The 55,814-nt window shown below is 64.3% G+C and carries 52 protein-coding genes, 1 other RNA gene and 1 pseudogene (1 of these 54 running past the window's edge); 22 read left to right on the top strand and 32 right to left on the bottom strand.

From position 1 onward, the window contains the following. A protein-coding gene (locus Q7T45_RS05530) for an EAL domain-containing protein (RefSeq protein WP_304868553.1) crosses the window boundary here: on the top strand, nucleotides 1-438 show its end. 1,800 nt of this gene lie to the left of the window's left edge; the window shows 438 of its 2,238 coding nt (coding positions 1,801-2,238); its start codon lies beyond the left edge, outside the window; the stop codon is at nucleotides 436-438. A gap of 127 nt (nucleotides 439-565) precedes the next feature. Here the strand turns inward: Q7T45_RS05530 and Q7T45_RS05525 are convergent, their stop codons facing one another. From Q7T45_RS05525 to Q7T45_RS05505, 5 genes are all read right to left on the bottom strand, one after another. Further along, nucleotides 566-1,090, bottom strand: coding sequence for a DUF1801 domain-containing protein (locus Q7T45_RS05525; RefSeq protein ID WP_304868551.1), 525 nt, complete (start codon nucleotides 1,088-1,090; stop codon nucleotides 566-568). Nucleotides 1,091-1,115: 25 nt separating this feature from the next. Further along, nucleotides 1,116-1,298 (bottom strand): YegP family protein, encoded by a 183-nt coding sequence (locus Q7T45_RS05520; RefSeq protein WP_304868549.1) that lies wholly within the window; start codon nucleotides 1,296-1,298, stop codon nucleotides 1,116-1,118. Nucleotides 1,299-1,441: 143 nt separating this feature from the next. Beyond that, entirely contained in the window at nucleotides 1,442-3,409 is a 1,968-nt protein-coding gene (locus Q7T45_RS05515) for a methyl-accepting chemotaxis protein (protein WP_304868548.1), read from the bottom strand. 177 nt (nucleotides 3,410-3,586) lie between these two features. After that, nucleotides 3,587-4,759 (bottom strand): acyl-CoA dehydrogenase family protein, encoded by a 1,173-nt coding sequence (locus tag Q7T45_RS05510; RefSeq protein ID WP_304868546.1) that lies wholly within the window; start codon nucleotides 4,757-4,759, stop codon nucleotides 3,587-3,589. A 96-nt stretch (nucleotides 4,760-4,855) separates the two neighbouring features. Further along, nucleotides 4,856-6,091 (bottom strand): MFS transporter, encoded by a 1,236-nt coding sequence (locus Q7T45_RS05505; RefSeq protein ID WP_304868545.1) that lies wholly within the window; start codon nucleotides 6,089-6,091, stop codon nucleotides 4,856-4,858. Nucleotides 6,092-6,315: 224 nt separating this feature from the next. Between Q7T45_RS05505 and Q7T45_RS05500 the strand changes: the two genes are divergently transcribed. Then, entirely contained in the window at nucleotides 6,316-7,230 is a 915-nt protein-coding gene (locus Q7T45_RS05500; RefSeq protein WP_304868543.1) for an Mbeg1-like protein, read from the top strand. A gap of 29 nt (nucleotides 7,231-7,259) precedes the next feature. Here Q7T45_RS05500 and Q7T45_RS05495 read toward each other — a convergent pair whose 3' ends face one another. Continuing rightward, nucleotides 7,260-7,589 carry a type II toxin-antitoxin system PemK/MazF family toxin gene (locus Q7T45_RS05495; RefSeq protein WP_304868541.1) on the bottom strand — a complete coding sequence of 110 codons (330 nt, stop codon included), beginning with the start codon at nucleotides 7,587-7,589 and terminating at the stop codon, nucleotides 7,260-7,262. Continuing rightward, the gene (locus tag Q7T45_RS05490) at nucleotides 7,586-7,774 is read right to left on the bottom strand and encodes an antitoxin MazE family protein (protein ID WP_304868539.1); all 189 of its coding nucleotides are present in this window, start codon (nucleotides 7,772-7,774) and stop codon (nucleotides 7,586-7,588) included. The genes Q7T45_RS05495 and Q7T45_RS05490 overlap by 4 nt, the downstream gene beginning before the upstream one ends. Before the next feature lie 157 nt (nucleotides 7,775-7,931). Between Q7T45_RS05490 and Q7T45_RS05485 the strand changes: the two genes are divergently transcribed. Next, the gene (locus tag Q7T45_RS05485) at nucleotides 7,932-8,423 is read left to right on the top strand and encodes a GNAT family N-acetyltransferase (RefSeq protein WP_304868537.1); all 492 of its coding nucleotides are present in this window, start codon (nucleotides 7,932-7,934) and stop codon (nucleotides 8,421-8,423) included. 214 nt (nucleotides 8,424-8,637) lie between these two features. On the opposite strand, the gene lepA is transcribed toward Q7T45_RS05485, so the two are convergent. Next, nucleotides 8,638-10,443 (bottom strand): translation elongation factor 4, encoded by a 1,806-nt coding sequence (gene lepA, locus Q7T45_RS05480; protein WP_304868535.1) that lies wholly within the window; start codon nucleotides 10,441-10,443, stop codon nucleotides 8,638-8,640. Nucleotides 10,444-10,557: 114 nt separating this feature from the next. Here lepA and Q7T45_RS05475 point away from each other — a divergent pair, with 114 nt between their 5' ends. Further along, nucleotides 10,558-12,165, top strand: a complete 1,608-nt coding sequence (locus tag Q7T45_RS05475) for a glycosyltransferase family 39 protein (protein ID WP_304868533.1) — start codon at nucleotides 10,558-10,560, stop codon at nucleotides 12,163-12,165. Between the two features lie 158 nt (nucleotides 12,166-12,323). Here Q7T45_RS05475 and Q7T45_RS05470 read toward each other — a convergent pair whose 3' ends face one another. The 5 genes from Q7T45_RS05470 to Q7T45_RS05450 all read right to left on the bottom strand — a co-directional run bounded on the left by Q7T45_RS05470 (nucleotide 12,324) and on the right by Q7T45_RS05450 (nucleotide 16,342). Further along, on the bottom strand, nucleotides 12,324-12,653 hold the full coding sequence (locus Q7T45_RS05470; protein ID WP_304868531.1) for an HPr family phosphocarrier protein: 330 nt from the start codon (nucleotides 12,651-12,653) through the stop codon (nucleotides 12,324-12,326). Next, entirely contained in the window at nucleotides 12,650-13,051 is a 402-nt protein-coding gene (locus Q7T45_RS05465; protein WP_024509305.1) for a PTS sugar transporter subunit IIA, read from the bottom strand. Before Q7T45_RS05465 ends, Q7T45_RS05470 begins: the two co-directional genes overlap by 4 nt. Before the next feature lie 132 nt (nucleotides 13,052-13,183). Continuing rightward, a complete protein-coding gene (locus tag Q7T45_RS05460) occupies nucleotides 13,184-13,711 on the bottom strand; it encodes an HPr kinase/phosphorylase (RefSeq protein ID WP_304868529.1) in 528 nt (175 codons plus the stop codon). Next, nucleotides 13,708-15,522: a sensor histidine kinase gene (locus Q7T45_RS05455; protein ID WP_304868527.1), complete on the bottom strand. Its 1,815-nt coding sequence runs from the start codon at nucleotides 15,520-15,522 to the stop codon at nucleotides 13,708-13,710. The genes Q7T45_RS05460 and Q7T45_RS05455 overlap by 4 nt, the downstream gene beginning before the upstream one ends. Before the next feature lie 118 nt (nucleotides 15,523-15,640). Next, nucleotides 15,641-16,342, bottom strand: coding sequence for a response regulator transcription factor (locus Q7T45_RS05450; RefSeq protein ID WP_044412750.1), 702 nt, complete (start codon nucleotides 16,340-16,342; stop codon nucleotides 15,641-15,643). A gap of 213 nt (nucleotides 16,343-16,555) precedes the next feature. On the opposite strand from Q7T45_RS05450, the gene Q7T45_RS05445 reads away from it, so the two are divergent. The 3 genes from Q7T45_RS05445 to Q7T45_RS05435 all read left to right on the top strand — a co-directional run bounded on the left by Q7T45_RS05445 (nucleotide 16,556) and on the right by Q7T45_RS05435 (nucleotide 21,896). Then, nucleotides 16,556-17,290: a HugZ family protein gene (locus Q7T45_RS05445; protein WP_304868519.1), complete on the top strand. Its 735-nt coding sequence runs from the start codon at nucleotides 16,556-16,558 to the stop codon at nucleotides 17,288-17,290. Between the two features lie 100 nt (nucleotides 17,291-17,390). Then, nucleotides 17,391-19,985 carry a CHAT domain-containing tetratricopeptide repeat protein gene (locus Q7T45_RS05440; RefSeq protein ID WP_304868517.1) on the top strand — a complete coding sequence of 865 codons (2,595 nt, stop codon included), beginning with the start codon at nucleotides 17,391-17,393 and terminating at the stop codon, nucleotides 19,983-19,985. Between the two features lie 297 nt (nucleotides 19,986-20,282). Further along, complete coding sequence (locus Q7T45_RS05435; RefSeq protein ID WP_304868515.1) at nucleotides 20,283-21,896, top strand: phosphoenolpyruvate carboxykinase; 1,614 nt, start codon at nucleotides 20,283-20,285, stop codon at nucleotides 21,894-21,896. On the opposite strand, the gene Q7T45_RS05430 is transcribed toward Q7T45_RS05435, so the two are convergent. Then, nucleotides 21,877-22,605: an RNA polymerase sigma factor gene (locus Q7T45_RS05430; RefSeq protein ID WP_304868513.1), complete on the bottom strand. Its 729-nt coding sequence runs from the start codon at nucleotides 22,603-22,605 to the stop codon at nucleotides 21,877-21,879. The two genes, Q7T45_RS05435 and Q7T45_RS05430, sit on opposite strands and share 20 nt — an antisense overlap. Before the next feature lie 253 nt (nucleotides 22,606-22,858). On the opposite strand from Q7T45_RS05430, the gene Q7T45_RS05425 reads away from it, so the two are divergent. Next, nucleotides 22,859-23,407, top strand: coding sequence for a sigma-70 family RNA polymerase sigma factor (locus tag Q7T45_RS05425; protein WP_304868512.1), 549 nt, complete (start codon nucleotides 22,859-22,861; stop codon nucleotides 23,405-23,407). After that, nucleotides 23,392-23,946 carry a cupin domain-containing protein gene (locus Q7T45_RS05420; protein WP_304868510.1) on the top strand — a complete coding sequence of 185 codons (555 nt, stop codon included), beginning with the start codon at nucleotides 23,392-23,394 and terminating at the stop codon, nucleotides 23,944-23,946. Before Q7T45_RS05425 ends, Q7T45_RS05420 begins: the two co-directional genes overlap by 16 nt. A gap of 173 nt (nucleotides 23,947-24,119) precedes the next feature. On the opposite strand, the gene rocF is transcribed toward Q7T45_RS05420, so the two are convergent. From rocF to Q7T45_RS05405, 3 genes are all read right to left on the bottom strand, one after another. After that, the gene (rocF, locus tag Q7T45_RS05415; protein ID WP_304868508.1) at nucleotides 24,120-25,094 is read right to left on the bottom strand and encodes an arginase; all 975 of its coding nucleotides are present in this window, start codon (nucleotides 25,092-25,094) and stop codon (nucleotides 24,120-24,122) included. 132 nt (nucleotides 25,095-25,226) lie between these two features. Then, complete coding sequence (locus Q7T45_RS05410) at nucleotides 25,227-26,048, bottom strand: acyl-CoA thioesterase II (RefSeq protein WP_304868506.1); 822 nt, start codon at nucleotides 26,046-26,048, stop codon at nucleotides 25,227-25,229. A 189-nt stretch (nucleotides 26,049-26,237) separates the two neighbouring features. Beyond that, nucleotides 26,238-28,781 (bottom strand): glycogen/starch/alpha-glucan phosphorylase, encoded by a 2,544-nt coding sequence (locus Q7T45_RS05405; RefSeq protein WP_304868504.1) that lies wholly within the window; start codon nucleotides 28,779-28,781, stop codon nucleotides 26,238-26,240. A gap of 205 nt (nucleotides 28,782-28,986) precedes the next feature. Here Q7T45_RS05405 and Q7T45_RS05400 point away from each other — a divergent pair, with 205 nt between their 5' ends. After that, a complete protein-coding gene (locus Q7T45_RS05400; RefSeq protein ID WP_304868502.1) occupies nucleotides 28,987-29,217 on the top strand; it encodes a hypothetical protein in 231 nt (76 codons plus the stop codon). 119 nt (nucleotides 29,218-29,336) lie between these two features. On the opposite strand, the gene Q7T45_RS05395 is transcribed toward Q7T45_RS05400, so the two are convergent. Then, complete coding sequence (locus Q7T45_RS05395; RefSeq protein ID WP_304868500.1) at nucleotides 29,337-29,480, bottom strand: hypothetical protein; 144 nt, start codon at nucleotides 29,478-29,480, stop codon at nucleotides 29,337-29,339. 215 nt (nucleotides 29,481-29,695) lie between these two features. Between Q7T45_RS05395 and Q7T45_RS05390 the strand changes: the two genes are divergently transcribed. Then, the gene (locus tag Q7T45_RS05390) at nucleotides 29,696-30,127 is read left to right on the top strand and encodes a hypothetical protein (RefSeq protein ID WP_304743266.1); all 432 of its coding nucleotides are present in this window, start codon (nucleotides 29,696-29,698) and stop codon (nucleotides 30,125-30,127) included. A gap of 136 nt (nucleotides 30,128-30,263) precedes the next feature. Here Q7T45_RS05390 and Q7T45_RS05385 read toward each other — a convergent pair whose 3' ends face one another. Then, the gene (locus tag Q7T45_RS05385; RefSeq protein WP_304868497.1) at nucleotides 30,264-31,028 is read right to left on the bottom strand and encodes a DUF2865 domain-containing protein; all 765 of its coding nucleotides are present in this window, start codon (nucleotides 31,026-31,028) and stop codon (nucleotides 30,264-30,266) included. Between the two features lie 298 nt (nucleotides 31,029-31,326). After that, entirely contained in the window at nucleotides 31,327-31,890 is a 564-nt protein-coding gene (gene pyrE, locus Q7T45_RS05380) for an orotate phosphoribosyltransferase (protein WP_304868495.1), read from the bottom strand. Between the two features lie 285 nt (nucleotides 31,891-32,175). On the opposite strand from pyrE, the gene Q7T45_RS05375 reads away from it, so the two are divergent. After that, complete coding sequence (locus tag Q7T45_RS05375; protein WP_304868493.1) at nucleotides 32,176-32,802, top strand: glutathione S-transferase family protein; 627 nt, start codon at nucleotides 32,176-32,178, stop codon at nucleotides 32,800-32,802. A 172-nt stretch (nucleotides 32,803-32,974) separates the two neighbouring features. On the opposite strand, the gene Q7T45_RS05370 is transcribed toward Q7T45_RS05375, so the two are convergent. Both Q7T45_RS05370 and polA read right to left on the bottom strand, forming a co-directional pair. Beyond that, nucleotides 32,975-33,610: a LysE family translocator gene (locus tag Q7T45_RS05370; protein WP_304868491.1), complete on the bottom strand. Its 636-nt coding sequence runs from the start codon at nucleotides 33,608-33,610 to the stop codon at nucleotides 32,975-32,977. Between the two features lie 260 nt (nucleotides 33,611-33,870). After that, nucleotides 33,871-36,930: a DNA polymerase I gene (gene polA / locus Q7T45_RS05365; RefSeq protein ID WP_304868489.1), complete on the bottom strand. Its 3,060-nt coding sequence runs from the start codon at nucleotides 36,928-36,930 to the stop codon at nucleotides 33,871-33,873. Nucleotides 36,931-37,080: 150 nt separating this feature from the next. On the opposite strand from polA, the gene Q7T45_RS05360 reads away from it, so the two are divergent. Continuing rightward, nucleotides 37,081-37,671, top strand: a complete 591-nt coding sequence (locus tag Q7T45_RS05360; RefSeq protein WP_304868487.1) for a hypothetical protein — start codon at nucleotides 37,081-37,083, stop codon at nucleotides 37,669-37,671. Nucleotides 37,672-37,833: 162 nt separating this feature from the next. Here the strand turns inward: Q7T45_RS05360 and Q7T45_RS05355 are convergent, their stop codons facing one another. Next, a complete protein-coding gene (locus Q7T45_RS05355; RefSeq protein ID WP_304868485.1) occupies nucleotides 37,834-38,907 on the bottom strand; it encodes an acyltransferase family protein in 1,074 nt (357 codons plus the stop codon). 251 nt (nucleotides 38,908-39,158) lie between these two features. On the opposite strand from Q7T45_RS05355, the gene Q7T45_RS05350 reads away from it, so the two are divergent. The 3 genes from Q7T45_RS05350 (at nucleotide 39,159) to Q7T45_RS05340 (ending at nucleotide 43,934) form a co-directional block, all read left to right on the top strand. Further along, nucleotides 39,159-40,478 (top strand): UDP-glucose/GDP-mannose dehydrogenase family protein, encoded by a 1,320-nt coding sequence (locus Q7T45_RS05350; protein ID WP_304868483.1) that lies wholly within the window; start codon nucleotides 39,159-39,161, stop codon nucleotides 40,476-40,478. 214 nt (nucleotides 40,479-40,692) lie between these two features. Beyond that, a complete protein-coding gene (hrpB, locus tag Q7T45_RS05345) occupies nucleotides 40,693-43,140 on the top strand; it encodes an ATP-dependent helicase HrpB (protein WP_304868570.1) in 2,448 nt (815 codons plus the stop codon). Between the two features lie 278 nt (nucleotides 43,141-43,418). Beyond that, nucleotides 43,419-43,934: a TIGR02281 family clan AA aspartic protease gene (locus Q7T45_RS05340; protein WP_304868480.1), complete on the top strand. Its 516-nt coding sequence runs from the start codon at nucleotides 43,419-43,421 to the stop codon at nucleotides 43,932-43,934. Nucleotides 43,935-44,016: 82 nt separating this feature from the next. Here Q7T45_RS05340 and Q7T45_RS05335 read toward each other — a convergent pair whose 3' ends face one another. The 3 genes from Q7T45_RS05335 to Q7T45_RS05325 form a co-directional block, all read right to left on the bottom strand. Beyond that, complete coding sequence (locus Q7T45_RS05335) at nucleotides 44,017-44,154, bottom strand: hypothetical protein (protein ID WP_304868478.1); 138 nt, start codon at nucleotides 44,152-44,154, stop codon at nucleotides 44,017-44,019. A 168-nt stretch (nucleotides 44,155-44,322) separates the two neighbouring features. Beyond that, nucleotides 44,323-45,117: a hypothetical protein gene (locus Q7T45_RS05330; RefSeq protein WP_304868476.1), complete on the bottom strand. Its 795-nt coding sequence runs from the start codon at nucleotides 45,115-45,117 to the stop codon at nucleotides 44,323-44,325. 72 nt (nucleotides 45,118-45,189) lie between these two features. Continuing rightward, complete coding sequence (locus Q7T45_RS05325; protein WP_304868474.1) at nucleotides 45,190-45,786, bottom strand: hypothetical protein; 597 nt, start codon at nucleotides 45,784-45,786, stop codon at nucleotides 45,190-45,192. A gap of 125 nt (nucleotides 45,787-45,911) precedes the next feature. Here Q7T45_RS05325 and Q7T45_RS05320 point away from each other — a divergent pair, with 125 nt between their 5' ends. Next, complete coding sequence (locus Q7T45_RS05320; RefSeq protein WP_304868472.1) at nucleotides 45,912-46,145, top strand: hypothetical protein; 234 nt, start codon at nucleotides 45,912-45,914, stop codon at nucleotides 46,143-46,145. Between the two features lie 309 nt (nucleotides 46,146-46,454). Continuing rightward, entirely contained in the window at nucleotides 46,455-47,954 is a 1,500-nt protein-coding gene (locus Q7T45_RS05315) for a phosphomannomutase/phosphoglucomutase (protein ID WP_304868470.1), read from the top strand. A gap of 154 nt (nucleotides 47,955-48,108) precedes the next feature. Here the strand turns inward: Q7T45_RS05315 and Q7T45_RS05310 are convergent, their stop codons facing one another. The 6 genes from Q7T45_RS05310 to Q7T45_RS05285 form a co-directional block, all read right to left on the bottom strand. Then, nucleotides 48,109-49,575, bottom strand: a complete 1,467-nt coding sequence (locus Q7T45_RS05310) for a methyl-accepting chemotaxis protein (RefSeq protein ID WP_304868467.1) — start codon at nucleotides 49,573-49,575, stop codon at nucleotides 48,109-48,111. Between the two features lie 15 nt (nucleotides 49,576-49,590). Continuing rightward, nucleotides 49,591-49,938 carry a hypothetical protein gene (locus tag Q7T45_RS05305; RefSeq protein WP_304868466.1) on the bottom strand — a complete coding sequence of 116 codons (348 nt, stop codon included), beginning with the start codon at nucleotides 49,936-49,938 and terminating at the stop codon, nucleotides 49,591-49,593. Nucleotides 49,939-50,010: 72 nt separating this feature from the next. Next, nucleotides 50,011-50,514, bottom strand: a complete 504-nt coding sequence (locus Q7T45_RS05300) for an Lrp/AsnC family transcriptional regulator (RefSeq protein ID WP_304868464.1) — start codon at nucleotides 50,512-50,514, stop codon at nucleotides 50,011-50,013. Nucleotides 50,515-50,584: 70 nt separating this feature from the next. Further along, nucleotides 50,585-51,562 (bottom strand): sugar kinase, encoded by a 978-nt coding sequence (locus tag Q7T45_RS05295; RefSeq protein WP_304868463.1) that lies wholly within the window; start codon nucleotides 51,560-51,562, stop codon nucleotides 50,585-50,587. Nucleotides 51,563-51,628: 66 nt separating this feature from the next. Then, nucleotides 51,629-52,579: an NAD(+) diphosphatase gene (gene nudC, locus Q7T45_RS05290; protein ID WP_304868462.1), complete on the bottom strand. Its 951-nt coding sequence runs from the start codon at nucleotides 52,577-52,579 to the stop codon at nucleotides 51,629-51,631. Between the two features lie 4 nt (nucleotides 52,580-52,583). Next, complete coding sequence (locus tag Q7T45_RS05285; protein WP_304739411.1) at nucleotides 52,584-53,009, bottom strand: HIT domain-containing protein; 426 nt, start codon at nucleotides 53,007-53,009, stop codon at nucleotides 52,584-52,586. A 264-nt stretch (nucleotides 53,010-53,273) separates the two neighbouring features. On the opposite strand from Q7T45_RS05285, the gene ffs reads away from it, so the two are divergent. The 4 genes and pseudogenes from ffs to Q7T45_RS05265 all read left to right on the top strand — a co-directional run. Further along, an RNA gene (gene ffs, locus Q7T45_RS05280) (signal recognition particle sRNA small type) lies at nucleotides 53,274-53,370 on the top strand. 105 nt (nucleotides 53,371-53,475) lie between these two features. Continuing rightward, nucleotides 53,476-55,338 carry a DNA polymerase III subunit gamma/tau gene (locus tag Q7T45_RS05275; protein ID WP_304868461.1) on the top strand — a complete coding sequence of 621 codons (1,863 nt, stop codon included), beginning with the start codon at nucleotides 53,476-53,478 and terminating at the stop codon, nucleotides 55,336-55,338. 20 nt (nucleotides 55,339-55,358) lie between these two features. After that, nucleotides 55,359-55,679, top strand: coding sequence for a YbaB/EbfC family nucleoid-associated protein (locus Q7T45_RS05270; protein ID WP_304868460.1), 321 nt, complete (start codon nucleotides 55,359-55,361; stop codon nucleotides 55,677-55,679). Nucleotides 55,680-55,684: 5 nt separating this feature from the next. Beyond that, nucleotides 55,685-55,814 (top strand): annotated as a pseudogene (locus Q7T45_RS05265) (recombination protein RecR); the annotation flags it as partial.

Genomic DNA, 55,814 nt, shown 5'->3' with positions numbered 1-55,814 from the left:
ACCGAAACGCTGCTCTTGGAAAAGAGCAGCCAGGTGCTGGCCACGCTGCACGCGCTGCGCGCGCTGGGCGTCCGCATCTCGATGGATGATTTCGGCACCGGCTATTCCAGCCTGAGCTATCTCCGAAGCTTTCCGTTCGACAAGATCAAGATCGACCAGTCGTTCGTGCGCGACCTCGGCTCCAATCGCGACGCCCAGGCGATCGTGCGCTCGATCATCAGCCTCGGCATGGGCCTCGGCGTGACCATCACCGCCGAGGGCGTCGAGACCGAAGCCGAACTGAGCTGCCTGCGCGCCGAGGGCTGTCACGAGGGGCAGGGCTTCCTGTTCAGCCGCGCGCGGCCCAACGCCGAGATCGTCGCGCTCCTGAACGCGCAGCGCGGCCCGGAATTCGTCGCGCCGCAAGATCCGCCCGAGGACGCCGTGCTGGTGGCGTGAGGGCTGCTCTTCTTCCCTTCTCCCCTTGTGGGAGAAGGTGGCGCGCGGAGCGCGCCGGATGAGGGGGTGCCTGACGCGAGCACCGTAACCCCTCACCCCAACCCTCTCCCACAAGGGGAGAGGGGGCTCACCGCCGTTGCTGCGACATCGAGCCATTATTTCGAGAGATCAGCTGAGCGACCGCCCCCGCCTTGCTCTTCTTCAAATGATACGTCAGCGCCAGTCCCACGCAGTGGCGCAACTCGGCTTCGGGGAGCTTGTCCTTGGCGTCCAGCAGGATGCTGCGGTTGCCGCCGTAATTCAGCTCGGGGTACAGCTCGCGAAACGTTGCGACCAGGTCGGTCTGGCAATGAAAAAACACCGCGTAGCGGTCGACGGAGGATTTGATCCGGTCGATTCGAACGGTGCTGCCGCTTTTCGTGGCTGTCGTGAGATAACTCGGCTGTCCCCATTTCAGGGTTTCTTCGAGGGCGCCGACGCCTTTTGTCGTCCTGGCGGTGTCGAGGATCAGCCGGCGCAACGCCAGCAGTTTTGTCTGCAGCGGCTTTGGATAGGCGCTGAAGACCGCGGCCACCGCGGGATCGGCGAATCCGGCGCGGGGTTCGCCGGCCCGGGGCTTTTTCCCGCCGGTCCTTTTCGGATTGCGTGGCATCGCGCCCTGCGAAATTGCGACGGCTCTATTTGGTCTGATCGTCGATGGTGGCGCCCGGCGCGTTCTTCTTGATCGTCTCGATCGCGCTCATGGCGGAGGCCTTCTGCGCGTAACCTTCCGAAGCAAACATATTCTCGCCGTTCGGCGCCTTGAATCGGAAACGAAACTCGCCTTTCGCGTCCTTATAGACTTCGAATTTGTAAGCCATGACCGCTCCCCCTGGGTGAATCAAGATCGCGGAGTCGATCGTCGGTCGCAAATGGCGCCGAGTCAATCGAACAACGGCGCCCGCTCCATCGTGGAGGGGACGCCGTGTGAGCCCGATTCTGATTCAAACAGGCCGGAAGCGTTCTAGGCGGCGTTGCGCAGGCCGGCGAGGAAGCTGTCGACGCTTTCGAACAAAGCGGTGGCATGCTGGTTGAGTTCGCCGGAGGCGACCAGCACGTTGTTGGCGAGGATGCGCGACTGGTCGGCGGCCTGGCTGGCGCCCGCGACGTTGTGCGAGACCTCGCTGGTGCCGGCGGCGGCCTGTTGCACGCTGCGGGCAATTTCGCGCGTCGCCGAATCCTGCTCTTCGACGGCGGCGGCGATGGTGGTGGCGATGCCGCTGATTTCCCGGATGGTGTCGCTGATGCCGCCGATCGCGACGACGCAATCGCCGGTGGCGGACTGGATCGCGGTCACCTGACCGGCGATCTCCTCGGTGGCCTTCGCGGTCTGGCTCGCCAGTTCCTTGACTTCGGACGCGACCACGGCAAAGCCGCGGCCGGCGTCGCCCGCGCGCGCCGCTTCGATCGTCGCATTCAAGGCCAGCAGGTTGGTCTGGCTGGCGATGGCGCCGATCAGGCGAAGCACGTCGCCGATCTTTTCGCCGGCTGCCGTGAGGCTTCCGACCATTTCGGTGGTTTGACCGGCCTTGACCACAGCGTCGTCGGCGACGCTGCTGGAATGCGTGACCTGGCGGCCGATCTCGGCCACGGAGGAGGCCAGCTCCTCGGTGGCGGCGGCGACGGTGCTGACGCTGGCCGAGGCTTCCTCGGATGCGGCAGCCGCGGCGGTGGCCCGTTCCGACGTGCCGTTGACGCTGGCCGTGATCTCGCCGGCTACCCGCTGCATGTCCTTGGTCGCGCGCGCGACCGCGCTGACGACGCTCTTGACGTCGGCCTCGAAACGGTCGGCCATCTGCCGCTGCAATGCCTTCTTTTCCTCTTCCGCCTGCTGTTTCGCGGCTTCCTGCGCGGCGCGCATGGCGCCTGCTTCCAGCATGCTGCGGCGGAACACGTCGACGGCCACCGCCATGGTGCCGAGTTCGTCCTTGCGCTCGCCGCCGGGGATGGTCACCTCGGTATCGCCGCCGGAAAGACGGTTCATGACCGCGGTGATCGCCGTCAGCGGACGCGACAGGCCGCGGCCGAGCAGGAAGGCCAGCAGCACGGCGCCGGCCAGGATGGCCATGGTGCCGAGGATCAGGTTGCGCTGCGAGCTTGCCGCCGCCGCCTCGTATTCGGTGGTGTCCTTGATGACTTCCAGCACAGCGACCGGCTGACCGGCATAATTCTTGATTTGCCCGAGATAGAGAGCGGAGTGTTTGCCGCCGAGCGTCGCATCGCGACGCAGCGATGCGCCGCTGAATACGCTCTTCAACTCTTCCGGCGTGGCGACCACGGCATCGCCGAAGGTCGAGGAGAGTTTCTTCAGTTCCTTGCCGTCGAAGGAATGCACGGCGAGATCGACGCCGAAGCGTTGCTTGGCGCGGTCGACGAACTCCTTGCCGAACGGGACGCCGTTTTCGGCGATGCCGATGCTCTTGCCGTCACGCATGATCGGCGTCATGGCGAAGATGCTGAGTTCATTGCGGCCCATTTCGACGCCGACGATCGGCTTGCCGGTCCTGTTCGACTCCACCACAGTGATACGCCGCGCCGAGATGTCGTCGCCAAACGACTTGGGATCGTGCAGGCGCAGGAAGATCGTTGCCGGCGGCAGGGTGAGGTTCAGGAGCGACATGCCCTGCGCCTTCAGGGCCGCCTGGGCGCCGCCGAGCAGCGCGGTCATGGAATCGCGGTCGCCCTTGGCGATCGCGGCGCCGACCGGGGGCAGTGCGGCGACGACCGAGCTGACCGCCATGGCGGCGCGTCCCTCATAGTCGATCGCGGCGATCACGCTGTCATATTGCAGCTTGAGTTGCTGGTCGAGCGCGAGCCGCGTCAGGGCGCGCTGCTGCAGAATCGAAAAGGTGCCGAGGATGGCGCAGGCCGCGGCCACCGTCAGCGAAATGGCGAGGATCAGGCGGACTGCAATCGATCGAAGTTTGAACATGGGGGCTGCCGAAGCTCCAGGAGAGGAAGATTCGAAGGTTCCCAGAAATTGTTTAATAACCCCGGTCAACGAATTGCAGTATTTTTACGGGCTCACAGCCATGCCGACGGCTCCGGATCGATAGCCGCGCAGCTTGGAGGCGTGAGGTTGCCGGGCGCTACTTCCAGCTGAAGTCCTTCATCGCGCCGTCGGCGCAGAATCGAGCTTGCCCGACAGGATCACCTTGCCGACGTCTTCATAATGGCTGTCGCGACCCTGCAGCTGCTGCGCGATGGTATGCATGTCGCGGAAGCGGCGCTCGAACGGGTTGGCGCTGAACACGGCGGTGGCCCCCGTCATGTGATAGGCGGTATCGACCACCGCGGTGGACTGATGGATGGTCCAGGTCGAGGCCAGCCGGAGCGCGGTGCGATGGGCTTCGGTGAAGGCATCGCCGCGCGCCAGATCGCGCCATACCTCGGCGGCGGTGGCATAGAGATAGGCGCGCGTGGAGCGCAACTGGGCTTCGGTGCGTCCGATCAGGCCCTGCACCGCGCTGTTCTCGCGCATCGCGGAAAGCCCCTGCGGCTGCTTGGCGCGCGCGAGCTCGATGGCGGCATCCAGCGTGGCGCGGGCGACGCCGAGCGAGGTGGCGCCAAAGCCCATGCTGTAAACCATTTGAGTGGGGATCCGGTAGAGCGGGCCGTGCTCGCGCAACGCGGTGGGTTCGTCGCGCAGCGCGGTGAATTTCTCGGGAATGAAGAGATCCTCGACCGAATAGGAATCGGTGCCGGTGCCGTTGAGGCCGATCACGTCCCAGACGTCGTACATCGTGGCGCTGGTCACCGGGAACAGGATGGTGCGGATCTCCGGCGAGCCATCGGGCCTGCGGCGCGGTGAGCCGTCCGCCTCGACGATCCGGACATGGGCGCCGAGCCAGCTCGCCTGCCGCGAGCCGCTGGCGAAATCCCAGCGCGCGCTGGCCTTGTAGCCGCCGGGAACGGCCTGCACGGTATGATTGATCGCACCCCAGGCGAGAATGCCGGGCGCGACGTTGAAGATCTCGTTGGCCGGTTCGGGGTCGATATAGGCCGAGACCATGGCGCAGACGCCGCACTGGCCGAGGCACCACGCGGTCGAGGCATCGGCCTTGGCGATCTCCTCCTGCATCTGCATGAAGATCTCGAGTGGCGCCTCGGTGCCGCCGAGGCTTTTCGGCAGCAACGCGCGATAAAGCCCGTTCTCGAGCAGCGCGGAAACCACCGGCTGCGTGAGCCGCCGCGTCCGCTCGATCTCGTTGGCTTCGCGCACGATCAGCGGCTGCAGCGCCCGCGCTCGCTCGACCAGGTCGAAACCGGGAACCTTGTTCATGTATTTCCTCGCCCCTTGTTCCGCCGCTTGTCGGGCTTCTTGTTCGGTGGCGACGCAATGGTGGTCCATCTGCCGCTGTCGATCAAGAGAGCCGATCTACGCCGCCGCGCGCCCGAGGTGGAGCGTGGGCTGTGTCGGCCGGCGTACCGAGGGAAAACTCAACGCCACCGCGACCGCCGCTATCCCGATGCCGAACGAGCCGACATAGAGCCAAGTATAGCCGTGGAAGGTGTCGAACACCCAGCCGCCGGCCCATGGTCCGAGCGCCATGCCCAGGCTCGCAAACGCCGAAACCGCGCCGAACACCGTGCCCATGATGCGCGCGCCGAAAAATTCCCGCACCAGCACGGCGTAGAGTGGCATCACTCCGCCATAGGCGAGGCCGAAAATGACGGAGAGCGCGTAGAATTCGCCGAGCTGGCCGACCGCGAGATAGGTCGCCACGCACAGCGCCTGCACCATGAGCCCGCCGACCAGCACCGGCTTGGCCCCGATGCGGTCCGCCATCACGCCGAGCGCAAGCCGGCCGCCCAATCCGGAGAAGCCGGCCAGGCTATAGACGGTGACCGCGGTCAGCGGCGCGATGCCGCACACCATGGCGTAGCTCACCATGTGGAAGATCGGGCCCGAATGCGCCGCGCAGCAGCAGAAATGCGCCAGCGCCAGCGTGATGAATTGCGGCGTGCGCAACGCCTGCGCCACGGTCCACTCGGCCTCAGGCGCATGCGCGCCGCCCGTGGCCGCAGGCGCGGCTGCCTGCGGCGCCGGGCGCACCAGGAACGCGGCCGGAACGAGCAGCGCCGAGGCGAAGATTCCGATCACCAGCATCGCGGTGCGCCAGTCATAGGTCGTGATCAGCCAGCTCGCGAACGGCGCCACCGTCAGCGGCGCCACGCCCATGCCGGCCGACACCAGCGAGACCGCGAGGCTGCGCTGGTTTTCGATCCAGGCGCTGGCGATCGCCATCATCGGCGCATAGAAGGCGCCGACGGCGACCCCGACCAGGATGCCGAACAGCAATTGAAACTGCCACAGGCTGGTGGCCATGCTCGCCGTCACCAGGCCGAGACCGAGCAGCACGCTGCCGGCGAGCACGACGATGCGGGTGCCGTAGCGGTCCGACAGCGCGCCCCAGAAGAACGCCGCGACGCCCATGCAGAGAAAGTTCAGCGTCGACGCCGCCGAAACGCCGGCGAGCGACCAGCCCGTCGCATCCGACATCGGCTTCAGGAATACCGCCAGCGACATCATCGCGCCGAAGCCGACGCAGGTCATCAGCGCGCCGGCGCCGACGACGACCCAGCCAAAATTGAAACCGGCTGATTTGCTCATGCGTTTCCTCGCATTTTTTAGCTTCTGACTGGCCCAAGGCGCGATGTTGGCCCATCCGTCGCTGGCGATCAAGATGGCTGGGAACGCGGCGTCGAGGCGTGCGGGCGAGAACGCGTTCATGTCTTCTCCCTGTCGAGCTTTCCCCCGCTTGTCCAGACACAACCAGAGGTACACATGACGTGGGTTAAGTGCTAGGCTGCTCTTTTGAGAGTTGGGAGGTATTGATGGCAGATATCGGCATTTTCGAGCCGGATGATCTCAAGAGCATTCCGACCTTTCGCGCGGCCTATTCCGACCGTACCGCGTTGCTCATGGCAAAGCTGGCCTTTCGGGCCTACACCTCGTTTCACGTCGACGAGTTTGCATTCAAGACATTCAGCGACGAGCTGTGCGCGCAAGGATTCCTGAGTTGCACAAAGCTGGTCGACAATGATGCCGGTACGGCGGGTTACGTCGTCGAAGGCAGCGACATCATTGTCATCGTGTTTCGCGGAACCGAAGACGAACTCGACTGGAAGACCAACGTCAACGCGCGACTGGTCGCGCTGCAGGGTGGAACGCGTGTCCATACCGGGTTCTTCCAGGCATATTGGCCGATCCGCGATGCCATGTTTGATTTCGTCAAGCTTGCCGTTCAGGCCAAGCCGCGTGCGATCTACATCACTGGCCATTCGCTCGGTGGCGCGCTCGCGCTAATGGCGACGGCGGAACTGGCCAACGACGACGACGCCATGATCCGCGATTGCATCGCGGCTTGTTATACATTCGGCTGCCCGCGAGCCGGTGACAGCTCGTTCGATATCTACGTCAAGGCGCCGCTGTATCGGATCACCAATGGCGTCGATATGGTACCGGCCATTCCCCCGGCGATTCTGGGTTATCGTCACGTCGGAGATACCCGCTATTTCGGCAAGCTTGGCATGTCGCCCGGCCGGCGCTCGCCAACCATCCTTCAAAAAACCTGGCGGACGATCTGGGGACTGGCGGCGTTGATCAGGAGTGGAAAGTTTCAAAACATCGCCGACCACAGCATGACCGTCTATGCCAACAAGCTGGCGGCATGGGCGGCCGCCAATCTCGATGAAACCCAGGAGCGCCGGGAAAAGACCGCCGACCCGAAAATCGCCTCGACGCAGTAGGGGAGTTGCCAGCGCTCAGCTGTCCACCTTCAGCGCGCCAACCCGAGCACCAGAAGGAGTGCGCTGTTGAGCCGCTCGGATGTCTCGCCATCGAGCGATCCCAGCACCTGCCGGACGCGGTCTCGCCGCAACGCGTTGATCTTGTCCGTCATGATCTGCGAGCGAAGCCGCAGGCCGTTCGCAGCCGAGGGCTCAACCACCGGCCGAAGGTGATGGTAATCGCTGACGTCGGACGACATCGGGCAAACCAGAACGGAATTCGTCGTGTCACCGAGTTCATCCGCCTGCACAATCACCCCCGGACGCGGTTTGCCCATGTCGCCCTGCGCGACAAGCAACACCACGTCGCCGCGCTTCACGACCAGTCTGCCGGATCGCGGACGGTGTCCAGCCATTCATCGATCACCGCGTCCTCGGGATGCCTGGATAACATCGCGGCCTCGCGGCGGATATCCGCGAGCACCTTGGGATCGCGCAAATCCGGCACCCAATGCTGCACCGGCCGCAAACCCTGCGCGCGCAGCCGCTCGCGGCGCGAAGCCATGCGCTGCTGCGGAGTGCGGGGTTTTGACTTTTTCGGGGTCGTGGCCATGGAATTAACGTAACATGTTACGGAGAACCATTCAAGGATTGCGTGTCTGGCTTGCCTTGCCCAAATCCGTCTCTGCGCATAAGCGTCAGTTGGTTGGACCGGAGCATCCATGCAGAAAGTTTCCATCTCCACGTTCTCTGATCCCGATCAGCGAGGGGTCCTGAACGTCATCCTGCCGATTCAGCAGGGAGAATTTGGCATTCCCGTCACCGAAGCGGATCAGCCGGACCTCGCGGACATTCCCGCTTTCTACCAGTCGGGGACTGGCGGCTTCTGGGTGGCCCGAGCAGAAGACGAAGTTGTCGGTACGGTCGGATTGAAGGATATCGGTTCACGGCAGGCGGCGTTGCGGAAGATGTTCGTCGCCAGTCCGTTTCGCGGCCGTGAGCATGGAGTGGCAGAGAAGCTTCTCGATGCCTTGCTGGCGCATGCGCGTACGCGGGGCGTGGTCGAGATTTTTCTCGGCACCACGGACAAATTTCTGGCGGCGCACCGGTTCTACGAAAAGAAGGGTTTTGAGGAGCTTCCAAAAGCCGGTCTGCCCAGGGCGTTCCCGGTCATGGCGGTCGATTCGAAATTCTATGTTCTGAGACTGCCGTAAGGGCTGCGGCGGCATCAACCGATCACACGGGCTGCGATGGTGGAATCGTGCCGGTGATTTGCCCGACGTGTCCAATCGTATCGCAGGAAGCGTCAGGTATCACGCCACCGTCGCCCTATCTGTGCATGGGGTTGTTTTCGATATTTTTGTCGTCCGGTCAGGTAAGCTCCAGCCCGGACCTATCTCGCCATGCTCCAGCGGTCGAGCATTCGCCTCAGCTATCCACCTTCAGCGCGGCAATGAAGGCTTCCTGCGGGATGTCGACCTTGCCGAACTGCCGCATCTTCTTCTTGCCTTCCTTCTGCTTCTCCAGAAGTTTCCGTTTGCGCGTGATGTCGCCGCCGTAGCATTTTGCGGTGACGTCCTTGCGCAGTGCGCGGACGGTTTCGCGGGCGATCACCTTGCCGCCGATCGCGGCCTGGATCGGGATCACGAACATGTGCGGCGGGATCAGCTCCTTCATCTTCTCGACCATGGCGCGGCCGCGGCCTTCGGCGCGGGTGCGATGCACCAGCATCGACAGCGCGTCGACCGGCTCGAGGTTGACGAGGATCTGCATCTTCACGAGGTCGGCCGGCTTGTAGTCGGTGAGATGATAGTCGAACGAGGCATAGCCTTTTGAAACGGACTTCAGGCGGTCGTAGAAATCGAACACCACTTCGTTGAGCGGCAATTCATATTTCACCATGGCGCGGTTACCGACGTAGGTGAGCTCTTTCTGATTGCCGCGGCGGTCCTGGCACAGTTTCAGCACGCTGCCGAGATATTCGTCGGGGGTCAGGATGGTGGCCTCGATCCACGGCTCGTGGATCTCGGCGATCTTCACCACGTCGGGCATGTCGATCGGATTGTGGATCTCGATCTCCCGCCCGTCGGTGAGGTGCATCTTGTAGATCACGCTCGGCGCGGTCGCGATCAGATTGAGATCGAATTCGCGGTGCAGCCGCTCCTGGATGATTTCCAGATGCAGCAGGCCGAGGAAGCCGCAGCGGAAGCCGAAGCCGAGGGCGGCTGAAGTTTCCATCTCGAACGAGAAGCTGGCGTCGTTGAGCCTGAGCTTGCCCATCGCCGCGCGAAGCGTTTCGAAATCGTCGGCGTCGACCGGGAACAGGCCGCAGAACACCACGGGGATCGCCGGCTTGAAGCCCGGCAGCATGTCGGTGATCGGCTTCCTGTCGTCGGTGATGGTGTCGCCGACGCGGGTGTCCGCCACCTCCTTGATCGCGGCGGTGATGAAACCGATCTCGCCGGGGCCGAGTTCGTCGATCTGCGTCATCTTCGGCGTGAAGAAGCCGACGCGCTCGACGTCATAGGCGGCGTTGGTGCCCATCATGCGGATGCGCTGGCCTTTTTTCATCACGCCGTCGACGATGCGAACCAGCACCACGACACCGAGATAGACGTCGTACCAGCTGTCGACCAAGAGCGCCTTCAGCGACGCATTGCGATCGCCCTTCGGCGGCGGCAGCCGGTGCACGATGGCTTCCAGCACGAGGTCGATGCCGATGCCGGTTTTCGCCGAGATCATCACGGCGTCCGAGGCGTCGATGCCGATCACGTCCTCGATCTGGCGCTTGACCTGGTCCGGCTCGGCCGCCGGCAGGTCGATCTTGTTCAGCACCGGCACGATCTCGTGGCCGGCGTCGAGCGCGTGATAGACGTTTGCCAATGTCTGCGCCTCGACGCCCTGGCTCGCATCGACCACCAGCAAGGAACCCTCACAGGCGGCCAGAGACCGCGAAACCTCGTAGGCAAAATCGACATGGCCGGGGGTGTCGATCAGATTGAGGATGTAGGTGTTGCCGTCCTTGGCCAGATAGGTCAGCCGCACGGTCTGCGCCTTGATGGTGATGCCGCGCTCGCGCTCGATATCCATGGAATCGAGCACCTGCTCCTTCATCTCGCGCGCCTGCAGTCCCCCGGTGGTCTGGATCAGACGGTCGGCCAGCGTCGATTTGCCATGGTCGATATGCGCAACAATGGCGAAGTTGCGGATGTTGGAAATAGGGATGGATGTCATGGGCGCGGGATAGCATTGGCACCCCGCTGCGGCAACCATAATGCGGCTTTTTGGCGGGGCTTCTTCACGCCAAGCTGATTCCACTCAGGCTGAAAACGCGGTACGCACAGGGCCATGTCGACTGCATCATACTTGCCCGTGGCGGCGCGCGCGCGGCGCTGGTCAACGGTCCGGCGATTGCCGGCGTGGCTGGTGGCTACTGCCAGCGATCCCAGGGCCGGCCTCTGGCTGGTGATCGGCTTTGCCGCCGCCCATGCGGTGCTCTGGACCCTGATCCTGGTCAATCTCAAGGCGGCGCAGGACGTCCATATGGACGTCGCGGAGGCCTTCGCCTGGGGCCAGAAGTTCCAGTTCGGCTATGGCAAGCATCCGCCGCTCTCGGGATGGGTGGCCGGCCTCTGGTTCACGGTTTTCCCGGTCGCCAACTGGTCGACCTACGCGCTGGCGATGGCGACGCTGGGCTGCGGCCTCGTGATCTGTTGGCTGATCGCGCTGCGCGTGGTGGACCGCCGCCGCGCCTTCTTCGTCATGGTGATGCTGGCGCTCTATCCGATCTTCAACTTCAAGGGTTTCAAGTACAATCCGGACCTGCTGCAGCTGGTGACGCTGCCGCTGCTGGTGCTGGCCTATCTCCATGCGTTCGAGAAGCGCAGCGTGCGCTCCGGCCTGTGGCTCGGCCTCGCCGGCGCGCTGGCGCTGATGACGAAATACTGGGTGCTGACCATGATCGGCGCGGTCGGGCTGGCGGCGTTGCTGCATCCGGATCGCCTCCAGTTTCTGCGGTCGCCGGCGCCATGGACGGCGATCGGCATCCTCGCGGTGCTGATGTTGCCGCATCTGGTGTGGCTGCGGGAAGCGGACTTCGTGCCGCTGACCTATGCCGGCGACGTCTACACGCATCTGACCCGCGCCCAGAACGTGCAGCTTGTTCTGGGTTACATCGGCCACAATGTGGCGCTGCTGGCGCTGCCGGTCGCGCTGGCGTCGGTGGCGCTGGCCTTGGCGAATTGGAGACGTCCGTCGGCGCTGTTCTCGCGCACATGGTCGCGCGGCCCGAATCCGGGCGTGAATGGGTCGCAGGCGCTCAATGTCTGGATCATCCAGGCCGTGGTCGCGATCGGTCCGGTGCTCGGCGGGCTCGCCTTCATGGTCTACATGAAGACCGATTGGGGAATCTCGCTGTTCTTCCTGACGCCACTGGCGCTGGTGGCGATTCCGGCGCTGCGCCTTCGAAAGGTCGCGCTGTTTCATATCGTCGCGATCTGGCTCGCGATCACGCTGACGGTGCTGGCCGCCTCGCCTACCATCGCGTCACGCGAGATGGCGGTCAATCCGAACGGGGCCGCGACCTATGGCGCGCGTTCCGAACTCGCCCGCGAACTGACGCAGGCCTGGCGCAGCCGGTTTCATTCGCGCTGGGCCGTGGTCGCCGGCACCACGGAAATGAACCAGCCGCTGACGTTCTACAGTCCGGACCATCCGGCGCCGCTCACGCCGGGCGAACTGTGGTCGTCCGGGCTGACCTCGGTGGAGGAAGCCAAACGCCTCGGCTTCATCGGCGTCTGCGATACCACCGATGGCCGGCTGCCGATCTGCGAGGCGTGGATGGCGGCGAACGGAAACAATCCGGAGCGCCTCACCATCACCACCCAGCGCTTCTTCAAGGGCCATCCCGGACCGGCGATCACCTGGAAGGTTTTTATCGCTCCGCCGGCGAAGTAGTTTTTCTTCACCTCGCCCCGCTTGCGGGGAGAGGTCGGAATTCGAGCGCGGCTCGAATTCCGGGTGAGGGGGTACAGGTCTCTCGGAAAGTCTTTGCTGGGAGGGAAGCCCCTCACTCCAACCCTCTCCCCGCAAGAGCGGGGCGAGGGAGCGCACCGTCACACGCCTTCTTCGTTGAACTTGCTGGCGACCAGTTCGGTGATCGCGTCGAGCGCAGCCTGCGCTTCGGGGCCGATCGCGGAGACGGTGATGGAGGTGCCGGGTCCGGCCGACAGCATCATCAGCCCCATGATCGAGGTGCCGCCGACCGTCTCGTTGCCCTTGGTGACCCAGACCTCGGCGTTGAAACGCTCGACCATCTGGACGAATTTCGCCGACGCGCGCGCGTGCAGGCCGCGCTTGTTGATGATGGGAAGTTCGCGGGTCACCGCGCCCGAAGGGATGCTCGGCCCGGCATTGTCCTGGGGTGCCGCGCCGTCGTCGCTCATTTGCCGGCGAGGACCCGGCTGGCGATGGTCACGTATTTGCGCCCGGCTTCCTGGGCCATGGCGATGGCGTCGGGAAGCGAGCGCTCTTCGCGGACCTTGGCCAGCTTGACCAGCATGGGAAGATTGATTCCCGCGAGCACTTCCACCTTGGGGCGGCTCATGCAGGAGATCGCGAGGTTGGAAGGCGTGCCGCCGAACATGTCGGTGAGAATCGCAACGCCATCGCCACTGTCGACGCGGTTGACCGCTTCGATAATGTCACTTCGACATAAATCCGAATCGTCCTCGGCACCGATGGTGACGGCTTCGATTTGTTTTTGCGGGCCCATGACGTGTTCGAGCGCTGCCTTGAACTCGTCGGCAAGGCGCCCATGGGTCACAAGTACTAGACCAATCATCGGAAACTCCTCGCGGGTGCTTTTTGGTGCACCGCACGAACGCGCCACTTTGACCATCCAGAGCCCCCGCGCAAGAGGGGATCTTCGCGATTCTCCCGGAAAGTAAGGGTAGGGATGGGAGCCGGCGCCGGTCTATTCGGTCGCGAGTGTGGGACTGATATGGTTACCAATTCCCTTCGGGCAATCGGCCGAAGGTTGGGGTGAAGATGAAATCGCGGTCATGGTCAGTGCAGCGATAACGAGTGGAAGCGGAGACATACCCGTTTTTGCAGGAATTCTTGGTATTTCAATACCATTTATCGTCACCCGGAGCGCTTCCGGTGGCGGCAGCCGTTCGGCATCCGGGGCGGCCAGATCGACCACCAGGCCGACGATGGCCTGGGGCGCGAAGTCGCAGCTGAAGATCCCGAGCCCCCGGACCTCGATCAGGCCGGCCAGTTCCGGCGCCGGGCGTACGACCAATTGCCCGCCGCTGTGTTCCAGATGCACGCGGTCGTCGCCGACCAGCACGGCCGGAGGTATTTGTCCGGCGCGTCCGGCCAGGATCAGATCGAACGCCAGCCGTGACTTGCCGGCGCCGGAGGGCCCGCGGATCAGCACCGCCCGGTCGCCCACCAGCGCGGCCGAGGCGTGCACGCTGGCGGCCCCCGCGCCCGTCATGGCGCGGGCAGCCGGACCACGAAGCGCGCGCCCGCGATGGTCGGCTCGCCCTCGGCGTTGACGGCGCCTGCGCGATTCTCGGCCCAGATCCGCCCGCCATGGGCCTCGATGATCTGTTTGGAGATCGACAGTCCCAGTCCGGAATTCTGACCAAAACCCTGGTGCGGCCGGTCGGTATAAAAGCGCTCGAAGATGCGCTCCAGCGCGTCCTCGCGAATTCCGGGGCCGTCGTCGTCGACCACGATTTCGATTTCGTTCTTCACGCGCCGGCAGACGATGCGCAGCTTGCCGCCGGGTTCGGAAAACGACTGGGCGTTGGAGAGCAGGTTGGAGATCACCTGTCCGAGCCGCGAATCATGGCCCGGCACCGAGAACGTGTCGGTGGGACCGCGGCCCTCGAAGCGGACTTCCACCGCGACATTGTTGCCGCGCCGTGTTTCGTTCGCCACCGTCACCAGCGCGTTCAGCAGGCGGCGAAGATCGACCAGCGTCATGTCCTGGCGCTGCAGTTCGGCGTCGAGCCGGCTGGCGTCCGAGATATCAGAGATCAGCCGGTCGAGCCGCTTGACGTCGTGCTCGATGACGGCGAGCAGCCGCGAACGGCTGTTCTCGTTGCGCGCCAGTGGCAGCGTTTCGACCGCCGAGCGCAGCGACGTCAGCGGATTCTTCAATTCATGGGCGACGTCGGCGGCGAAGGTCTCGATCGCCTCGATCCGGCTGTAAAGCGCGTTGGTCATGTCGCGCAGCGCGCCGGAGAGATGGCCGATCTCGTCACGACGGCGGGTGAAGTCAGGAATTTCGACGCGGGTCCGGATGCGGCGGCGGACCCGCTCGGCGCTGTCAGCGAGCCGGCGCACCGGGCCGGCGATGGTGCTCGCCAGCAGCAGCGAAAGCGCGATCATCACGACGGCCGCGACGGCGAAGATCTTCAGGATGGCCAGCCGCTCCGCGGTCACCATCTGGTCGATGTCGCCGCCCTGCGTCGACAGCAGCAAGGCGCCGTTGACCGCGCGAAAATGCTGCACCGGTACGGCCACCGAGACGATGACTTCGCCGCGGTCGTTGATCCGCACCATCGAGCCTTTGACGCCGGTCAGCGCGCGAGCGACTTCGTTGTAGCCCTTGCCGTTCTCCGGGCCGAGCTCACGATAGAGCGGCAGGTCGCCGCGGTTGAGCCAGGTGCGGAACGCGATCATGGTCCGCTCGGCAATGCCGGGTTTTTCGGTCGAGGGCGGCGCCAGTTCGAAGCGCATGACGTCGCCGCGGCCGTACAGGCTGCGGCTGTCGAGGATCAGCACGCCGTCGCGGTCGTAAATGCGGGCGCGCGTCTTGGTCGGGGAGACCAGGCCGCGCAGCACCGGCGCGATGCGCTCCGGATTGATCGAGAAATCCAGCCCCGACAAGGCGTCGTCGGACGGCCCGTAGGTTTCCCCGGGTTTCAGGTCGAGCAGGCGGTCCGGGTCGATGGTGAGCGCGTGGCTTTCGGTGGTGCCGGTCGCGGCGATCGCGCGCGCGATCACCTCACCCGTCGACAGCAGGTTTTCGGCGCGGGCGTCGATCAGGCCGGCGCGGAACTGCGAGAGATAGAGGATGCTCGCCACCAGCGCGATCAGACCCGCGAGATTCAGCGAGACGATGCGGCGGGTGAGGCTGGAAAAGGACAGCGCGAAGAAAAACTGGCCGGTGCGGCGCAGCCAGTCGAGCGGGCGTTGCCAGCCCCGCGCCGGCGGGCTTTCGACGGCGCCGCTGTCCAGCGCCGGCGAGGTGTCCTCGGCATTCAGGTTGGGATCAGGCTGCGTTCGATCGAGCAATGGCCAACACTGCCGGTTGTTTCGAGGGCGTCTTGCGTTGCAAGTATCTTAGGCAAGTATCCTAGCCGATCCGGGCGGCGGCGTCAGTTGACAAACCGCGCGCCGGACGCCCCGAAAATCAGGTTTCCTTGAAGCGGTAGCCGACGCCGTAGAGGGTTTCGATCATCTCGAAATCGTCGTCCACCACCTTGAACTTCTTGCGCAGCCGCTTGATGTGGCTGTCGATGGTGCGATCGTCGACATAGACCTGGTCGTCATAGGCCGCGTCCATCAGCGCGTTGCGGCTCTTGACCACGCCGGGGCGCGTCGCCAGCGCCTGCAGGATCAGGAACTCGGTCACCGTCAATGTCACCGGTTCGTTCTTCCAGGTGCAGGTGTGGCGTTCCGGATCCATCCGCAGCAGGCCGCGGTCCAGCGCCTTGGCGTCGGTCTCCTTCGGCGCGGCGGTCGGATCCTTCGGCGCGGCGCGGCGCAGCACGGCCTTGACGCGTTCGACCAGCAGGCGCTGCGAGAACGGTTTGCGGATGAAATCGTCGGCGCCCATTTTGAGGCCGAACAATTCGTCGATTTCCTCATCCTTGGAGGTGAGGAAGATCACCGGCAGGTCGGATTTCTGCCGCAGCCGCCGCAACGTCTCCATGCCGTCCATGCGCGGCATCTTGATGTCGAGGATCGCCAGGTCCGGCGGGCTGGTGCGAAAGCCGTCGAGCGCGGACGCACCATCCGTGTAGGTCATGATGCGATAGCCTTCGGCTTCGAGCGCGATCGAGACGGATGTGAGAATGTTGCGGTCGTCATCGACCAAGGCGATTGTGGGCATGAGCCTGCTTTCAGAAGTAGTGTGGCTGGAACGGCGAGCAATCCAGCGATGCGCCGCCTAAATGGCTTCGTACGCGGTAAACGAGCAATGCAAGCTGGGCTGAAGTGTGACCGAGTTCCGCAAAACGCCTAAGCTACCTGGAGTTCCAGCTATATAGATACTCGTTTAACCGGGAAAAGGTCCTGATAGCAATGAGATGTCTGGATATGACCGATGCAGCCCACTTCTGATTTCGATGCCGGCCGGCTGACCCGGTCGCTGCTCCGGCGCAGCCGGCAAGGGGCTTTGGCGACTTTGGTGGCCGGAACCGGCGATCCCTATTGTTCCCTGGTCAACCTCGCCAGCCATCCCGACGGCTCACCGATCCTGCTGATTTCGCGGCTGGCGCTGCACACAAGGAACATCCTCGGCGATGCCCGGGTCTCGCTGATGCTGGACGAGCGGGCCGAGGGCGACCCCCTGGAGGGCGCCCGGATCATGCTGGCGGGCCGCGCCGAGGAGGCCGGGCCCGACCAGCTGGAAATATTGCGCCGGCGCTACCTCAGTGCCCATCCATCTGCGGAAGCCTTTGTAAAATTTAAGGATTTTTCGTTTTTTCGAATCCGCCCCTCAGGCGCGCATCTGGTGGCGGGATTCGGGCGGATCGTGGACCTCAAGCCCGAGCAGTTCCTGACCGATATTTCCGATGCCGGCGCGCTGCTGGAGGCCGAACAGGGGGCTGTCGAGCACATGAACGCCGACCATCGCGACGCCATCAACCTCTATGCGACCAAGCTTCTGGGCGCCGAGGCCGCCGACTGGAGCTGCATCGGCTGTGACCCGGACGGGTTGGATCTGCAGGCCGGTACGGCCACGCTGCGGCTGGATTTCCCGGAACGGGTCATTGGCCCGGGTGAGCTGCGCAAGATGCTGGTCAGGCTGGCGGGTGAGGCGCGGGCCAAGGGATAGCCGGGGGATAGCGGATCATCGCTGCCGGTTTGAACGGGGGCGGGCGTTGCTGCGACCCATGCACGCCCGCACGCGGCGTCCAAGGCAACGTATCCGCATCATGAAATCCCCGAATCGTTTCGCTCTGACAGTGTGGCTGGCGCTCATCGGAGGCGTTGGCGTGACGACGGCTTCGTCAGCGCAAAAGGCCGATGCGGCGGCGCGCAGCGCTGAGATCGCCGAACTCAGCCGGGCCGGCAAATATTCCGAAGCGATTCCGCTGGCGCAGCGCCTGCTGGCGGATATGGAGCGGGCCCATGGTCCAGACCATCGCGATGTCGCGGCGTCGCTGAACAATCTCGCGCTGCTCTATGGCAGCCAGGGGCGGGATGCCGAGGCCGAGCCGCTGTTGAAGCGATCGATCGCGCTGGTGGAAAGGCTTCATGGTGCCGGCTCCCCGGAAGCCGCGCACCAACTGAACAATCTGGCGGCGCTTTACCAAAGGCAGCAGCGCTATGCCGAGGCCGAACCGCTGTTCAAGCGGTCACTGGCGATCCGCGAAAAGACGCTGGGGCCCGGGCACCCCGACGTGGCGCAGTCGCTGAACAATCTGGCCACCCATTACGAGAAGCAGGAGCGTCATGCCGACTCCGAGCCCTTGTTCAGGCGCGCACTGGCGATTTACGAGAAAGTAGGAGGTCCGGAGCATCCGGCGGTCGCGACCGTGCTGAACAATCTCGGTCAGGTCGCCAAGGTCGGGGATCGCTTTGCCGTGGCCGAGCCGCTGATCAAGCGTTCGCTCGCGATCCGCGAAAAAGTGCTGGGGCCCGATCATCCCGACGTGGCGCGATCCCTCAACAACCTGGCGGAGCTCTACGACGGTCGACGGACCCGCGACGCCGAAAAACTGTTCGAGCGGGCGCTGGCGGTTCGTGAGCGCGCGGTCGGTCCCGATCATCCCGATACCGCGCGGTCGATGAACAATCTGGCGGCGTTTTATGCCGAGACAGGTTATCCGGAGAAGGCGCTGCCGCTGGCGCAAAGGCTGATCGCGAGCGGTCGCGGCGAGCTTCGCGCCGTGCTCCCGGTGCTGGCTGACGCCGAGCGAAACCAGTTGATACCGACCGAGCCGGCGATCGACACAATGCTTCATGCGATCCAGCGCGGCGCCCAGTCTTCGGCCGCCTCAGCCGTGAACAAGCTGGCGGTACGGCTGGCCGCGGGAACCGATCGCCTCGCCGAACTGGTTCGCCGCGATCAGGATCTCGCCGCTGAGGCCGAAGCCCTCGACAAGGCGCTGGTGGCGGCGGTCTCCAGGGAGCGGTCGAAGCGCGACCTCGCTGCCGTGCAGCGCACCCGGGCCCGGCTCGCCACCATTTCGAGCGAACGCCCGTCGCTGCAAAAGACCCTGTCGACGGAATTTCCGGATTACGCGGCGCTGTCGAATCCATTGCCGTTGACGGTGAAGGAGATTCAGTCGCTGTTGTCCGGCGATGAGGCGATGGTGCTGCTCACCACCACCATCAAGGAAAGCTATGTCATCGCGATCACGCGCGAGAGTTTTGACTGGAAGCCGATTCCGCGTGCAACCGAAGGGCTCTCGCAGGAAATCGCCGAGTTCCGCAGGGGACTGAATATTGCCGATGTCGGCGATGCCACCGGTAAATCCGGGCTGTTCGATCTTGCCCGCGCCAACCGGCTCTACAAGACGCTGCTGGGCCCGGTCGAGTCCCTGGTGAAGGACAAGCGCAGCCTGCTGATCGTTCCCTCGGGTCCGTTGACGGCGCTGCCGTTTCAGTTGCTGGTGACGGCGGAGCCATCGGCCGCGATCCCGGAAAAACTCGATGGCTATCGCGAGGCCGCATGGCTGATCAAGCGTCACGCGGTGTCGGTATTGCCGTCGGTCGCCAGTCTGAAATCGTTGCGGGCTTTTGCGCGCCGGGATCACGGCATCAAGCCGATGACCGGTTTTGGCGATCCGCTGTTCGACCCATCCCAATCCGGTGGAGACAAGCGTGCCGCGATCAAGTCCGCAGCCAGGGGCGCGGTCACAGGCGCCTACACCGATTTCTGGCGCGGCGCCGGCGTCGATCGTCTCCGGCTCGCGCAAGCCTTGCCGCAACTGCCCGATACGGCCGACGAGTTGAACGCGGTGGCAAAAAACCTCGGCGTTGCCGCTGCCGATATTCACCTCGGCGCTGACGCCAGCGAGACCAATGTGAAGCGCGCGCCGCTGTCGGATTATTCGATCGTGTATTTTGCCACCCACGGTCTCGTGGCGGGCGACGTCAAGGGTCTCGCCGAGCCGTCGCTGGCGCTGAGTCTTCCAAGGCTGCCAACCGAACTCGACGACGGATTGTTGACTGCGAGTGAAGTCGCGCAACTGAAACTCAACGCCGTTTGGGTGGTGCTGTCGGCGTGCAACACGATTGCCGGCGACAAGCCCGGCGCGGAAGCGCTGTCGGGCCTCGCCCGTTCGTTCTTCTACGCCGGCGCCCGTGCGCTGCTGGTCTCGCACTGGGCGGTGGATTCGGAAGCCGCCACGCGCCTCACCACCGCGACCTTCGACCGCCTCAAATCCGATCCAAAAATCGGCCGCGCCGAGGCGCTACGCCAGGCAATGCTCTTCTATCTCGGCGATTCCGCGTCGCCGAAGAATGCCTATCCGGCGTTCTGGGGTCCGTTTGCACTGATCGGCGAGGGCGCGGCGCGTTAAGAATTGTGGATTGTGCGTCGCAATAAAAACTCTTCCCGGCCGGTCGCAACTGTGATCATGGCGGATGATCGCGCTGTCATGGCCCCGGAATGCCCCAATACGCGGCAAGCATTGAGCCGTATCAATGACCCGGCCTTGGAATAAACCAAATACTGCGGGATCGGCTTGGCAAGTCCGGCGTTCCTCAGTATTAGGTCGCCGGACCGATGCCGCAAGGCTATATAGAAGGTCACCGCGACAGAGGCGCGTCTGGCGGCATTCGCGCTGGAGATACGCGGGTTCCAGGAGGATTCTTCAGTGCAAGAGACGGGTATTCGTAACGGTGCCTTCGGCGCCGACAAATTCGGCTTAAAAAATCTCAAGCAGGTGCACTGGAATCTCGGCGCGCCACAGCTCTATCAGTACGCGCTGATCGCGGGCGAAGCTGTGCTGTCCGCCGACGGCGCGCTCTGCGCCGATACCGGCGACTTCACCGGTCGCAGCCCGAAGGACAAGTTCACGGTTCGCGACGCCACCACCGAGAAGATGTGGTGGGCCGGTAACCAGTCGATCACGTCAGAGCAGTTCGAGGCGCTGTATCAGGATTTCCTCAAGCACGCCGAAGGCAAGACGCTGTTCGCGCAGGATCTCTATGGCGGCGCCGATCCGAGCTTCCAGATCAAGACCCGGGTCTATACCGAACTCGCCTGGCACTCGCTGTTCATCCGCACGCTGCTGATCCGGCCCGAAGCCTCCTTGCTCAGGGACTTCGTGCCCGAACTGACCATGATCGACATGCCGAGCTTCCGCGCCGATCCGAAACGCCACGGCGTGCGCTCGGAGAACGTGGTCGCGATCGATTTCGCCCGCAAGATCGTCCTGATCGGCGGGTCTCAATATGCCGGCGAGATGAAGAAGAGCGTGTTCACCACGCTGAATTATTATCTGCCCGCCAAGGGCGTGATGCCGATGCATTGTTCGGCCAATGTCGGGCCCAAGGGCGACAGCGCCATCTTCTTCGGCCTGTCCGGAACGGGAAAGACCACGCTGTCGGCCGACCCGAAGCGCACGCTGATCGGCGACGACGAGCACGGCTGGGGCAATGAAGGCGTCTTCAACTTCGAAGGCGGCTGCTACGCCAAATGCATCAAGCTGTCGAAGGAAGCCGAGCCCGAAATCCACGCCGCGAGCAAGCGTTTCGGCGCCGTGCTCGAGAACGTGGTGCTCGACGAAGACACGCGGGTGCCGGATTTCGACGACGGCTCGAAGACCGAAAACACCCGCTCGGCCTATCCGCTCGATTTCATCCCCAACGCCTCGCGCACCGGCCGCGCCGGTCATCCGAAGAATGTGGTGATGCTCGCGGCGGATGCGTTCGGCGTGTTGCCGCCGATCGCCAAGCTGACGCCGGCGCAGGCGATGTATCACTTCCTGTCCGGCTACACCGCGAAGGTGGCCGGCACCGAGCGCGGCCTCGGCAATGAGCCGCAGCCTGAATTCTCCACCTGCTTCGGTTCGCCGTTCCTGCCGCTCGATCCGTCCGTGTACGGCAACATGCTGCGCGAGCTGATCGCGAAGCACAATGTCGATTGCTGGCTGGTCAATACCGGCTGGACCGGCGGCAAATACGGCACCGGCTCCAGGATGCCGATAAAGGTGACTCGGGCGCTGTTGACCGCAGCCCTCGACGGCAGCTTGCGAAATGTCGAATTCCGCACCGACAAGTATTTCGGCTTCGCGGTGCCGACCGCGCTGCCGGGGGTGCCGAGCGAGATCCTCGATCCCGTCAACACCTGGAAGGACAAGGCCGAGTTCGACAAGACTGCGCGCGCCCTGGTCGGCATGTTCCAGAAGAATTTTTCCAAGTTCGAAGCCGAGGTCGACGCCGACGTCCGCGCCGCCGCACCGGATCTCAAGCTCGCTGCGGAGTGAGGTTGGGGCTTTCGATTTGTTGCGATCTCGTGAATTCGAAGGGCGGCCGTGAGGCCGCCCTTTTTTCTTGACGCAGATACTTCGTTTCTTCGGTCGCGCGGCCCGGCGTCGTCCGGTTTTCGCGGACAACCATCGTCGCGCGCAGCTCCAGCAGCGCGCGCCGCAAATGGGTCTTGACCGTGTTGGCGGGGACGCCGAAGCGGGTTGAAAGTTCGTGGCGGCTCCGATCCCCGAGATAGGCCAGCATGATCAGCCGGCGCTTGTCTTCCGGAAGCCTGGCAAAGGCCGCCAGCGCCTGCGGACGCAGCCGGGCGAGGTCCAGCTCATCGATCGGATCGGGATCATCAGACGCCAAAGTCAGGATCTCGTTCTCGTTACCGACCACCTCGAACCGCCGCTTGCGCACGGCATCGATGGCGCCGTGCCGGACAATGGTCGCCATCCACGCCATCGGCGATGCGATCGCGGGGTTGTAGCTTGCGGCATTGCGCCAGACCTTGAGATAGCACTCCTGCAGCACGTCTTCGGCAAGGCTGCGATCCCCGAGGATCCGCAATGCGACGCCAAAGAGCTTGCGATTGGTCAGGCCGTAGAGTTTGGCGAAGGCGGATTTGTTTTCGGCGGCGACGCCCGCGAGCAACTCCAGCAGGGCCATCTTCGGCTCGTGTGCTTCGGCGATGCCGGCGATTCCTGGCGATGTCGCGTTCACGTTTTTTCCCCGGTCGATTGTCATTGAGCCTGGCAATCGCCGGAAAGACGAGGCGAGCGTTGGCTGATACCTGTCCCCGCCACTACGGCGCTCCGGCGGAAAAAGTTTCGGCGGCCCACATGTTCACGGCGGATTTTTTCGGCCGTCGGCCGGGTATTTTGAAACCGCCGCCCGTTGAACCGTAGCTTCCTCAGTCTTATAGTCCGCGACGGAACAGCTGCTTTTGCGTGTATTCCTGGCCAACCACTTCAGAATGCGACAGATTCCCGAGGACGACCTGGGTCAGGTGCTCAACTCTGTCGCCCAAGGCGACCGGGTTGCGTTCCGCCGGCTGTACGCCGCGGCCGGTCCCGTGCTGTTCGGGATATGCAGCCGCATTCTGAGAGATCGTGACGCCGCAGAAGACGCCTTTCAGGAGGCGATGCTGCGGATCTGGCAAAAATCCTATCTGTACGATCCTGCCAGGGGCAGCGCGATCGGCTGGATGACGGTGGTCACGCGTAACGCCGTGCTGGACCGCCTGCCCGAACGCCGGATCCGGTTCGTGTCGTTGGCCGATGAGAATGTCGCCGCCCTGGTCGAGAAGCTTTCCGGTCCCGGGTCTGGCGAGCCGGCTCTCGCGCCGGACCTGCTGAAGTGCCTTGGGCTGCTCGAACAGAACTACCGGAAATGTGTTATTTTGGCCTACCACTACGGCCTCAGCTACGAGGAACTGGCCGAACAATCAGCCGTTCCCCTGGGAACGATCAAGACCTGGATTCACCGTGCCGTTGAGAAGTTGCAGCTATGTCTGAACCAGTAAAGCCGGGAGCCCATGGCGCGGCGGAGTACGTGCTCGGCCTGCTCGGCAAGGCGGAGCGCCGCGAGCTCGCGTCGCAACTGAAGTCGGACGAGGTGCTGAAGACCCAGGTCGAGTATTGGGAGAACGCTTTTTCGAGCCTGCAGGCGGAAGAGGCCGAGCCGTTGCCGGCCGGGTTGTTCGAAAAGATTCTCGACAGGATCGACGGCGAAGGCCTGCATTTGCCGGGCACGCTGACCAAACGCGCGGCAAGCGCGAACTGGTTCGATATCGGCCCCGGTATCAAGGGGCGGTTGCTCCATATCGACCGGGCCCAGAACCGGCAATATCTCTTGTTCAGGATGCAGCCGGGCGCGTCCTATCATCCGCACTCGCACAACGCCGATGAACAGTCCCTCGTTCTCGAGGGCGACCTTTCCTTCGGCGATTGCAACCTGCTCGCCGGCGACTTCCATGTCGCGACACCATCCTCCTCGCACCCGCCGGGACGGACGGTGAATGGCTGTCTCGTGCATGTCGTGATGAGCCTCGACCAGCATTAAGCTGTCTACTTCTCCCTCTCCCCGTTCTTTACGGGGAGAGGGTTGGGGTGAGGGGCTCTCTCAACGAACGCAACTTGCCGATAGTCCCCCTCACCCGGATCACATCTGCGATGTGATCCGGCCTCTCCCCGCAAGCGGGGAGAGGCAAGTGAAGTGGCCAGCTTGCGTGCACTTCAACTGTTGTCCGGAAACACCGCGTTGCTCGGTGTCGGGCGGTCGGTGATCTGCAGGCCGAACAGGCTGCCGATCAGTTCGACCGCGACCCGCGCGGTGCGGCCGCGCTCGTCGAGGAACGGATTGAGTTCGACGATGTCGACGGAGCGCACCAGGCCCGAATCGTGCAGCAGCTCCATGACAAGGTGCGCCTCGCGATAGGTGGCGCCGCCGGGCACCGTGGTGCCGACGCCGGGCGCCACCGCAGGATCGAGAAAATCGACATCGAAAGACACATGCAGCACGCCGCCCTGGGCCTTGACCCTTTCGATCACCCGCCGGATCAGGACGCCGACGCCGAATTCGTCGATCGCGCGCATGTCGGCGATCGCGATGCGGCGGTCGCGGACCATCTCTTTTTCAGGCGGATCGATCGACCGGATGCCGAACAGGTCGAGCTGATCGGTGGGAATCGAGACGCGGGGCTGGTCGCCGAGCAGGGCGTCGAGGCCGGGCTCGCCGGTAAGAAACGCCGCGGACATGCCGTGCATGTTGCCGGTTTCGGTCGTGTCGGGCGTGTTGTAGTCGGCATGGGCGTCGAGCCACAGCACGAACAGCGGCCGGCCCTGTTGCTTCCAGTGGCGCGCGACGCCGTTCACCGATCCCATCGACAGGCTGTGATCGCCGCCCATGAATATCGGAATGGCGCCCGTGCGCGCGAGCTGGAAGGCGCGTTCGCCAAGCGCGCGAATCCAGGTCTTGATCTCGTCGTAATATTTCGCATGGGCCGGCGGAGGCCCCTCGGCGGCCGAAACGGCCGGTATCGCGAGATTGCCGTGGTCCTCGACCTCAAATCCCAATTGCCCGAGCACGCGACCGATGCCGGCCGTGCGCAGCGCATCGGGCCCCATCAGCGTGCCGCGTTGCGAGGCGCCGATCTCGAGGGGAATGCCGAGGAGGGCAACGCGCGGGGTTTTGACTTCAGGCTCGGACATGTGGCGGGACTTTCAGGCATCGTAGGGTGGGCAGAGGCGCGCTTGCGCCGTGCCCACCATTCAAGACATCGCGCCCCGATGGATGGTGGGCACGGCGCGAAGAGCGCGCCTTTGCCCACCCTACAAAATTTCCTACGCCTTGAAATACGCGATCTGGGTCGTGGTCGCGAGCAGGCGGCCGTTCGGCGACCATAATTCGCCGTTCTGGTCGCCGTAACTCTTGTTGAAGATCCTGGCGTCGGCGACCGCGAGCACGCGGCTGGTATCTTCGGCGGCGAGATCATCGGCGTCGACGTGGAAATAGGTCGTCAGCGACACCGTGCCGAACGGCACGAACTCGCGCCTGACATGAAAGATGCGGGCGAAGAATGCATCCGACATCGACATCAGCGACAGCATGTCGATCGTCCGGGGAACGCGGTCACCGATCCATACCTTGGAATAAGCGCTGGCCGGCTCGGCCTGTGGCGTCGCTCCGGCCAGATCCGGATTGCCTTCGATGAAACGAAAATCATACTGATTGGCCCACGATGCCTTGATCTTGGGATAGGGCCTGATCTGTTCGAATGGTATGGCCTGCGGAAAGGGTGCCGGCTGGTGCGACCACGACGGGCGGCGTTCGGCGAACACGGCGGTCGCCAGCGTCGCCACCTCGCCGCCTTCTTGCGTCAGCTCGACGCACCAATGTTGCGACGACCGGTTGGCCTTGACCAGGCGAAGGTCGAGATCGAAGGCGCCGGCCGCGATCGGCGCGCAGTAATTGACGGTGAGGGCGAGCGGCGTGCCGGCGCGCTCCGGATGATCGATCAGCGCCCGCAGGATGGTGGCGGCGGTGGCGCCGCCGAACGGGCCGACAAAGGCCCAGTAATCGTCGCTGGTGCGGCCCTGCCAGCGGCTGTCGCCGGCGGTCACCCTTGTGGCGTCGTCGAAGAGGTGCGGGGCTTTGGTCAGCATGGGAGTCCTCGGAAACGCAAGCGGTCTACCGCCCGTCATTGCGAGCGCAGCGAAGCAATCCATCTTTCCTGCTGTTGATTCATGGATTGCTTCGCTGCGCTCGCAATGACGCTGATAGATCAACGCAGTATCACGGCTGTCCGGCTCAATTCAATGACGCCGGAGGTAATGGATTTCCGCTCGCCTAAATTAGCGCGCTCCGCCGCGTTGCACCCCCGGCTCCAGCACCCCCGGCTCCAGCACCGCCGGATGCGGCGCCGGCCGCACCGGTACGTCCCAGATTTCCCCGGCATATTCCCGGATGGTGCGGTCGGACGAGAACCACGGCATCCGCGCCACGTTGAGGATGGAAGCCCTGGTCCAGGCCGGCACCACCTGCCAGCGCGCGTCGATGCCGCGCTGGGCCTCGTGATAGGAGCCGAAATCGGCGCTGACCATGTAGTGGTCGAGATGGCGCAGCGCGTGCGCGATCGATTCGAACCGGTCGGGATCGCCAGGCGAGAATTCGCCGCACCCGATTGCGCTGATGGCGCGGGAGAGATGCGGCGAGCCCCGGATCACGTCGCTGGCATCCAGCCCCTGCTTGCGCCGCACCACCACGTCCATCGCCTCCATGCCGAAGATCGCGATGTTTTCCGCGCCGACGTGATCGCGGATCTCGATATTGGCACCGTCGAGCGTGCCGATGGTGAGCGCGCCGTTGAGCGCCAGCTTCATGTTGCCGGTGCCGGAGGCTTCCATGCCCGCGGTCGAAATCTGCTCGGACAGGTCGGCGGCGGGGATGATGATTTCGGCGAGGCTGACATTGTAATCGGCCAGGAACACGATCTTCAGCCGTCCGCCGATCGCGGGGTCGTTGTTGACGACGTCGGCGACGTCGTTGATCAGCTTGATGATCAGCTTGGCGTAGCGATAGCTCGCCGCGGCCTTGCCGGCGAAGATTTTTACCCGCGGCACCCAGTCGCGCTGCGGGTCGTCCTTGATGGCGTGATACAGCGCCACCGCTTCGAGGATGTTGAGCAGCTGCCGCTTGTATTCGTGCATGCGCTTGATCTGGACGTCGAACAGCGCGTGGGGATCGACATGGACATTGAGGCGTTCGCCGATCAGCCGCGCCAGCGCCATCTTGTTGTGCAGCTTGGCGGCGCGGAATTTCTGCTGGAACGCGGCGTCGCTGGCGCGGGCTTCGAGCAGCGCGAGTTGCGTCGGGTCGTCGAGCACGGCCTCGCCGCAGGCCTCGCGCAACAGATCGGTCAATTTCGGATTGGCCAGCATCAGCCAGCGGCGGAAGGTGATGCCGTTGGTCTTGTTGGTGATGCGCGCCGGATAGAGATGGTTGAGATCGTGGAACACGGTCTCCTTCATCAGGTCCGAATGCATCGCCGAGACGCCGTTGATGCGGTGCGAGCCGACAAATGCCAGCTGTCCCATCCGCACCCGGCGGCCGGAGCGCTCGTCGATCAGCGAGACCGAGGCCTTGAAATCGTCATCGCCGGGACAGCGCGCTTCGGCCAGCGCCAGATGGCTGACATTGATGCGGTAGATGATTTCGAGATGGCGCGGCAACAGCCGCTCGAACAGTTCGACCGGCCAGGTCTCGAGCGCTTCCGGCAACAGCGTGTGGTTGGTGTAGGACAGCGTCGCCACCGTGATCTTCCACGCCTCGTCCCAGCGGAAATTGTGCAGGTCGACCAGAATCCGCATCAGTTCGGCGACGGCGAGGCTCGGATGGGTGTCGTTGAGCTGCACCGCGGCCTTCGACGCCAGACCGCGCAACTGCCCGTCGGAGGCGAGATGGCGCTTGACCAGATCCTGCAGCGAGGCCGAGACGAAGAAATATTCCTGGCGCAGCCGCAGTTCGCGGCCCGCCGGGCTCTCGTCGTTCGGATAGAGGAACTTGCAGATCGACTCGGCGCGCGCCTCCTCGGCGCTGGCGCCGAGATAGTCGCCGGTGTTGAAGACGTCGAGATTGAGTGGGTCGGCCGAACGCGCCGACCACAGCCGCAGCGCGTTGACGTGCTGGCCGCGCCACCCCACGATCGGGGTGTCGTAGGCCACGGCCTTCACGGTTTCCGCCGGATGCCAGATCGTGCGGTCGCGGCCCTTGGCCTCGACATGCTCGACGCCGCCGCCGAAATGGATGTGATAGACCACTTCCGGCCGCTGGAATTCCCAGGGGTTGCCGAAGCCGAGCCATTCGTCCGGGTATTCCTGCTGCCAGCCGTCGGTGATGATCTGGCGGAACAGGCCGAAATCATAGCGGATCCCGTAGCCGATGGCGGGGATCGCCAGTGTCGCCATGCTCTCCATGAAGCACGCCGCCAGTCGGCCGAGGCCGCCATTGCCGAGTGCCGCGTCCGGCTCGCATTTGCGCAAGTCGGAAAGCCCGACGCCGAGATCGTTGAGCGCGGTCTCGAATATCGGCAACAGCCCCATATTGTTCAGGGCGTCGGTGAACAGCCGGCCGATCAGAAATTCCAGGCTGAGGTAATAGACCCGCTTGCGCCCCTCGTCGTAGCTCTGTTTTTCCGTGATCAGCCAAGGGTGTACGATGCGGTCGCGCAGCGCCAGTGCCGCCGCCTTGTACCAGTCGCGCCGGGTTGCCATGCCGGCGTCCTTGCCGACCGCCAGCCTGAGCTTGACCAGGATCGCGCTCTTGATCTCGGCCAGCGCCAGCTCGTCGATGGGCTGGCCGGGCGCCGGAAAATTCCCTGGGAAAGTCTGATTTGGCAAATCGCAAATCCCTGAAGCTCTAATCCCCGTCGAATCATACGCGCCTTGCCCTTGGATCGAAACCGCCGGGGGCCTTGTTGTGCACTGCGCTGGTATGATTTTATGCAAGGACCGGGCCGAATTGCGGCCTCCGCGTGAGCCCGCTTTGGTGTATCGTCAGGCACGGAAAGACGGGATACCGCGATCGCCGAGGGAGAACTGCGCCATGAAATTGATGATCGAAATCTCCGCCGCGGCGCTTTTGGTGGTCTGCATCAGCGCCACCAGCGCGGCCTTCGCCGCCGGCAAGGCCGGCAAGAGCGCCGACGGCCTCGGCTGCTCCTTCAGCGTCGCGAAAAATGCCTCGCCCGCGGCCCGCTGTGCCGCGATCAAGCGGCAGTGCGGCGGAAAATTCTACGCCAATTATTGCGGCGACAAGTTGCTGTCGGCGATGTGAGTGGGATTTCGTAGGGTGGGCAAAGGCGCGCTCTTCGCGCCGTGCCCACCAGCCGGTGGCTCAGCAGACAAGAAAGCAAGATGGTGGGCACGCTTCGCTTTGCCCACCCTACGGCTCTTTCAACGGCGCCCGATCTGCATGGATATCGATGCAAGGCCCGTGATCGCGTCCTGCGAATCCTTGAGATATTTGCCTTTGAAGAAGGCCGCATCGATCACCGCAAGAATGGCCGTCATGATCGCAAAAGCTACTATGCCTCGCATGCCGCTTTCCTGGTTCGGTTGAGAGCCGTCTCCCGCCGGACGCGCGCGGAGTATCGCCGGCATTTGTAAATTGTTTAGCGGCGTTGCGATGTCCTGATTGAGTCTTCTTGTCCTGGAACAAATTAAGAACACTTTAGCAAGTCTTTGATATATCATAGTGATTCGGAACGCTGCCGATACAATATCTAGGGCCTATTCAGGATTTTGAGGACTACATGTCCACCATCGCCTTCGATCAATTCGCGCTCACCCGCATCGCCGACTTCGCCCGCTCGCTGTCGCGGCTACACCAGGCCTCGCGCCGCCAGATCGTCGATGACGACCAGATCGACCGCGAATTCAACGCGGTCTGCATGTCAGTGTGGGGCTACACCACGGACGATTTCAGCGACGACCTGTTTTCCGGCGAGGACCACGCCTTTCTCGATCGGCTCGACGAAGCGCATGCGCGCATCTTCGCCGCCGAGCAGGGCTACGACCTGGTCGACGACCAGGGCATGCTGACGGACTGGTGGGGCTATTGCTGGATGATCCTGGCCGAAAAGCGCGGCCTGCTGACGCCGGAAAACCGCGCCGCCGCGCGCGCCGACATCGAGGAGAAATACCTGTCGGCGCCGAACGTGATCGGCGTCATCGTCGGGCGGTGAGCCCAAACTCGGTCCTCATCCTGAGGAGCCGCGCTCTTCGCGCGGCGTCTCGAAGGATGGCGGCATCCGGGCTCTCATGGTTCGAGACGCGCGCGAAGGGGCGCGCTCCTCACCATGAGGGATTTGGGGTTGTCGCCTAATTTACTTCCGCGCGCTTGTCTTTCGTCGAAGCCGCTTTTGGCACCGCCGTTACCGGCCCAACGGCATCGCGGGCGGTCTCCGGCAGCGGCGCGTTGGCGGCGACTATTTCGGCGCTCACCGGCGCCACCTTCATCTCGCCGAGCCGGGCGCGGACATCGGCGGTGAGGCCCGGATAGGACGCAACCGGGGTGAATTCGGCGGTCTGGCTGGCGCCGAGCTTGACGCCGGTATAGGCCACCAGCCCCGAGGTGGTGGCGATCACGTCGCCCGAGCGCAGCGACGAATCGAGCGTCAGATCGACCGGCGCGAGACCGGCGGGATCGCGGCCGTTGCAGGTGCAGTCGGCGCGCAGCGCCTTGCGATAGGCGAAGGCGTTCTCAGAGTCGGCATAGCGCTCGCCGGTGGTCGAGGACGCGCCGTCAATGCTGCTGCCGTAGAAGACTTTCGTCACGCTGGCCGGGCAGAACGCCTGGCACATCTGGACTGGCGAGGCATTGCTGCGCATCAGCGGAAAATATTTACCGTCGCAGCTGCGTACACAAAATGCCGGTCCGGAGCCCGACGCCATCTGGCGCGGCTGCGGCGCGGGTTGCGGATTGAGGCCGAACGGGTCGGCAAAGAAATTGGCCTGCGGCGCGGTCTGGCGCTGCTGCTGCTTCGGAGCGCCGCTGAACAGGAAATCGAACAGGCCTTCGGCGGATGCGGCGCGCGGCGTCACGGCAATCGTGCCGGCGAGCACGGCGGCGGCGACAACCATCATGCGGCGCCGCATGCGCTGATCAGTCAACTCTTTACGCAACGCACACTCCACCCGCCGCCACGAACCGGCCGCGGCGATCGGCGCCCCGGCACGAATTCACATTAGGGCGGAGATGGTAAACGAGCGGTGACCGGGGAACTGGTGGCGGAAAAGAAATGCGGTTTGCTGCACCTCGCCCCGCTTGCGGGGAGAGATCGGCGCGAAGCGCCGGGTGAGGGGGAGTCTAAGCGCAAATTATGCTTCGGCGTCCGCGGAGAGAGCCCCTCACCCCGCAAGCGGGGCGAGGGAGCAGCAAACCTCACCCCTTCAGAAACTCGCCGGCCTTGTAGAGCGAGCGGAACGCGATGCCGGCCTGCGCAAACGTTTCGGCGGCGCCTTCCTCGCGGTCGACCATGGTGAACACCAGCGCGATCTCGGCGCCGGCATCGCGCACCGCCTCGACCGCCTTCAGCGCCGAGCCGCCTGTGGTGGTGACGTCCTCGACAATCACGACGCGCTTGCCTTGCAGGCTCTCGCCCTTGGCCAGGCCCTCGACCGCGAGCCGGGCACCGTGTTCCTTCGGCTTCTTGCGCACGAAGAACGCCGCGATCGGGTGGCCCTTGATCCAGGACAGTTGCGCGATGGCGCCGGCCAGCGGCACCGCGCCCATTTCCAGCCCGCCGACATAATCGAGGTTGTCGTCCCTCAGCGCCTCGAAGGTCAGTTCCGCCAGCAGCGTGGCGCCTTCGGGATCCAGCATGGTCGGCTTGAGGTTGAAGTAGAAATCGCTCTTGCGGCCCGAGGCCAGCGTGATTTCGCCGCGCCCGAACGAGCGCTTGCGGATGATCTCGGCGAGGCGGGCGCGGGAGGCTGATTTGGACAATTTGAGTTCTCGAAAAGGGCTGGGGGCGTGCGCAATCTATCGGCGGACGCCCCCACATTCCAGAGCCGGGGTTGCCCCGTCAACAGCGCATAGTGTCACGATCCGAACCGGCCGCAACGGCGGTTGTAACAACGACAGGTTCCGGGGTACTGGATCGCCCGCTTATAGCGTTTTCGAGCGAAGTGGGTACCGGTTCGCGTCCAGAAAACGCGTCAAAACAACAGACTAGAGCCCGGTTCTGATTCCATCAGAACCGAAAAGGCTCTCGCGGGGGAAACCAAAAAAATGACCATCGAACTCTACACCTGGAACACGCCGAACGGCCGCAAGATCTCGGTCGCGCTGGAGGAGATGGGGCTGCCTTACAAGGTTTTCCCCGTCAACATCAGCAAGGGCGAGCAGATGGCGCCGGATTTCCTCGCCATCAGCCCGAACAATAAGATCCCCGCCATCGTCGATCCCGACGGCCCCGGCGGCAAGCGCGTCAGCGTGTTCGAATCCGGCGCCATCCTGCTCTATCTCGGCGAGAAGACCGGCAAATTCCTGCCCGTTCCCCTGATCGAGCGTATTCCGGTCTATGAATGGCTGATGTGGCAGATGGGCGGCTTCGGGCCGATGCCGGGCCAGGTGCATCACTTCATCGCGCTGGAGAACGAGACGGAGCGCGCCTACGGCCTGAAGCGCTACACGGCAGAGACGGTAAGGCTCTACGGCGTGCTGGATCGACGCCTCGCGGCCCATGAGTTCGTGGCGGGTCCGCTGTCGGTCGCCGATTTTGCCATTCTCGGTTGGGCATGGCGACATCCGCGCCACAAGGTTGAGCTCAAGGACTTCCCTCATGTCGAGCGCTGGTACAATACGCTGATGGCGCGTCCGGCGACCAAGCGCGGCATGGAAGCCAAGCTGGATTAGTCTGCCGCGAAGCGCCTCCTTCCCCTCTCCCCTTGTGGGAGAGGGTGGACGCGATGCGAAGCATCGCGGACGGGTGAGGGGTTCTCTCAACGGATACTTTGCTTGGGGATAGAAACCCCTCATCCGGCGCTTCGCGCCACCTTCTCCCACAAGGGGAGAAGGAAGAAGGCCCTCACGCCCGCTTCGTCTCCAGCGCCATCTTCACCGCGAGTCCGGCCAGCACGGTGCCCATCAGCCAGCGCTGCAGCAACAGCCAGCTCGGTCTTGCGCCGAGGAACAGCGCGATCGAGCCGGCGGCCAGCGCAATCAGGGCGTTGACGCTGACGCTGATCGCGATCTGGGTAAAGCCGAGCGCCAGCGACTGCGTCAGCACGCTGCCCTCTGCCGGATCGATGAACTGCGGCAGCAGCGCCAGGTACAGCATGGCGACCTTCGGATTGAGCAGGTTGGTGAACAGGCCCATCGCAAACAATTTGCGCGGCCCGTCGACCGCGAGCTTCTTCAGCTGGAACGGCGAACGTCCGTTCGGCTTCAGCGCCTGCCACGCCAGCCATAGCAGGTACGCCGCGCCCGCCAGCCGCAGCGCGTCGTAGGCATAGGGCACCGCGAACAGCAGCGCCGTAATACCGAACGCCGCGCACAGCATGTAGAACACAAAGCCCAGCGCGACGCCGCCGAGCGAGATCAGGCCGGCGACATGGCCTTGCGTGATCGAGCGCGAGATCAAGTAGATCATGTTCGGCCCCGGCGTCAGCACCATCCCGAGCGAGACCAGGGCGAAACCGATCAGGGAGGAAAGGTGGGGCATGACGGGACTCGCGGGCAGGAGATGCCGCGTTGTTAGCGCGCGTCAGGCCGCAATGTCATTTTGAAAATTGCACCGAGAGCAATTCGGCGAATGCGACGAGGTCATAGCCAACCACCGTCATTGCGAGCGCAGCGAAGCAATCCATCTATCCAAGCAAGGAAAGAATGGTTTGCTTCGTCGCAAGAGCTCCTCGCAATGACGCTGCAAAGGCCCTCGCCACACCGCCGGCCGTCAATCGCACGGCCGGGCGACAGCAACCCTCAATGCGCCTCGTCCCAGTTGTTCGCCGCCCTGGCGTCGACATGCAGTGGCACCGACAGCAGCACCGCCGGGAATGGCGCGTCCTGCATGACATGCTGCACCACAGGAATGGTCGCGGCGACCTCGTCGTCGGGCACTTCGAAGATCAGTTCGTCGTGCACCTGCAGCAGCATCTGCGCCGAGAGTTTCTTCTCGGCGAGCGCCTCTTCCATTCGCGTCATGGCGCGGCGGATGATGTCGGCGGCGGTGCCCTGCAGCCGCGCGTTGATGGCGGCGCGCTCGTTGAAGGAGCGGATCGAGGCGTTGGAGGCCTTGATGTCGGGGTAATGGCACTTCCGCCCGAACAGGGTTTCGACGTAGCCATTGGCGCGGCAGAAATCCCGCGTCGAATCCATGTAGGCGCGGATGCCCGGAAAACGCTCAAAGTATTTCTTGATATAGGCGGAGGCTTCCTCGCGGGCGATGCCGAGCTGGTTGGCCAGCCCGAACGCCGAGATACCGTAGATGATGCCGAAATTGATCGCCTTGGCCCGGCGGCGGACTTCGCTCGGCATGTCCTTGATCGGCACGCCGAACATTTCCGACGCCGTCATGGCGTGAATGTCGAGGCCGTCCTTGAACGCCTGTTTCAGCACGGGAATGTCGGCGATTTCCGCCAGCAGCCGCAATTCGATCTGCGAATAGTCCGCCGACACCAGCTTGTACCCGGGGGCGGCAATGAAGGCGCGGCGGATTTTTCTGCCGTCCTCGGTACGCACCGGGATGTTTTGCAGGTTAGGCTCGTTCGACGACAACCGCCCCGTGGTGGTCGCCGCCAGCGCGTAAGTGGTGTGGACGCGGTGGGTCTGGGGATGCACGTAGGTCGGCAGCGCATCGGTATAGGTCGATTTCAGTTTTGAGACTTGCCGCCATTCGAGAATCTTCTTCGGCAAATCGTGGCCCTGCTCGGCGAGTTCGTCGAGCACTTGCGCCGTGGTCGACCATGCCCCGGTCTTGGTTTTGGTGCCGCCGGGAAGGCCCATCTTGCCGAACAGGATGTCGCCGATCTGCTTCGGGCTGCCGACATTGACCGGTTCGCCGGCGATCTCCTGGATCTCGGATTCAACGCGCGCGGCGGTCTGGGCGAAATCGGCCGACAGTTTTGACAGCACCTGGCGGTCGATCGAGATGCCGCGCCGCTCCATCCGCGCCAGCACCGAAATCAGCGGCCGCTCCAGCGTCTCATACACCGTGGTCATGCGCTCGGCGGCCAGGCGCGGCTTCAGCACGCTCCACAGCCGCAGGATCACGTCGGCACTTTCGGCCGAGTATTCGGTGGCCTTGTCGATCGCGACCTGATCGAAAGTCAGTTTCGCCTTGCCGCTGCCGGTCAGCTCGCCATGGCTGATGACGGCCTGGCCGAGTCGGCTTTCGGCCAGCGCGTCGAGCGCGTGCGAATTGCGGCCGGCGTCGAGCGCGTAGGACATCAGCTGCGCGTCGTCGTGATTGCGCAGGGTAATGCCATGCTGCGCCAGCATCACGGCGTTGAACTTGATGTTGAAGCCGATCTTGAGAATGCCTGCGGATTCCAGCAGCGGCCGCAGCGCCTCGATGGCGTCGGCGGCCCTGATCTGGTCGGGCGCCAGCCCCGCCGCGAACAGGCCGGAGCCGTCGCCGGACTGCTTGTGGGCGAGCGGGATGTAGCAGGCGTCGTTCGGCGCCAGCGCCAGCGCGATGCCGCACATCTCGGCCTGCATCGGATCGATCGAGGTCGCCTTGGCTTCGATGGCGAAATGGCCGGCATCGCGCGCCCGCGCGATCCAGCCGTTGAGCTCGGCGAGCGAGCGGACGGTCAGGTACTTGCCGCGGTCGATCGGTGTCTTCCGCGCCGCCTCGGCGCGCGCGGTTGCGAGCGCCTGGGGCGTGAGGATGACGTTGGATGGTTCGGACTTGCCCGGACTTTTGGGGACGCCGGGCGCGCTGGCTTTGCCGCTGGCGGGGGCAGACAAGGCGGGTGCGTCCTGATGTCCGAACAGGTCGCCGCCGGCCGCGCGCGGCGGGGGCGACGAGCCGGCCGACTTGCCGCTGGCGCCGCTGCTGTTCTTGTCATCGGCTTCCACATCCGACGGGTCGATCTGCGAATATTCGGCGACGCGGCGGGTCAGGGTGGAAAATTCCATCGCCTTCAGGAACGCGATCAGCTTGCGCGCGTCGGGCTCGTGCACCGCGAGTTCGTCGAGCGGTACGTCGAGCTTGACCTTGTCGTCGAGCAGCACCAGCTGGCGCGAGATCCGCGCTTTCTCGGCATTCTCGATCAGTGACTCGCGCCGCTTCGGCTGCTTGATCTCGCCGACGCGTGCCAGCAGCGTTTCCAGATCGCCATATTCGGCGATCAGCTGGGCGGCGGTCTTGATGCCGATGCCGGGGACACCCGGCACGTTGTCGGTGGAATCGCCGGCCAGCGCCTGTACCTCGACCACCTTTTCCGGCGGCACGCCGAACTTCTCGATCACTTCGGCAACACCGATGCGGCGGTCCTTCATGGTGTCGTACATCGTCACCTTGTCGTCGACGAGCTGCATCAGGTCCTTGTCGGACGAGACGATCGTTGTAGTGGCGCCGCGCTCGCTGGCTTCGCGGGCGTAGGTCGCGATCAGGTCGTCGGCCTCGAAGCCGCCCTGTTCGAGGCAGGGCAGGTCGAAGGCGCGCACCGCCTCGCGGATAAAGGCAAATTGCGGGATCAGATCGTCCGGCGCCGGCGGCCGATGCGCCTTGTAGTCGGGATAGAGCTTGTTGCGGAAGGTGACTTCCGACTTGTCGAAGACAATGGCGAGATGGGTCGGCCGGTTGTCCGGCGGCATGTCGCGCAGCAGCTTCCACAACATGTTGCAGAAGCCGAGCACGGCATTGACCTGCAGGCCGTCCGATTTGCGGTTCAGCGGTGGCAGCGCGTGGTAAGCGCGGAAAATATAGCCGGAACCGTCGACCAGAAAGACGTGGTCGCCCTTGGCCAGGGCCTTTACGGCAGAGGCTTTGGCGGCAACGGGTTTGGCGGCGGCTTTTGGGGCTGTTTTCGGCATCGCCGCAACTTAGGGATTTTTGCGCGAATTAACAGTCTTCGACAGTGGTTGTGCCGCGATTTTTGCCCGAGTCAGCCGTCCCCGGAATCAGTTGCATCGACCGCTTTTCCATGTCCCGGTGCGGCGACATCAGGATCGAAGGAACGGTATATGGCCACGCAACTCGACGAACTCATGGACAGGCTGCGTCAGATTCAGGCCGATATCGAGGTCGAACTGGCCAAACGCCGCGAAGAGCTGCGCTTTCACCTCGAAAACCGCCGGATTGTGTTCGAGAAGGAGGTTCTGCGGATCCACCGCGAGCTGAAGATCCGGGCGACGCGCTATTTGCTCGATGCCAATCCGCTGATGATCCTGAGCGCGCCGGTGATCTATTCGCTTGTCATCCCGATCGCGCTGGTCGACCTCTGGGTCATGGCCTACCAGGCGATCTGTTTCCCGATCTACAAGATTCCAAAGGTGCGGCGCCGCGACTACCTGGTGTTCGATCGTCACCATCTCGCCTATCTCAACATCATCGAGAAGATCAATTGCGCCTTTTGCTCCTACGCCAACGGCGCGATCGCGTTCGTGCGCGAGGTGGCGGCGCGCACCGAGGTCTACTGGTGCCCGATCAAGCACGCCCGCCGCGTGCTCGGTCCGCACCCGCATTACCAGGGCTTTGCGGATTTCGGCGACGCCGCCGCGTTTCGCGGCAAGCTGACCGGGATGAAGGATGGCGTGAAGATCGAGGGGGCGTGAATACCCAATGCCGTCGTCCCGGCCAAGCGAGCGAAAGCGAGCGCAGAGCCGGGACCCATACCGCGTGATCTGTCGTTAAGGCCGTGTGTCCGACGCCGTGGGTAACGATTACTGCCGCGGCGTATGGGTCCCTGCGTTCGCAGGGACGACGATATAGCGGAACTACTCCGCCGGCTGCAGCGCCGGCCGCACCTTCTTCGGCACGATCCAGAATGCGGCCGGGCGTTCGAACAGGAAATTCGCGCCGGCCGCAAGGGCGGCCCGCCAGATCGCTATCGCACCGGCGACGCCGACGACCGTGACGACAAGCGATATCGTCCCGATGTCGTGAATCAATCCGGTCTTCAGCAACAGCGTCCGCGTCGCCGCCATCGGCAGGAAGAAGGCGAGATAGATGACGATGGAATGCTCGCCGCAGTAGCGCAGGAAATTCAGCCACTGCATGCGCGCCAGCAGCGTGCCCATGGTGACGATGGCGAGCGCGCCGGCGAGCCCGAGCGCCAGCGAGACCAGCGGCCATTCGCTGACACCCAGTTCGACCAGGCCGCCATTGACGAGCGCCCACAGGGCCAGGCCCGCCAGCGCCCAGCCGGGACGCGCCCGGGCGCGGTCGGACCATGCGAACACGTAAGCAGCGAGCCAGTAGCCGGAGTAGAAATAGACGAAGCGCGCGGCGAACTCGTCGATCACGGTCCAGCCGGTCGAGATGTGCGTGGCCTCCAGCAGCGCCGCTGCGGCAAAGATGGCGAGCGGCGGCATTCGGCGCACAGCCTTGGTAACGACGAAGCACACCGGCAGCAGATAGATGAACCACAGCGTGCCGAACGGCTCGATCAGGGATTGCAGATACATCAGGCCGACATGGGCCCAGCCGCTCTCGGCGGCAAAGGAGGGCGCCTTGAAGCCGAACTGGATCGTCACCCACAGCACATAGAAAGAGGCGAAGTGCACCACCTTGCGGTCGAGATAGGTGCGCCAGTCGCGGTCGATCACGACCGCCAGGAACAGCCCGGAGATCAGGAAAAAATCCGGCATCCGGAACGGTTTGGCGAAGGCGACCAGGAAATGCATGAAGCCGGTCTGCCCGGTGGCCGCCTCGACCCCCAGCACCGAATGCATCATCACCACCATGACGATGCAGATGCCCTTGGCGTAGTCGACCCAGTCGATGCGCGGCGCTGGCTGCCCTGCAGCCGGGGAACGCTCGGTCACGGCGGATGTGCCGTTTGGTGTCATCGGTGTCCCTTTTCGGCGCGGATTGGGGGCATCTTCGGGCCCTAAAGTTTCGATTGCCTTATTCCTATCAAGGAATGTGCCGTTCTCGCGCCGATGTGATCCTCCCCGGAGCGCTTCCGGGCGGGTTTTCCTTGTCACAGGAAAATGCTCTAAGACGCGGCGAAAGCCCTGGCGTGAAGACGCGCTTCGCGCTTTTGGGCGCGGAGACGCGCCTTGCGCCCCTGCGTTAACCATGACGATTTGGATATTTCATGCGCATTGCCATGATCGGCACCGGCTATGTGGGACTGGTTTCCGGCGCCTGCTTCGCGGATTTCGGCCACCAGGTCACCTGCGTCGACAAGGACGTCGACAAGATCGCCAGCCTGCGCCGCGGCGAGATCCCGATTTTCGAGCCCGGGCTCGACGCGCTGGTCGCCGCCAATGTGAAGGCCGGGCGGCTGGATTTCACCACCGATCTCGCCGCACCGGTCGCCGCGGCCGATGCGGTGTTCATCGCCGTCGGCACGCCGTCGCGGCGCGGCGACGGCCACGCCGATCTGAGCTACGTCCATACCGCCGCCCGCGAGATCGCCGCCGCACTTTCCGGCTATACGGTGGTGGTGACCAAATCGACCGTGCCGGTCGGCACCGGCGACGAGGTCGAGCGGCTGATTCGCGAAACCAATCCGTCGGCCGAGGTCGCGGTCGCCTCCAATCCGGAATTCCTGCGCGAGGGCGCGGCAATCCGCGACTTCAAGTTTCCCGACCGCATCGTGGTCGGTACGTCGGACGAGCGGGCGCGAAAGGTGCTCGGCGATATCTACCGGCCGCTGTCGCTGAACCAGGCGCCCTTGATGTTCACGGCGCGGCGCACCGCGGAACTGATCAAATACGCCGCCAACGCCTTTCTCGCCACCAAGATCACCTTCATCAACGAGATCGCCGACCTCGCGGAGAAGGTCGGCGCCGATGTGCAGGAAGTCGCGCGCGGCATCGGGCTCGACAATCGCATCGGCTCGAAATTCCTGCATGCCGGCCCAGGCTTCGGCGGGTCCTGCTTCCCGAAAGACACCCGTGCGCTGGTGAAAATTGCGCTCGACCACGACGTCCATTTGCGGATCGTCGAGGCGGTGCTGGCGGTCAACGACAACCGCAAGCGCGCGATGGCGCGCAAGGTTTCGAACGCGGCCGGCGGCAGCCTGCGCGGCAAGACCGTCGCCGTGCTCGGCCTCACCTTCAAGCCCGACACCGACGACATGCGCGAGGCGCCCTCGATCCCGCTGGTGACCGGGCTGCTCGACATGGGCGCCAAGGTGCGCGCGCACGATCCCGTCGGCATGGAGCAGGCCCGCCGCGAATTGCCCGATATCGAATATTGCGACGATCCCTATGAGTGCGTGCGCGGCGCCGACGCCATGGTGGTCGTGACCGAATGGGTGCAATACCGCACGCTCGACCTGGCGCGGCTGAAGCAGGAATTGGCGCAGCCGGTCGTGGTCGATCTGCGCAATATCTACCGCCCGGAGGACATGGCGGCGCTGGGATTTACCTATGAGAGCGTCGGGCGCGCGCCCGAGCCGCGCGACTGATGCACTTTCTTCCCTTCTCCCCTTGTGGGAGAAGGTGGCGCGCTTTGGAGCGCACTTGCGCTCCTGAGCGCGCCGGATGAGGGGTCTCTATCTGCGGAGACAGACCCCTCACCCGTCGCCTCACTTCGTGAGGCGCCACCCTCTCCCACAAGGGGAGAGGGGAAGAAACCGACGCGAGTCTTGATGGCCCCGCCTCTTCGACACCCCGCTCCCGATCGACGCCGTGCTGGACCAGCTGTCCCGCACGCTCGCGGATAACAACGCCGCGGTGCTGGTGGCGCCGCCCGGCGCCGGCAAGACCACGCGGGTGCCGCTGGCGCTGCTCGATGCGCCATGGCTGCAGGGCAAAAAGATCATCATGCTGGAGCCACGCCGGATCGCGGCCCGCGCCAGCGCCGAGCGCATGGCGAAGACGCTGGGCGAACGCGCCGGCGAGACCGTCGGCTACCGCGTCAGGTTCGGCTCCAAAGTGTCGCGTGCGACCAAAATCGAGGTTGTTACCGAGGGCATTTTTTCGCGGCAGATTCTCGACGATCCGGAATTGTCCGGCGTCGCCGCCGTGCTGTTCGACGAATTCCACGAGCGCTCGCTCGATGCCGATATGGGGCTGGCGCTGGCCCGCGATGCCCAGGTCGGCTTGCGCGAGGATCTGCGCATTCTCGTGATGTCGGCGACGCTGGACGGCGCGCGGGTGGCAAAACTGCTCGGCGATGCGCCGGTGATATCCAGCGAAGGCCGCGCCTTTCCGGTGGAAACCCGCTACCTCGGCCGCAAGGCCGATGCGCCGCTGGAGCGTCAGATGGCGGATGCGATCGCGATGGCGCTGCGCGCCGATCCGGGCTCGGTGCTGGCGTTTCTGCCGGGTGCCGCGGAAATCCGCCGCACGCAAAACTTTCTCGGCGAGCGAATCCACGACGCGTCGATCGAGATCGTGCCGCTGTTCGGCGCGCTCGACGCTGCCGTGCAGGACCGCGCCATCGCGCCGGCCCCAAAGGGCCAGCGCAAGGTGGTGCTGGCGACCTCGATCGCGGAGACCTCGCTGACCATCGAGGGCGTCCGCATCGTGGTCGATTCCGGCGTGGCGCGGGTGCCGCGTTACGAGCCGGATATCGGCCTCACGCGGTTAGAAACGGTGCGCGCCTCGCGCGCCGCGGTCGACCAGCGCCGCGGCCGCGCCGGCCGCACCGAGCCCGGCGTCTGTTACCGGCTGTGGGACGAGCCGCAGACCGCGTCGCTTGCGGCCTATACCCAGCCCGAAATCCTTTCCGCCGATTTGTCCTCGCTGGTGCTCGACCTCGCGCAATGGGGCGTCAGCGATCCCGGCACGCTGGCGTTCCTGGATCCGCCGCCGGCGCCGGCGCTGAAGGAAGCACGCAGCCTGCTCGGCGAGCTCGGCGCGCTCGATTCCGATGGCCGCATCACCGCGGAGGGCAAGAGCCTGCGCGAACTGGCGCTGCCGCCCCGGCTGGCGCGGATGATCGTGGATTCGCACCGTCTCGGCGCGGGCGAGCAGGCTGCCGACATCGCGGCGGTGCTGACGGAGCGCGGCCTCGGCGGCGACAGCGTCGATCTCGACGCCAGGCTCGATCAGTTCCGCCGCGACCGCTCGCAGCGGTCGAGCAGCGCGCGCTCGCTGGCGCAGCGCTGGGCATCGCAGGTCACGGCCACCGAGGGCGCGCCCGCCGAGGACACGTCGCCGTCCACCGGCGTGATGCTTGCGCTTGCCTTTCCCGACCGCGTCGCGCGCAACCGCGGCAATGGCAGTTTCGTCCTCGCCAACGGCCGCGGCGCCGCGGTCGACCAGACTTCGGCGCTGGCGCGCGCGCCCTATATCGCGGTCGCCGAACTCACCGGCACGGCCGCCAACGGCCGCATCCTGCTGGCGGCGCCGATCCTGCAATCCGACATCGAACTGCGTTTCGCCGACCAGATCGAGAGCGCGGACGAGATTTCATTCGATCGCGGCGCAATGGCGTTGCGGGCGCGACGCCGGAAAACCCTGCATGCGATCACGCTGTCGGAAACGCCGATGGCGCTGAAACCTTCGGCGGAAACCGCGCGCGTGCTGGCCGACGGGCTGGTCGCCGCCGGCCTCGACAGGCTGCCCTGGTCGAAGCCGGCCAAGCAGTGGCGCGACCGCGTGATGTTTTTGCGCAAGGCCGAGGGTGAGAGCTGGCCTGACCTGTCCGATGACGCGCTGGCGCTGCAGCGCGAGGCGTGGCTGGTGCCGGCGCTGTACGACAAGACGGCGCTGAAGGACCTTTCCGCGGGCGATCTGTCGGACGCGCTGATGACGCTGCTGCCCTGGGAATTGCGCGCGCGGCTGGAGCGCGAGGCGCCGACCCATTTCGAGGCGCCGACCGGCACTCAGCTGGCGATCGATTACGAGGCCGAGCAGGGGCCCACCATCGCGGTGCGCCTGCAGGAATTGTTCGGTCTCAACACTCACCCGTCGATCGCCAAAGGTGCGGTGCCGCTGGTGCTGGAACTGCTGTCGCCGGCGCACCGCCCGGTGCAGGTGACGCGCGACCTGCCGGGGTTTTGGCGCGGCAGCTATGCGGCGGTGCGATCCGACCTGCGCGGGCGCTATCCGCGGCATCCCTGGCCCGAGGATCCCGCCAGTGCCGCGCCGACCCGGCGGGTGAAGCCGCGGGGGACGTGAGGGGCTAGCTCAAGCTGTCATCACCCGCGAAGGCGGGTGATCCAGTACTCCGAGGCATCAGTGATAGATCCGGGAGGGCACGGCGTACTGGATGCCCGCCTTCGCGGGCATGACGGCCATCATTGTGGCGCGCAGTGTCTCCGGGCATGACGACTTTGCCTCCCCGTTAACCCTTCACTCATCCTTTTAGCCAAAATGGCAGTCTCCGCCGCCGCCGCTCCGTCGCGGTCTGGTGGCGGATGTGGTGAGATCGCGGGTGTTCCGAGTGAGTGTGGCGTATGCGTAGCATTATGATCATGGCCGCGTTGCTGATCGGCCTCGGCACCCTCATGGCGCAACTGGCGGACAAGATGACGTCGTCGCCGGCGCTCGCCAAGAGCGTCTCCCAAAGAGCCCCCGTCGAAGCGCCGGTCCAGACCGGCGGCCGCAGCCTCAGCATTCCGCGCGACGCCCGCGGCCATTTCCTGACCGAGGGCCGGATCGACGGCCAGCGCATCGGCTTCATGGTCGATACCGGCGCCTCCGTGGTGGCGCTGAACGAGAAGTCCGCGGCGCGGTTCGGCTTCCGTCCCAACCGCAGCGACTACACCACGACTGTGCAGACCGCCAACGGCACCATCAAGGCGGCGCGCACGCGGCTCGCCATGGTCGAACTCGGCGGCATCGTGGTGCGCGACGTCGACGCCATGGTGCTGCCCGATGAAGCCCTGTCGGAAAATCTGCTCGGCGCCTCGTTCCTGTCGAAGCTGAAGCGGTATGAATACGCCAACGGCCGGCTGGTGCTGGAGCAGTAAGGCCCTTTGGTTGCCAATCCACCTAGATGCTTAAAATTTTTCGTGGAAAATTCGCGTTCGGAATTCTCAATCCGAGTTTGGATCAGGGTTGCAGAGTTACCTCCACGCACTGAGTATCGTCCGAAATACATAACTCAGTTTTTCCGGTAGTCGGGTCGATTTTCCAGGAGCCCAACACTGGCAATCCGCCGCCGGCGCCGAGGCCGACATTGATGGTCATATCGTCCCCTGTCTTCCTGTCTCCGGGATCGACGTTGATCCAGGCCTTGCGCAGCCGCACCGTTTGTTGCGCCCGGCCGTGCTTCGTAGGATCAATTCGATTTCATTAGTCATTGTTGGAATCCCCGTTCGTTGCGACGTTTCTTTCGGTGTCGCGTCGCGGTTTCGATCACCTGGGTGGTGCAATGGGCAGTGGGACCCAGGATCCCTCACGGAAGGTGGAGGCGCTGATCGTGAACCCAACCCGACAAGAACCGCGCGAAAGATAGAGCGTGCTGTGATCGGCATCGGCATCCACGCGCTCGATGAAGAACCGGTTGAGTTCGCCGCCGAGGCCGGCTGGAAACAACAGCGTCACGCCGCTCTGATCGATTTGGAAAGTCCCAACCGCGTCGAAGCAGTCTTTCGCTCCCTCAAATCCCACGACGCTCTTGAAAGTTGCGGTCCATCCCTGCAGCAAATTGCCGGCATGCGCTCTCACCCTCATGTGGCGATCGATTGCTTGGTGTTGGGTCGGCGATAGAGCGGGGGGATCGTCGGTTTTACGGCTGAGATCATCGGAGACGGCATTGGGCCGGCCTGCTGACAACAACGGCATCCACTCGCCATTCTGTTTCTGTTGCTCGCTCATATCAATGTCGATTCTGCAGGAAGCTGTCGCTACACGCCGTCTGTAGGTAAAATCATCAGGAGCGGCCGTTTCGTCCATTCGCCAATCCGGAACGCCCCGAAGAACGGGCAAGATCTCCGTCACGCCGCCATTGGGCCCAATTCGAAATATTCCGGTTTGCTGCGGGCAGGTCGCATCTGTTTTGGAAATCGCAACACGGAAGACCGCAAGCTGCGTGCCGTAAACGCTGCTCATGTCCTCGAGGTCCATGTACCCACTTGATTTTTGCGCCAGCGCGGCCGGCGACAGCGCCATCATCAAAAGTGCTGCAATGACCTGGGACTTGCGCAACATCTGTTTGCCTCACTCATAACGGAAGGAGTTGCCACAACATGTAAGCGCATCGGCAATTCTTACGCAACTCGATCAAGGTCGACTTATCGTGAACCTGCCGTCGCCCTTGACGGTAACGGTCACGGGCCGCTCCGGACTGGCATCAATGACGGCGTAGCGCGTACCGTCGTATGCATAGAACGGACCGATTGCCGTAAACACTACTCCCTGTCCCCCGTCGATTGGATAGCGAGCAAGCGATTGTCTTGTGGTCACGAATTTATACAGATCTCCTCCATCGACGATGAAACCGTTCTTTCCCGTTGGGTCGGCCTCGGTTATCTTCTCCTGATCATCCATCTTGGCCTTACTGACAAGAGACTCCGTTGGCGTCGGATTGGCGTAGCCGCCAAAGGGAGCAGGCTCGGATCCGCCTTGATCCGAAGTCGGGTTGGGGACGCCTCCGGTGAGGCCGACACCGTCGACTGCAGCCGGCGCACCGGCATCGGGTTGACCGGCTCCCGTTGGTGGCTGTTGCTGCGGCGGGCTTTGCGGTTGGGCCTGGGCCTGTTGAATCCGCCACTGTTGTGCGAGGCCATCCGCGGCGAACGGATCGTGCTCAACGGGAACGATCGAGTAGCCATCGAAATCCGGCTGATGGTCTACCGGCACCAGAGAGTAATCAGGCATGATGAATCACCTACCGGTATTTGCGGACATCTTCGGATGGGCCCGTGATGTGACCGCGCCCTCGCGGAGAGGGCTGGGTTGGCTTTAAGTGTTTGAAGGCAAGTGCTTGAAGGATGGCTTGTGCAATGGCGCTGAAGCGTCGATTCCGGTTCGGCTTGCCCATCGTCTTCGCCGGGCGCCCGTCTGTTGGCGGGGTCGGCCTTGGCTGTCAGCCAATTCGCTTCGCTGCGGCGGCCAGTGTATTGCCTGACAGCGTATCGTCTGATTCAAAAAGCCCGCGGCGGATTTTCCGGCGCGGGCTCAAATCTTGCGACGATGAAGATATGCCGGTGATTTGCCCGACGTGTCAAATTATTTGACGCGGAGGTTGCAGAGCGCTGGGAGGGGCTGAAATAACACCAGCACGGCAATGCCTGTCCATGCCTCGCGCCACCCCTGCATAAACCATGCTTGGCCGGAGCGATAGCGGTCAACCGGCTCGTACGGTGCAACAGCGCAGCATATTGCGCCGCCGTGCAAAGATGGGTGGATGCTGCTGGAGCAATAGGCAGAATTCGCTGCCAAACCGCCGTATTTAATCGCCACAACGCGGGTCCCGCCTTCCGCCGCGCCCGTGCATTCGCTATGGCTGTGGTGCCCTTTTTTCCGTTCACCACGAGGCCCTCCGAATGTTTCCGAAGCCGAAACCCGCGCTGGTTCCGAATACCTATGCCTATGAATCCGAGCCGATGGTGAAGGCGACCGGCTTTCGCGAATATGATGCCCGCTGGCTGTTCGGCAAGGAAATCAACCTGATGGGTATTCAGGCGCTGGGCATGGGACTCGGCGCGCTGATCGCCGAACTCGGCGTCAAGCAGGAAGTCGTCACCGGGCACGATTTCCGCGGCTATTCGGCCTCGATCAAATACGCGCTGATTTCGGGGCTTTTGGCCTCCGGCTGCAAGGTTCACGACATCGGGCTGTGCATGACGCCGATGGCGTATTTCGCGCAATTCGACCTCGACGTGCCCTGCGTTGCGATGGTGACGGCGTCGCATAACGACAATGGCTGGACCGGCGTCAAGATGGGCGCCAACCGTCCCATGACGTTCGGGCCGGACGAGATGACCCGGCTGAAGGAAATCGTGCTCAACGCCGAGTTCAGCAACAAGGCCGGCGGCTCCTATCAGTTTCACGAGAATTTTCCGGCGCGCTATATCGCCGACCTCACCAAGCGTCCGAAGCTGAAGCGCAAGCTGAAGGTCGTGGTCGCCTGCGGCAACGGCACCGCCGGCGCGTTCGCGCCGCAGGTGATGCAGGCGATCGGCTGCGAGGTGGTGCCGCTCGACACCGAGCTCGACCACACCTTCCCGAAATACAATCCCAATCCCGAAGACATGGAAATGCTGCACGCCATCCGTGATGCCGTGCTCGAGCACAAGGCCGATGTCGGCCTCGGCTTCGACGGCGACGGCGACCGCTGCGGCGTGGTCGACAATTCCGGCGAGGAAATCTTCGCGGACAAGGTCGGGGTGATGCTGGCGCGCGACATGTCCGCGGTGACGAAAAATGCGGAATTCGTGGTGGACGTCAAATCCACCGGTCTCTTTGTGACCGATCCGGTGCTGCAGAAGCAGGGTGCAAAGGTCACCTACTGGAAGACCGGCCATTCCTACATGAAGCGCCGCACCAACGAGCTGGGCGCGCTGGCCGGCTTCGAGAAATCCGGCCACTTCTTCTTCAACGCGCCGCTCGGCCGCGGCTATGATGACGGCCTGATCTCGGCGATCGCGATCTGCGAGATGCTGGATCGCGCGCCCGGCAAGTCGATGGCGGACCTGAAGGACGCGCTGCCGAAAACCTGGTCGTCGCCGACGATGTCGCCGCATTGCGCCGATGAAACCAAATACGGCGTGGTCGATGCGGTGGTGAAGCATTTCGAGGCGATGCAGAAAAAGGGCGAGAAGGTTGCCGGGCAAGAGATCCGCGACCTCGTCACCGTCAACGGCGTGCGCGTCACCGTCGAGGACGGCAGCTGGGGCCTGGTGCGGGCATCATCCAACAAGCCGGAACTGGTAGTGGTGGTCGAGAGCCCCGTCAGCGAGCAGCGCATGCACGATCTGTTCGAGGCGATGAACGTGGTGCTGCGGACGCACCCGGAAGTCGGCGCGTACAACCAGACGATTTGATCTTTCGTGTCCCGGGCGCGGCGCAATATGAGCGAAGCGAAATAGTGCGCCGCAGAACCGGGACCCATGCTTCTTGCGTGGAGCCCGTTGCTTGGGTCCCGGCTCTGCGTCGCATCACTTCGTGCCGCGCCGCGTCCGGGACACGTAACTTCGCCTACGCCGCGCGCACCGACCCCAGGAAGCTGCCGACCTCGAATTTCAACCGTTCGGACTGCGACGATAGCCCCGTCGCGGCGTCCAGCAGTTTCGACGCCGAGCTGCCGAGCTCGCTGGAAGCCTCGGCGACACCGACGATGTTCTCGTTGACCTCGCGCGTGCCGTTCGCGGCCTGTTGCACGTTGCCGGAGATCTCGCTGGTCGCGGATCCCTGCTCCTCGACCGCGGCCGCAATGGCGTTGGAGATTTCGTTGATCTCGGCGATGGTGCCGCCGATCGCCTGGATGGCGCTGACGGCCTCGCCGGTCGCCGCCTGGATGCTTTGAATCTGCGACGAGATTTCCTCGGTCGCCTGCGCGGTCTGATTGGCCAGGGCCTTGACCTCGCTGGCCACCACCGCAAAGCCGCGGCCGTGCTCGCCGGCGCGCGCGGCCTCGATCGTGGCGTTCAGGGCCAGCAGGTTGGTCTGGCTGGCGATGCTCTGGATCAAGGTCACGACCTCGCCGATCTTCTGGGTCCCCGCGGCGAGGCCCTCGACCACGGCGTTGGTGCGGCGGGCCTCTTCCGCCGCCTTTCCGGTGACGGTGGCGGAGCGCGTCGCCTGCTGTGCAATCTCGCTGATCGAGGCCGTCAGTTCCTCGGCCGCCGAAGCCACGGTTCCGACATTGAGCGAAGCCTGGGTCGACGCCGCAGCGGCCGCCGCGGTCTGTCGCGCAGCTGCTCCGCTGCTGTTGCTCATCGACGAGGACATGCCCTGCATTTCGCGGGCGGCCACGGCGACGGCCTCGACGATATGGCCGACCTTGCTCTCGAATTCGGTGGCGAGCCGCTGCCTGGCCGCGTCGCGTTCCAGCCTGGCCTGCTGCTCGGCGTGGCCGCGCTCGGCGGTGGCGCGGGCCTCGGCGGCGGTCGCGGCTTCGACTTCGGCGGTCTTCTGCGCCGTCGTCATGAACAGCCGCTCCAGTTGATAGGCAACCAGCACCAGCACGGCGGCTTCGAGGATGAGAATGCCGGCGTGAAGCACCACGCGGCCGAAGTCGGCGCCGCCCGGGAAGATCGCCGCCGGAATGATGAAATTCAGCGCCAGATGATGCAGGGCGACAGCAACGGTTCCGGCGAGGATCGGCCTGACGTCGCAATAGGCGACAAGACAGGCCAGCGCCGCGAAGAAGTACATGTGCATGTCGATCTGCCAGGGATGGCCGGCGAGCTCCCAGGTAAACACCGAAACCCCGCCCATCAGCGCGACGGCGACCACGAGGCTGGTCGAAAGTCCATTGCCTGCGGCGCGCCACGACAACGTCGCCGCCACGGCGAAGGCGGCCGTGAGAAGGGTCGGTATCAGCCAGGCGCTGCGCGCCATGCCGACGGCCATCGCAATCGGAACATGCAGCCAGAGCAGCGCGATCAGCGCCTTGCTGGCGGTTTCGCGCAGAGCGTCGAGATCCTTGCTGCCGGTATACATGCTCAGATTTCCTTCTCAGATTTCTTTGGCGGGAGTGTTGAAACAGGCGGCAATGGCCTGGGGATCGATGGTCAGCCACGCGCCGGCCTGGCGCAAACGGCTCAGGCCTTCCTGATCGGTCGGCCTGACCACGACAATGGCTGCAAGGGCGGTGGTTCTGACAATGGCGGCGTCAGCGGAGGCTGCGGCCTCGAAAATCTGCTGGGTGTTCCACCAGGGCGGAAAGGCGACAGCCACGATTTCGGCGCCGGGCCGAACCTGGAGCGAGAGCGCGGCCACCGCAACGACGCTGGCCAGCAACAAGGCTGTGGCGTTGAGCCAGGACGGCCAGCGTGAGGTCGTGAGATTCCGGTCCGAACCCATTCAGACTCGATACCGGGTCAATGCTAATTTCGAGTGAACACCCCGCAGTAGATGTACGGAGGGTGGCGGTTGCTAGGCTACCGCCGGTACCGGCAGCGCGGTCACCGACTTGATCTTTTCCATTGCAAAGCGCGAGGTGACGTTCTTCAGCGGCACCGCGCCGATCAGTTTCTTGTAGAACACGTCATAGCTCGCCATGTCCGCGACCACGACGCGCAGCATGTAGTCGACGTCGCCGGCCATGCGATAGAACTCCATCACCTCCGGCATCGCGCTGACGGCGCCGGCAAAGGTCCTGAGCCAGGCCTCGGAATGATCGGCGCTCTCGACCGAGACGAACACCGTGATGCCGAGCCCGATCTTGTTCTGGTCGACCAGCGCGACGCGGCGCAGGATGACCCCGTCGGCCTCCAGCCGCTGGATCCGTTTCCAGCACGGGGTCGACGACAGCCCGACGCGGTCGCCGATCTCGGCGACCGAGAGCGAGGCGTCTTCCTGCAGCACGGTCAGGATCTTGCGGTCGATGGCGTCGAGGCGGCGGTTGGGCTCGGTGATCTGAAGGGCAACGTCGGTCATGAGAAGAACTTTGTTCCATCTGAGGCGCTAATTACCCTCATATAGAGAAAATTCTTCTAAGACAAGCCCGTTATTGGTCACCCTCCGCCGGGGCGGCAGGTTGGCCCTGGCTCAAAAGCTGTTCCACTTCAACACGTTGCGGGGCGGCAAAGGCGCCGCCATGGCGGGTGCATTTCAGCGCCGCGGCGGCGGAGGCGAACCGCAGCGCCTGCCGCAATTCCTGCTTTTCAGTGATCGCGAGCGCGAACGCGCCATGGAAAACATCGCCGGCTCCCAGCGTGTCGACGGTGTGGACCGGGAAAGCCGGCGTCTCCTGCAGATGGCCCTGCTCGTCGAGCCAGATCGTGCCTTTCGGCCCGCGCGTCCCAGCCAGGAATGACGGCGTCAGTTTTGCAATCTTTTTCAGCGCCTCGCCGTCGTCGGCGATGCCGGCGGTCTCCTGTAACGGTTCGCTCGAGAACACCAGATGCGATGACGCATTCAGCAGGCCCTCGCGCAGCGACATTGCGCGGTCGACGTCCACCACCACGGGAATGCCGCGGCGGCGGGCCTCGGCGCACAAATCCGTGCAGAATTCCGCGGCGCGGCTCTCGGTGAGGATGGCGGCGCAATCCTCCAGCAGCTTTTCGGTGCTGGGCAGCCGCACCTTCCACAGCTCCGGATCGCGGAAGGTCACGATGGTGCGCTCGCCGCTGGGATCGACCATGACGGTCGAGATCGGCGTCACCAGCCCCGGCAGGTGCATGATGTGCTTGGTCTCGATGCCCTCATGCGCGAGTTTTTCGAAGATGAAGCGGCTGGACGCTTCGCGGGCGTCGCCCATCGGGCCGCAGATCGAGGCGCGCCCGCCGAGGCGCACAATGCCGATCGCGGCATTGAGCGCGTTGCCGCCGCAGATCTCGTCGAAATGGGTGGCGTTCTCCTTGGAGCCGCGCGCCGGGACGCCGCTGACGCGGAACGTCAGGTCGCGCACCGGCATACCGATACAGAGGATGCGCGGCGGGATTTTTGGCGCGGCAGCGTGAAAGTTCGTGCGGGAATCCGTCATAGCGGCTCCGCGTTCTGCCGGAACCTGTGTCCGGGGTTAATGGATGGAACCATGGCGTGTTCCCCGCTATGCGCGTGCGTCCGGGCCCTCATGCAGCCAGCGCCCCAGCAAATGATGGGCGATCGCGAACGGATGCGGGCCGGCGAGGCCGTCGGGATGCTCCCGCTTGATCATCAGCGTCGCCTCGGCGCGGGTAAACCAGCGGGCATCCTCGAGCTCCATATGGTCGACGATGATGTCTTCGGTGGTGGCGCGCGCGGTGCAGCCGATCATCAGGGATGACGGATAGGGCCAGGGCTGCGTCATGTAATAATTCACGTCGGTGCAGCGAATTCCGGATTCCTCGAAGATCTCGCGGCGGACCGCGTCCTCGATGGTTTCGGCGGCTTCGACGAAGCCCGCCAGACACGACCACATGCCCGCGGGAAACTGCTTCTGCCGCCCCAGCAGGCATTTGTCGCCCGAGGTCACCAGCATGATCACCACCGGGTCGGTGCGGGGAAAATGCTCGGCCTTGCAGCTCGGGCAGTCGCGCTTCCAGCCGCCTTCCTTCATCGCCGTGCGGGTTCCGCAATTGGCGCAATAGCCGTGGCGCTGATGCCAGCTCACCATCGATTTCGCCATCGCGATCGCCGACAGCTGTTCGGGCGGCACCACGCCCTGCATCGCCATGCCGCGCAGTTCGGTGACGGCGACGTCGTCGCGGGTCAGCAGCTTTTCAACCGAGGCCGCCGAGATGCCCATGCCGAACACCGCAGCACCCTCGCGCAGGCCGAGAAAAATCGTGCCGGGGTTGGCGCCGTATTTCAGCGCCTCGTCGATGGTCAGCAGCGCGCGGGGGCCACCGGCGTCCTGCTTCACCACCAGCGAATCGCGGTGCACCACATAGGCGCGGGCGTCGCGATGCCCCTCCAGCGCGAACAGTTTCTCGTCATTGCCGCGCAGATGCGCGGCGCGATCGAGAATGTTGGTGACGAAGGCGGGACGGCCGAGTGGAAAGGAATCGAATGCTGTCATGGGTTCAACCAAGCCAAATCTTGCGACGAAGCGCGCTGATGAAATTCTGGACTTCTTCGGCGTCATGCGCGAGCGGCGGCATCACCCCCCAGACCGGGCGCGGCCAGGCGGCATCGCTGGTGCGGCGCGCGATGACATGGACGTGCAGCTGCGGCACCAGATTGCCCAGCGCTGCGATATTCAGCTTGTCGCACTTGGTGACTTCTTTGAGGGCACGGGCGACACGGGACGTTTCCGTCATCAATTGCGCCTGCTCGACCTCGGCGAGGTCGATGATCTCGACGGCGTCGGCCCGGCGCGGCACCAGCAGCAGCCAGGGGTAATGCGCGTCCTTGATGACCAGCACCTTGCACAGCGGCAGGTCGCCGATGTCGATGGTGTCTTTCTTGAGCTGGGAGTGCAGCGACCAGGCGGGAGCGTCAGAAGGCATGTGGGTTCTCGAACAAGCGCGGCAGCGTCGCAGAGACGGCAGCTGCAAACAACACCCGTCATGCCCGGCTTTATGCCGGGCATCCACGTCTTTTTTCGTGGGTCGCTGGAAAGAAGGGCGTGGATGGCCGGGCATAGGCGAGCGGAAGCGACGCCGTCCCTTGGACGGCTATTCCCGGCCATGACGAATTTGGGCGTTTCCGGCACCTAAGCCAGCCGAGGACCCCGCTTGCTTTCCGGGGCTTTTAGCCCCAAATAAGGACCGGGAGATTGGCGGTGGACGAGCCACTCGCCAACCGGGTCAGGTCCGGAAGGAAGCAGCCCTAACGAGGTCCGGATCGGGTCGCTCGTCAGTCTCCTACCTGTTTTTTCGAGCGAATCGCGCTAGATGGGCCATCCCGTCATGCGCTTGATTCAGTTCCCGTTCCGCAAGCCGGCTTCGAGAGACACACATTGCGGATCGATCGATGACCGACGCTGGCACTCCCGTAACGCCCAACGATCCCGAAAGCGTCCATCAGGGCGGTTTCGACCTTGGTGGCCCGCCGCAGGCCGGCAAGCATTACCGGGTGCTGGCGCGCAAATACCGCCCCTCCAGTTTTGAAGATCTGATCGGCCAGGACGCCGTGGTCCGCACCGTGTCGAACGCGTTCGAAACCGGCCGGATTCCGCAGGCCTGGATCCTGACCGGGGTGCGCGGCGTCGGCAAGACCACCACGGCGCGGATCCTCGCCCGCGCGCTGAATTACGAGCTGCCGGACGGCTCGGTGAAGGGGCCGACCATCCACATGCCGGTGCCCGGCGTGCACTGCCAGGCCATCATGGAAAGCCGGCACATGGATGTGCTGGAAATGGACGCTGCCTCCCATACCGGCGTCGACGACGTGCGCCAGATCAACGACAGCGTGCGCTATGCGCCGGCCAGCGCGCGCTACAAGGTCTACATCATCGACGAAGTCCACATGCTCTCGACCGCGGCCTTCAACGCCTTCTTGAAGACGCTGGAAGAGCCGCCGGAACACGCCAAATTCGTGTTCGCCACCACCGAAATCCGCAAAGTCCCGGTCACGGTGCTGTCGCGCTGCCAGCGTTTCGACCTGCGCCGGGTCGAGGCCGACGTCCTGATGAAACACCTCGGCAATATCGCGGGCAAGGAAAACGTCGAGGTCGAGCCGGAAGCGCTCGGCATCATCGCCCGCGCGGCGGAAGGCTCGGTGCGCGATTCGCTGTCGCTGTTCGACCAGGCCATCGCGCATGCGGCCGGCCCGGTGCGCGCCGATGCGGTGCGGCAGATGCTGGGCCTCGCCGACCGCACAAGGGTGATCGACCTGTTCGATTCGCTGGCGCGTGGTGACATCGCCAGCGCGTTCCGGGAATTCCGCGAGCAATACGATACCGGCGCCGACCCGATCGTGGTGCTGAGCGATCTCGCCGAGTTCGTCAATTTCGTCACCCGGGTCAAGATCGTGCCGGCCACCGCCGACAATGTCGCGTTCGGCGAAACCGAGCGGGTGCGCGCCCGCGACTTTGCTTCAAAGCTCTCGATGCGCATCCTGTCGCGGATGTGGCAGATGCTGCTCAAGGGCATCACCGAGGTGCAGGCCGCGACCCGGCCGGCGGCCGCGGCCGAAATGGTGCTGGTGCGCATCGCCTATGTCGCGGACATGCCGACGCCGGACGAGGCGATCCGGATGCTGGACCAGAATGGCGGCGCCTCGCCGGTGGTCGCATCGGGTTCGGCGTCGGCGCGGGCCACCTCGGCATCGACGGTGTCCTCGATGTCATCCTCAGCGTCATCTTCAGCAGCCCGCGCATCTTCCGCGCCGCGCGCCAGCGCCGAGGCGTCAGCGCGTCCGCAGATGAGCGCACCGGTAGCTGATGCGCAGTCCGCGCCGGCGGCGATGAAAATCGCCAGCTTCCCCGAACTGGTGGCGCTGGCCGGCGAGAAGCGCGATCTCATGATCAAGGGTGCGCTGGAAGCCCATGTCCGGCTGGTCCGCATCGAGGACGGACGGCTCGAGCTTGCGCTGGAGCCCACCGCGCCGCGGACCCTGGTCAACGATCTCTCGCGCAAGCTGGAACAATGGACCGGGCGGCGCTGGACCGTGATCGTGTCCAACGAGCCTGGACAGGCGACGCTGCGTTCGCAGAACGAAATCCAGAAGAACCAGCGCGAGCGCGCCGCCGAAGCCGATCCCAGGGTGCAGGAGGTGCTGGCGCGGTTTCCCGGCGCCAAGGTGGTCGAGGTGCGCAAGCTTGCCCCCGAGCCGTCGGAATCCGATGTTGGCGGTGAGGACCCCGCCGAGACTCCCGACAATGACGATCTCTAGAGCGTTTGAAGGAAACATTCATGGCTGATTTTCTCGGCATGATGAAACAGGCGGCCCAGCTGCAATCCAAGATGCAGGCGATGCAGGAAGAGCTCGGCAATGTCGAGGTCGAGGGCATTTCCGGCGGTGGTCTCGTCAGCGTGCGGATGACCGCGAAGATGCAGGTGAAGGCGGTCAAGATCGACCCGTCACTGGTGAAGGCGGACGAGCGCGAAATCCTCGAGGACCTGCTGGTGACCGCACTCAACGACGCGCAGCGCAAGGCGGAAGCCGCGATGCAGGAGAAGATGCAGGCGCTGACCGGCGGGCTTGGACTGCCGCCCGGACTGGGGCTCGGCTAGCCCAGATGGCTTCTGCTGTTGCCGGTCCCGAAATCGAACGCCTGATCCAGCTGCTGGCGCGGCTGCCGGGGCTCGGCCCGCGTTCGGCGCGGCGCGCGGCGCTGCATCTGATCAAGAAGCGCGAGGCGCTGATGA

This window comes from Bradyrhizobium sp. (assembly GCF_030646015.1).
Taxonomy (GTDB): domain Bacteria; phylum Pseudomonadota; class Alphaproteobacteria; order Rhizobiales; family Xanthobacteraceae; genus Bradyrhizobium.
The sequence above is the reverse complement of the archived record's forward strand: the minus strand, read 5'-3'. Positions and strand labels throughout refer to the sequence as shown.

Bases quoted from the DNA above. Each gene is read 5' to 3' on its own strand.
- Q7T45_RS05275 (WP_304868461.1), top strand. From the start codon at position 53,476: ATGACCGACGCTGGCACTCCCGTAACGCCCAACGATCCCGAAAGCGTC.
- Q7T45_RS05395 (WP_304868500.1), bottom strand. From the start codon at position 29,480: ATGCGAGGCATAGTAGCTTTTGCGATCATGACGGCCATTCTTGCGGTG.
- nudC (WP_304868462.1), bottom strand. From the start codon at position 52,579: ATGACAGCATTCGATTCCTTTCCACTCGGCCGTCCCGCCTTCGTCACC.
- Q7T45_RS05390 (WP_304743266.1), top strand. From the start codon at position 29,696: ATGTCCACCATCGCCTTCGATCAATTCGCGCTCACCCGCATCGCCGAC.
- Q7T45_RS05440 (WP_304868517.1), top strand. From the start codon at position 17,391: ATGAAATCCCCGAATCGTTTCGCTCTGACAGTGTGGCTGGCGCTCATC.
- Q7T45_RS05360 (WP_304868487.1), top strand. From the start codon at position 37,081: ATGGCCACGCAACTCGACGAACTCATGGACAGGCTGCGTCAGATTCAG.
- Q7T45_RS05305 (WP_304868466.1), bottom strand. From the start codon at position 49,938: ATGGGTTCGGACCGGAATCTCACGACCTCACGCTGGCCGTCCTGGCTC.
- Q7T45_RS05320 (WP_304868472.1), top strand. From the start codon at position 45,912: ATGGCGCTGAAGCGTCGATTCCGGTTCGGCTTGCCCATCGTCTTCGCC.
- Q7T45_RS05335 (WP_304868478.1), bottom strand. From the start codon at position 44,154: ATGACCATCAATGTCGGCCTCGGCGCCGGCGGCGGATTGCCAGTGTTG.
- Q7T45_RS05285 (WP_304739411.1), bottom strand. From the start codon at position 53,009: ATGCCTTCTGACGCTCCCGCCTGGTCGCTGCACTCCCAGCTCAAGAAA.
- Q7T45_RS05520 (WP_304868549.1), bottom strand. From the start codon at position 1,298: ATGGCTTACAAATTCGAAGTCTATAAGGACGCGAAAGGCGAGTTTCGT.
- Q7T45_RS05295 (WP_304868463.1), bottom strand. From the start codon at position 51,562: ATGACGGATTCCCGCACGAACTTTCACGCTGCCGCGCCAAAAATCCCG.
- rocF (WP_304868508.1), bottom strand. From the start codon at position 25,094: ATGTCCGAGCCTGAAGTCAAAACCCCGCGCGTTGCCCTCCTCGGCATT.
- Q7T45_RS05470 (WP_304868531.1), bottom strand. From the start codon at position 12,653: ATGAGCGACGACGGCGCGGCACCCCAGGACAATGCCGGGCCGAGCATC.
- Q7T45_RS05300 (WP_304868464.1), bottom strand. From the start codon at position 50,514: ATGACCGACGTTGCCCTTCAGATCACCGAGCCCAACCGCCGCCTCGAC.
- Q7T45_RS05420 (WP_304868510.1), top strand. From the start codon at position 23,392: ATGTCTGAACCAGTAAAGCCGGGAGCCCATGGCGCGGCGGAGTACGTG.
- Q7T45_RS05270 (WP_304868460.1), top strand. From the start codon at position 55,359: ATGGCTGATTTTCTCGGCATGATGAAACAGGCGGCCCAGCTGCAATCC.
- Q7T45_RS05355 (WP_304868485.1), bottom strand. From the start codon at position 38,907: ATGACACCAAACGGCACATCCGCCGTGACCGAGCGTTCCCCGGCTGCA.
- Q7T45_RS05340 (WP_304868480.1), top strand. From the start codon at position 43,419: ATGCGTAGCATTATGATCATGGCCGCGTTGCTGATCGGCCTCGGCACC.
- Q7T45_RS05310 (WP_304868467.1), bottom strand. From the start codon at position 49,575: ATGTATACCGGCAGCAAGGATCTCGACGCTCTGCGCGAAACCGCCAGC.
- Q7T45_RS05410 (WP_304868506.1), bottom strand. From the start codon at position 26,048: ATGCTGACCAAAGCCCCGCACCTCTTCGACGACGCCACAAGGGTGACC.
- Q7T45_RS05465 (WP_024509305.1), bottom strand. From the start codon at position 13,051: ATGATTGGTCTAGTACTTGTGACCCATGGGCGCCTTGCCGACGAGTTC.
- Q7T45_RS05315 (WP_304868470.1), top strand. From the start codon at position 46,455: ATGTTTCCGAAGCCGAAACCCGCGCTGGTTCCGAATACCTATGCCTAT.
- polA (WP_304868489.1), bottom strand. From the start codon at position 36,930: ATGCCGAAAACAGCCCCAAAAGCCGCCGCCAAACCCGTTGCCGCCAAA.
- Q7T45_RS05400 (WP_304868502.1), top strand. From the start codon at position 28,987: ATGAAATTGATGATCGAAATCTCCGCCGCGGCGCTTTTGGTGGTCTGC.
- Q7T45_RS05500 (WP_304868543.1), top strand. From the start codon at position 6,316: ATGGCAGATATCGGCATTTTCGAGCCGGATGATCTCAAGAGCATTCCG.
- Q7T45_RS05385 (WP_304868497.1), bottom strand. From the start codon at position 31,028: ATGATGGTTGTCGCCGCCGCCGTGCTCGCCGGCACGATTGCCGTGACG.
- Q7T45_RS05515 (WP_304868548.1), bottom strand. From the start codon at position 3,409: ATGTTCAAACTTCGATCGATTGCAGTCCGCCTGATCCTCGCCATTTCG.
- Q7T45_RS05485 (WP_304868537.1), top strand. From the start codon at position 7,932: ATGCAGAAAGTTTCCATCTCCACGTTCTCTGATCCCGATCAGCGAGGG.
- Q7T45_RS05450 (WP_044412750.1), bottom strand. From the start codon at position 16,342: ATGCCCACAATCGCCTTGGTCGATGACGACCGCAACATTCTCACATCC.
- Q7T45_RS05490 (WP_304868539.1), bottom strand. From the start codon at position 7,774: ATGGCTTCGCGCCGCGAGCGGCTGCGCGCGCAGGGTTTGCGGCCGGTG.
- Q7T45_RS05445 (WP_304868519.1), top strand. From the start codon at position 16,556: ATGCAGCCCACTTCTGATTTCGATGCCGGCCGGCTGACCCGGTCGCTG.
- Q7T45_RS05330 (WP_304868476.1), bottom strand. From the start codon at position 45,117: ATGTTGCGCAAGTCCCAGGTCATTGCAGCACTTTTGATGATGGCGCTG.
- Q7T45_RS05510 (WP_304868546.1), bottom strand. From the start codon at position 4,759: ATGAACAAGGTTCCCGGTTTCGACCTGGTCGAGCGAGCGCGGGCGCTG.
- Q7T45_RS05325 (WP_304868474.1), bottom strand. From the start codon at position 45,786: ATGCCTGATTACTCTCTGGTGCCGGTAGACCATCAGCCGGATTTCGAT.
- Q7T45_RS05350 (WP_304868483.1), top strand. From the start codon at position 39,159: ATGCGCATTGCCATGATCGGCACCGGCTATGTGGGACTGGTTTCCGGC.
- Q7T45_RS05375 (WP_304868493.1), top strand. From the start codon at position 32,176: ATGACCATCGAACTCTACACCTGGAACACGCCGAACGGCCGCAAGATC.
- Q7T45_RS05475 (WP_304868533.1), top strand. From the start codon at position 10,558: ATGTCGACTGCATCATACTTGCCCGTGGCGGCGCGCGCGCGGCGCTGG.
- Q7T45_RS05460 (WP_304868529.1), bottom strand. From the start codon at position 13,711: ATGACGGGCGCGGGGGCCGCCAGCGTGCACGCCTCGGCCGCGCTGGTG.
- Q7T45_RS05425 (WP_304868512.1), top strand. From the start codon at position 22,859: ATGCGACAGATTCCCGAGGACGACCTGGGTCAGGTGCTCAACTCTGTC.
- Q7T45_RS05505 (WP_304868545.1), bottom strand. From the start codon at position 6,091: ATGAGCAAATCAGCCGGTTTCAATTTTGGCTGGGTCGTCGTCGGCGCC.
- lepA (WP_304868535.1), bottom strand. From the start codon at position 10,443: ATGACATCCATCCCTATTTCCAACATCCGCAACTTCGCCATTGTTGCG.
- Q7T45_RS05525 (WP_304868551.1), bottom strand. From the start codon at position 1,090: ATGCCACGCAATCCGAAAAGGACCGGCGGGAAAAAGCCCCGGGCCGGC.
- Q7T45_RS05370 (WP_304868491.1), bottom strand. From the start codon at position 33,610: ATGCCCCACCTTTCCTCCCTGATCGGTTTCGCCCTGGTCTCGCTCGGG.